Origin of the sequence: Mycolicibacterium anyangense, assembly GCF_010731855.1 — a bacterium.
Lineage (GTDB): Bacteria > Actinomycetota > Actinomycetes > Mycobacteriales > Mycobacteriaceae > Mycobacterium > Mycobacterium anyangense.
The window spans coordinates 1,831,030-1,887,103 of the sequence record NZ_AP022620.1 but is presented as its reverse complement, the minus strand read 5'-3'; the positions used below and the strand labels follow the sequence as shown (position 1 = coordinate 1,887,103).

Genomic DNA, 56,074 nt, shown 5'->3' with positions numbered 1-56,074 from the left:
TCGTTCGAGCCCTGACCTCTTCTGGTCTGGCCTCGCTGCACCAGGTGCACGACTGGAACCGCGAATTCGTCCGCACCTCGCCCGCCGGTGCCCGTTACGAGCAGCTGGCCGGCGAGATCGACCGCGGCCTGAAGTTCATGACGGCCTGCGGGGTCAACGACCGCAACCTCGACACCGCCGACATCTTCGCCAGCCACGAGGCGCTGGTGCTCGACTACGAGCGCGCCATGCTGCGGATGGATGCCGAAGCACAGGGCGGACCGAAGCTCTACGATCTGTCGGCGCACTACGTCTGGATCGGGGAGCGCACCCGTCAGCTCGACGGCGCGCACATCGCGTTCGCCGAGGTGATCGCCAACCCGATCGGCGTCAAGATCGGCCCGACCACCTCACCGGAACTGGCGGTCGAGTACGTCGAGCGGCTCGACCCGCACAACCAGCCGGGCCGGCTGACGCTGGTCAGCCGGATGGGCAACCACAAGGTCCGCGACGTGCTGCCGCCGATCATCGAGAAGGTGCAGGCCTCCGGCCACCAGGTGATCTGGCAGTGCGACCCGATGCACGGCAACACCCACGAGTCCTCGACGGGCTACAAGACCCGCCATTTCGACCGCATCGTCGACGAGGTCCAGGGCTTCTTCGAAGTGCACCGGGGTCTGGGCACGCATCCGGGCGGCATCCACGTCGAGATCACCGGCGAGAACGTCACCGAATGCCTCGGCGGCGCGCAGGACATCTCCGATGCCGATCTGGCCGGCCGCTACGAGACCGCCTGCGATCCGCGACTGAACACCCAGCAGTCCCTCGAGCTGGCCTTCCTGGTCGCGGAGATGCTGCGCGACTAGCGACTGCGACTAGCGACCGCGACTCACGACGACGGTGGCCGCGGGATCGAGCGTGATCTCGTCGGTGTCGGTGTCGTAGTCGAACAGCTCGCCGTACCGGCCCCAGGCGATCGCGGTGTCGAGTTGGCGGCGGGCGTCGTCGGGTGAGAATCCGCGCCGCAGCAGGTCCAGGAAGAACTCGGACCGCAGCGTCCCGTCGGCCGACGAGCCCAGGGCACGGCAGATGGTGCGGACCAGCGGCGCGCGCTCCCGTGCGGCGGCGGCGAAGATCTGCTTGCTGGTCTGGATATCGGCGCGGGTGAACGTCCTGCCGATGTCGGTGACGGTCAGATCGCCCCCACTCACGGTCACGAAGCCGAGCATCGCGGCGGCGTCGACCAGGGGCAGCAGGTCATCGATGTCGAAACTGAGGTCCGCGGCGATGTCCGGAAGGTCGACGTGCCCGTCGTGGGCGGCGGTGATCTCGACCAGGCCGGCCAGACCACCGACCGTCGCGTCGGGCAGTGGACTGCTGGTGGGGCTGGCCGCGACCGGATCAGGCGTCTCCTCGGCCGGCCCGCTGCCGGTGAGCAGTCCATAGAGCGAGTCCACGATCGCCGCGAAGGCGGGTGAGCGGCGGTCCCGCGGCCGGGCGAGGTTGACCGCCACTTCAGCGCGGACACGTCCGGGGTTGGCGCCGAGCACCACGACGCGATCGGCCAGCAGCACCGCCTCTTCGATGTTGTGGGTCACCAGGCAGATCGACTTGGTGGGGAAGTCGTGGCGCCCCCACAGGCTCATCAGCTCGGTGCGCAGATTCTCGGCGGTCAGCACGTCCAGCGCGGAGAACGGCTCATCCATCAGCAGCAGGTCCGGTTCGAGCACCAGGGCGCGGGCGAAGCCCACCCGCTGGCGCATGCCGCCGGACAGTTCCTTCGGGTAGGCCGACTCGAAACCGTCCAGCCCGATCACGTCGATGGCCTTCAGCGCGCGGGTCTTACGCTCCGCGGGCGCCACACCCCGTGCCTCAAGGCCGAGTTCGACGTTCTCCTGCACCGTCAGCCACGGCATCAACGCGAAGGTCTGGAACACCATCGCCGTGCCGGGGTTGGCGCCGTTGAGCTGCTCACCCCGGTAGCGAACCTCACCGCTGGTCGGGGCGATCAGGCCGGCGATGGTGCGCAGCAGCGTCGACTTGCCCGAGCCGGACCGTCCGAGCAGCGCCACGATCTCACCCTCGCGCAGGTCGAGGTTGATGTCGTCGAGCACCCGCAGCGGTTCACCGGTGGTGCCTTCGAAGCTCTTGTCGACGTGCTGCAGGCTCATCAGAACGTTGTCCACGATCTGCTCCTTCATTCGAAACTTGGTCAGGCTAAAGCGAATAGCGGTTCTCGGCCAGCGTGTACATCCGCCGCCAGAACAGTCTGTTGGTGGTCACCACGAACATGCTCATCACGATCACGCCCACCAGGATGCGGCCCGAATCGCCGGCGGCGGTGGCGTTGGTGATGTAGGAGCCCAGCCCGGTGGCGGTCAGCGTGTTGCCGTTGTAGCTCACCACCTCGGCAACGATCGACGCGTTCCAGGCGCCCCCGGCCGCCGTGATGCCACCGGTGACGTAGCTGGCGAAGATCGCGGGCAGAATCAGTGTGCGCCAACGCAACAGCGTCGGCAGGCGCAGATTGGTCGCGGCCTCGCGAAGGTCGTTGGGGATCGCGCTGGCACCGGCGATGACGTTGAACAGGATGTACCACTGCGACCCGAGTGCCATCAGCAGCACGCCACCGATGTTCAAGCTGATGTGAGTGGCGATCAGGACGGCCGTCACCAACGGGAACAGGAAGTTCGCCGGGAAGGACGCCAGGATCTGGACGACCGGCTGAGCGAGCCGGGAAACCTTGGGGTTCATGCCGATCCATACTCCGACCGGCACCCAGATGAGCGTCGCCACGATGACGACGGTGAGCACGCGGGCGAAGGTCGCCAGCCCGAGCAGCAGGGCGTGACCGACCTCGGACAGACCGACACCGTTGTGGATGTAGACGATCACCCGGTAGGAGCCGTAGGCGATCACTGCACCCACCACGATGGCGAAGATCACATCTCCGGTGCGCTGCCGTACCTCCGGGCTGCGCAGCGGACGGTCGGCCAGTCCGAACACCGACATCACCCGGTCCAGCGGATAGTTCAGCCGGCTCAGCGGGCCCAGCACCAGGCGCGGCAACCGGGAGCGGCGCAGCACGTCGAGCGTGACGCTGCGGGGTGCCTCGGCGGTCTCGGAGTCTTCGATGCGGAACCGCTCGGCCCACGCCGTCAACGGCCGCCAGAACAGCGCGTTGACCGCCACGACGACGACGATCATCACCACGACCGCCAAGCCCACCCGGCCCAGTTGCCCGTCGTCGGCCGCCGCCGCCACATAGGACCCGATACCGGGCAAGGCGAACTGGTGGCCGTGGACGCTGAGCGCTTCGGAGGCGGTCAGGAAGAACCATCCGCCACCGAAACTCATCATCCCGTTCCAGACCAACGGCAGCATGCCGCTGGGCAGATCCACGCGCCAGAACCGCTGCCACCGGGACAACCGCAGCAGGCGGGCGGCCTCGTCGAGATCGCGCGACTGTGATTTCAGCGAGTGGTAGAACGCGAACGTCATGTTCCAGGCCTGCGAGGTGAAGATCGCGAAGATCGAGGCGCATTCCAGACCGAGTTCCGATCCCGGGAACAGCGCGATGAATCCGGTCACGGTGATGGACAGGAAGCCCAGGATCGGCACCGACTGCAGAATGTCGAGCAGCGGAACCAGAACCTTCTCGGCTCGGCGCAGCCGCGCCGCCGCGGTGGCGTAGATGAAGGTGAACACCACTGAAATTCCCAGTGCCACAAACATTCGCAGCAGTGAACGGGCGGTGTAGTAGGGCAGGTTCGCCGGGTCGGTCGACACCGACGATGCCGCGGTATCGACCGTCCAGGGCACCGTGGTGCCCGAGGCGACGTGGACGATGAGCCACAGCAGCACCGCCGCACCGGCGAACACCGCGATATCGGCCAGCCGGCTACCGGTGGGGCGCACCAGCGCGGCGCGGCTGGAGAAAGTGGTGACGGACATGAGGTTTCACCCGGCTTCCGGACGTCGGCAACGGGCATGGGAGCCCGGATCAATGGTCGTAGTCCATGCCCGTCGGCGTCGATGCCGAGGATGCGGCGAAAGCGGAACTCAGGCGCGGGTAGGCGACTTCAGCACGCGAGACAGCCGGGCATGGATACGGTTCGTACTTCCGTCTTCCATGTCCTCACCTCCTGCTGTCGTCGCTGCCGTTGCCGGGCACCGTGGGGCGCGCAGAAAGTAGACCCCACCGACATGGCCGGGGTCAACTTGGAATTGACTGTGTGACTAGCGGCTCACCGGCGCCGCGGCGGTCGATGCCGACGACGACGGCACTGTCGACGGACGCTCGATGATCGTCGAGTCCGGGCCGCCCACCCGGTAGCGCGCGCCCCGGTGCTCGTCGGGCAGCCGGTCGCCTCGGCCGAACAGCTTGTGGCGCAGACTGCCTGGTGCGTAGTCGGATTGATAGGCGCCACGTTCGGTGAGCACGGGCACCACATGCTCGATGAAGTCGGCGAATGTCCCAGGGGTGATCGCGTACGCGAGGTTGAAGCCGTCGACGTCGGTCTCCTCGACCCACTCCTGCAGCGTGTCGGCGACGCTGTGGCCTGAGCCCACCACTCGCGGTCCGATACCGCCGATCTCGCCCCATTCGGCGATGTCCCGCACCGCCCATTCGCGGCCGTTGGGATCAGCCGACTGGAATGCGGCCACCGCGGACAGGATCGCATTGGAGTCGACGTTGCCAATGGGTTCGTCGAGTCCATAGCGGGCCAGATCGACTCCCATCCAGCCGGACATGAAGACCAGGGCACCCTCCGGATCGCCGTAGGACAGGTAGGCGGCGTGCTTGGCGTGGGCCTCCTCGTCGGTCTCGGCGGTCACCACGGTGGTCAGATTGAAGATCCTGGCCGCGTAGGGATCTCGCCCCGCCAGTTCGAGTTCGCGGCGGATGGTGCTGACCGTCTTGGCCAGGATCTCCTTGGTGGGTGCGGCGGTGAAGATGGCTTCGGCGTTCTCGGCGGCGAAGCGCACCCCGCGCGGTGAGGAGCCGGCCTGGAAGATCACCGGCGTGCGTTGCGGCGACGGCTCGGACAGATGGACTCCCGGCACGCTGAAATGTGTTCCCTGGTGGCCGATGTGGTGCACCTTCGACGGATCGGTGAAAACCCCGCGGTCGCGGTCGCGCACCACGGCGCCGTCCTCCCAGGAACCTTCCCACAGCTTGTAGAGCACCTCGAGGTACTCGTCGGCATGGTCGTAGCGCGCATCGTGGGCGGGCTGATCGGTCTGGCCCATGTTGCGGGCCGCTGCCGGCAGATAGCCGGTGACGACATTCCAGCCGATCCGGCCCTTGGTGAGATGGTCCAGCGTCGACATCCGGCGGGCAAACGGATAGGGGTGTTCGAAACCGGTTCCGGTGGTGAGGCCGAAGCCGAGGTTCTCGGTGACCAACGCCATCGCCGACACCAGGAGCAGGGGGTCGTTGACCGGGATCTGTGCGGCGTGCCGGATCGCAGCCTCGTCACTGGCCCCGTACACGTCGTAGGTGCCCAGCACGTCGGCGATGAACAGGCCGTCGAACCGGCCGCGTTCCAGCAGTCGGGCCAGCTCGGTCCAATACTCCAGATCCTTGTACCGCCAGGACTGATCGTCGGGGTGACGCCACAGGCCGGGGGACTGGTGGGCGACGCAGTTCATGTCGAAGGCATTGAATCGGATCAGACGGGTCACCGGCGAATACTCGCCGATGGGTGCGGCCAGATCACTGGTTGCACTCAAACCGATTGTATTTCAGCCTGTTACGGTTCTGCTATTGTCCGATCAGGCCGTCCAGGTTGGTGCCCAGCGTCCATGCGCCGGCGGCCACCAGGCAGGTCAGGATCAGCACGGTGAGCACCCAGATCAGCACGGTTCTTCGTGCCCGCTGCCGGGCCCAGATGAACTCGGAGATGTCGATACCGGCGAATTGCTTTGGCGCGCTGTCATATTCGGGGTCATATTCGGCACCGTAGTCGCCATCGTAGTCAGGCTCGTCCGGATCGGCGTCGGGGGCCGGCTGCCACTCGGGCTCGCGGATCAGCGCGCGGGTCGGGTTCTTCACCGGTGCAGCGACCGGACGGTGCTCGGTGGTGGGCTGTTCGGCCAACCGGCTCTGGTAGACCGTCGCGGCGGCGTGCTGTGCGGAGTTCCGCGGCGCCGGGACCCGGAACCTCGGCAGGGCGAGCTCCTGGGCGATCGCATCCAGATCGGCGGCCATCTCGGCGGCATCGGCGTAGCGCTGCTGGGGGTTTCGCGCAGTCGCATGCGCCACGAACTCGTCGAATTGCGGTGGCACACCGGTGATCGCCGAACTCGGCGGCGGCACATCGGCATCCATCCGCTGATAGGCGACCGTCAGTGGGTTGTCACCACTGAACGGGGTTGTCCCGGTGAGCAATTCGTAGGTGAGAATGCCCACCGCATACACGTCGCTACGGGGGTCGGCGGTGCCGTTGCTGACCTGTTCGGGGGACAGGTAGGCGGCCGTGCCCACGATCACACTGGTGGAGGTGATGCCGGCCTCGGCGACCGCGCGCACCAGACCGAAGTCGGCGAGCTTGACCTCACCGTCATCGGAGATCAGGACGTTCTCCGGCTTGATGTCGCGGTGTACCAGCCCGGCCCGGTGCGCGACGGCCAGCCCGCCCAGCATGGGCCGCAGCACGGCCGCGGCGGCGTGCGGCGGCATCGGACCCCGCTCGGCCAGCAGCTCACGCAGGGTGCCGCCGTCCACCAGCTCCATCACCAGGAACGGCAGCCGGGCATCCAGGCCCTGGTCGTAGACGGCAACCAGGCCCGGGTCCTTGAGCCGGGCCACCGCCCGGGCCTCGCGCTGGAACCTGGTGAGGAACTGGCTGTCGCCGGCGTAGCGGGGGTCCATGACCTTCAGTGCGACCGGCCGGTCCAGCCGGACGTCGAGACCGCGGTAGACCGTCGACATGCCGCCGGTGGCGATCGGAGTCTCGACGCGGTACCGGCCGTCGAGCAGCGTGCCTTCCAGCGGATCCGAGGTCACCGCCACATGGTACGTGGCGCGACGACGGCTCTAGACTGGCGCCGTGAGCAGCATTCCGGCCGGTGACGACGTCCTGGATCCCGACGAGCCCCTCTATGACCTGCCGAAAGTCGCCGAACTTCTGCGTCTGCCGGTGACCAAGGTGCACCAGCAGCTTCGTGACGGGCATCTGGTCGCGGTCCGCCGGGGCGGTGTGCTGATGGTGCCGCAGGTGTTCTTCACCGGGTCCGGCCAGGTGGTCAAGTCGCTGCCCGGCCTGCTGGCGGTGCTGCGCGACGGCGGCTACCGCGACACCGAGATCCTGCGCTGGCTGTTCACCGCCGACCCGTCTCTGACGCTGACGCGCGACGGGGTGCGTGAGCCGATCAGCAACGCCCGGCCCATCGACGCGCTGCACTCCCACCAGGCGCGCGAAATCCTGCGTAGGGCTCAGGCCGCCGCGTATTAGCCGCCGGCCGGGCACGCCGGTGATCAGGCGCCGGCCGGCACCCCGGCCACATCGTCGGTGTCGTTGCGCGGGGGCGGCTCCGGCGTGCGGCGCAGTGAATACCAGGCCGCCAGCGCGCAGGCTGTGGCCAGTAGGACGTGGATCCACGAGTACATGCCGTGCGAGCCGTCGGGTTTGAAGATCACCATGATCCAGGTGGAGAACCCGGCGATCAGTGCGATCGCGGCCCGGGACTGGGCCAGCGCCGAGACCACAGCCAGCGGCCAGGTGTAGTACCACGGCAGGGCGGCGGGGACGAACAACACGACCACCAGCATCGCCCAGGCGATCCCGGTCAGGGCTTCCCGGTCGGTGTGCCGAAAACGCCACCACAGCAGGGGGAGTGACACCGCGATGATGATGATGCCGATGATGCGGGTGGCCTGCAGGACGGCATAGAAGTTCACGCCGAACACCAGCCCGCCGATGGCGTTGGTGAGATTGGCGATCGCGGTCGGGATCGTCAGCCAGTTGATGATCTTCACCGAACCGGCCAGTGCCGTCAGCCAGCCCAGACCGACCCCGGCAAGGCCGGACAGCACCGCGAACACGGCGATGAAGACGGCGATGCCCGCCGCCGTCGCGGTCACGAATGCCTTTGGCGCCGAGAGGTTTCTGCTGTCCTTGAGGTGGCGCATCCACACCCACACCATGAACGGCAGGGCCAGGACCGCAGTGGCCTTCACCGCCACCGCGACCGCGATCAGCACGGTCCCCGCGACATGGCGGCCGGCGAAGGTCAGTGCGATGCCGGCCATCATCAGGCCCACCATCAGCATCTCGTTGTGCACCCCGCCCATCAGGTGGATGATCACCAGCGGGTTGAGCACGCAGATCCACAGTGCCACCGAGCCGTTGCCGCCGACGTGCCGGGCCACCCGCGGAGCCGCCCAGATCAGCAGCACCAGCCCGGGCAACATGCACAGTCGCAGCAGCATGGTGCCGGCTACGACGTGGTTGCCCACCAGCATCGTCACGAACTTGGCCACCAGGATGAACGCCGGACCATACGGTGCGGTGGTGGTGGTCCAGATCGGACTGACGTTGTCCAGCAACGAGTTGTCGTTCTCGATCGGCCCGACGGCATAGGGATCGAAGCCGTCCCGGAGCAGGGCGCCCTGGGCCAGGTAGGAGTAGGTGTCGCGGCTGAACAGCGGCACGCTCAACAGCAGCGGCGCCAGCCAGAACCAGGTGGTGGCCTTCATCGCGTACTCGGACACACCGGAGTGGATCAGCCGCCGCCCCAGCCAGAGCCAGGCCAGCAGCATCACCACCACGCCGCCCCACAGCAGCACCGAGGAGACCACCAGGCCATGGCCGAAGCGCAGCCACGACAGGTGCAGCGACTCGAGCACCGGATCGTGCAGCCGAGTGCTGCCTGCGCCCAGACCGCCGAGGGTGATCAGGACGGCGCCGAGGAATCCGAGCCGGGCCGGCCGGCCGTCATCGCCGGCGGCGAACGCGGCCAGCCGGGCCAGGCCGGTCGGAGCCGGCGCCGTCATCATCGGTGTCGTGCGGGACATGCGCCTAGGCCGACCGGTCGACGGCCAATCTGGCGAGTTCACGCAGACCCGCCTTGGCCGGGGCGTTGATCGGCGCGCTGTCGAGCAGGGCCAGTCCGCGCTTGGTCAGCGTGTCGATGTGGTCTTCCACCGCGGCCAGCGCACCCACGGATTCGATCACCCCGCACAGCTCGCGCACCTGCGAGTCGGTCAGATCGGTGCCGATACCGCGGCGCAGGAGGTCCGCGGCGGTGTTGTCGGTCTTGTCCGCGCGCTCGAGCGCCTCGGCCAGCAACACGGTTCGCTTACCGGAGCGCAGATCGTCGCCGGACGGCTTGCCGGTCACCGCCGGATCGCCGAACACGCCCAGGACGTCGTCGCGCAGCTGGAACGCCACCCCGAAGTCGGTGCCCAGCTCGTAGAACAGCTGCTGCACGTCGGGGCGGTCGGCCGCCGCCGCGGCGCCGAACTGCAGCGGCCGCGAAATCGTGTAGGACGCCGTCTTGTAGGTGTTGACGTTCATCGCCGACTCGATCGACTCTGCGGCGCTCGACTCGGCGACGATGTCGAGGAACTGGCCGCCGAGCACCTCGGTGCGGATGTCGGACCACACCCGCTGTACCCGAAGCTGCGCGTCCCGGGGCACGTCGGCATTGACGACGATGTCGTCGGCCCAGACCAGGGACAGGTCGCCGGCCAGGATCGCCGCCGACCGGCCGAACTGCTCGGGGGAGCCGCTCCAGCTCTGGCCGCGGTGCACATCGGTGAAGTGCACATGCACGGTCGGCCAACCCCGGCGGGTGGCCGAGTCGTCGATGACGTCGTCGTGCACCAGGGCGCAGGCGTGCAGTAGCTCCAGCGCCGAGAACAACAGCAAGGTGTCGTCGTCGACCGGCGCGTCGGGGTTCTCGGTGACCGCGCGGTAACCCCAGTAGGCGAACGCGGGCCGGACCCGTTTGCCGCCGCGGAGCACGAAATCCTCGAGGGCGGCGATCAGGCCGTCGTAGGCGGTCCCGATGTAGGCGGCCTTGGCGCGGCGGTCGGCCAGGTACTTCCGCAGCTCCTCGGTGACCGCGCTGGCCAGCTCGACGACTGACGGAGCTGTTGCTTCGACGCTCAGCGCGACGCCCCTTCCTGTGTACTTCCGCCAGAATCCTGGGTGGTTCACCCAGAGTAGAGCGTGACGCCGGTTTTGCCCTACCGATGCCGCACTCGCCCGCTTCGCCGGGGCTATTCGTCACCCTGGTCAGCGCTGGCGAACCGGGGGGACTGGTCCCTGCTGTGCCAGGCGAGGGTGCCGATGATGCCGGCGACGACCAGCGCGCCGAGGCCCAGCCACAGGGCCGCGGCGGTGAACGACCGGGTGCTCGGATCGGTGACCCGGGCCTGGGCGCTCATCGTGGACACCACGCCCGGTTTGAGCTTCCACTCGACGACGTCGGAGTCGATCCGGTCACCATTGGTCGAGGTCACCTCGCCGGGGAAGGAGACGGTGAACTGGACATCGGCGTCGGGGTCGTTGACGTTGGTGAGGTCGACGCGGCCCTCCAGGATCACCAGGTTGCCCGCCCGGCGCAGCGAGACGTCCACCCCGGTGGCGTCCCGGTTCAGGTTGGCCAGCTGCGGCACCTCGCCGAAGCTCAGATCCGAGAACACCGCCTCGGACCCGACGTAGTCGTCGGAGGTGTACTTCGAGACGGCGATCTTCTGGCTGAACGGCACGTTGAGGTCGAACTGCGGTCCCTGGTCGTCGCTGTTGCGAGCCTTGGTCGCCGCGACGATCTGGCCGGAGACGCGGTCGTCGGGGGAGACCGTGATCGAGGCGTGGACGCGGATGCAGCCGACCATCAGTGGTGCCACGACGAGCAGCAGCAGGGCCAGCGCGCGCACGCGCGGGCGGTGTGATCGGTTGCGCACGAGGGGTATCGTGCCAGACCCCGCCCGGTGGCGTGCCGTCTCACAGCGGCAGGGCGCGTCCCAGGATCGCGAACGCCCGCGGGTCACCGGCGAAGTGGTAGCCGCGGATCACGTCGACGAAGCCCAGCCGCCGGTACAGCCGCCAGGCGCGATTGGCTTCGCCGAGGATCTCCGGAGTGGACAGCAGCACGTTGGCCTCGGGGCGGCCGGCCAGCAGCCGGCGTGCCAGTGCCTCGCCAAGGCCGCGGCCCTGCGCCCCGGGATGGATGTGCAGCTCGGTCAGTTCGAAGTAGCTGCTCATCAGCCCGCTGATCTGTTCGGCGGGCACACCGACGCGCTGCAGGCCGGAGACGACCTGTTGTTGCCACCACTGATCGGGTGCCCCGCAGTAGCCGTAGGCGATCCCGAGCAGCGGTGCCGCCCCCAGCTCGGTGGCGGTGGGCTCGGCGGCGGCGGGGGTGTCGGTCTGCACCGCGGCGACGGCCTTCCAGCCCTGCCTGCGGGTGTGTTCCAGCCACATCGACGCGCGCTGGCCCTCGGTCCCGCGTGGATAGCGCATGGCGTCGACATAGACCGACAGCGCCTCGGGAAGACGGCGTTGCATGTCGTCGGGCGACAGGTCGATGAGGAATGTCGCCAACGCCCAGGGGCCTCTCGTCGCGTGCTGATCGGTCATGGTTCTCCGCCATTATCTTCGGTCCCGGCGGCGGACCGGCGCCGCTACTGGTGACGGCGAGCTGACATCACTGCGGTGGTGGCCGAACATCCCCAGGACACAGCTACAATCGGGTGGACCAACTAGGTGGTACGGCGCACCTTCACCTCGTATCATGTGGTTAGTTGCCCGGCATATGCTGGGCAGCCATGTCTTATCGCCAGAAGTGACCCGCCGTGTCGGCAAGGAGGGACGTATGCCACTCTCCGATCATGAGCAGCGCATGCTCGATCAGATCGAGAGCGCTCTCTATGCCGAGGACCCGAAGTTCGCCTCGAGTGTTCGGGGCGGCACGCTGCGGGCTCCGTCGACGCGCAGGCGACTCCAAGGTGCCGGTCTGTTCGTCGTCGGGCTGGCCATGCTGGTGGGCGGGGTGGCATTCAAGGCCACGATGATCGGAAGTTTCCCGGTCCTGTCCGTGCTCGGGTTCCTGGTGATGTTCGGTGGTGTCGTCTTCGCGATCACCGGTCCCCGGCTGCCCGGCGGCCGCGACGGTGGTGTCGCCGGCCCGGGTCCGTCCGGGGCGCGGCAGCGCCGGGTGAAGGGTTCGGGTTCGTTCACCAGCCGTATGGAGGACCGCTTCCGGCGTCGTTTCGACGAGTGACAGCGCGTTCGCTGACGGGGTAGCCACACCGGCTGCCCCGTTTTTTTGTGTGCTCCGGGCGACGCGCAGCCGTGGTGGGGGATGGCCCCACGACCGGGCTGGTGGGCGCGGTGTTGGTGGGCCTTCCCCCACCACGCCCCACTGACGTCTGAGCTGCTCTTTTCTGGTTCCGCCGTGGGTCTTTGCGGGGGTCGTTCTGGTTGAAGGTGGGACAAGGTGGTGGAAGGGACGCAAAATGCCCGTCAATGGTGGAGCAAAGTGGGGGATTGTGGGGTATCGTGGCGGCTAACGGAGTGAAGGAGGCTCCGGGGCGGCAGGAGGTACGGGGATGTTTCTCGGTACCTACACGCCCAAGCTCGATGACAAGGGGCGGCTGACGCTGCCCGCCAAGTTCCGCGACGCGCTGGCAGGAGGGTTGATGGTCACCAAGAGCCAAGATCACAGCCTTGCGGTCTACCCGCGTGCGGAGTTCGAGCAGCTGGCCCGGCGGGCCGCGCAAACCTCGCGGAGCAATCCCGAGGCGCGTGCCTTCCTCCGTAACCTCGCGGCCGGCACCGACGAGCAGCATCCCGACTCCCAGGGCCGGATCACCCTGTCGGCCGACCACCGCCGCTACGCCAACCTCTCCAAGGAGTGTGTGGTGATCGGCGCGGTCGACTTCCTGGAGATCTGGGACGCCCAAGCCTGGCAGGAATACCAGGAGACCCACGAAGAGAACTTCTCCGCGGCCAGCGATGAAGCCCTCAGCGACATCATCTGACCTGGCCCGTGCACCGTGGCCTCTGCCCGAACCGACCCTGGCGTACTTCCCCAACGCCAGGTTCGCGATCCCGGGCAGGGACCTCGATGCAGGGGCACCGTCTGACCTACCGGGAGGTTCCGTCGTGGTTGACACCCCCGACCACGGACACGTCCCCGTCCTGCTGGACCGCTGTGTCGACCTGCTCGCCCCCGCGCTGACCCGGCACGCCGCCGACGGCTCCGGTGCGGTGCTCGTCGACGCCACTCTCGGGGCAGGCGGCCACGCCGAACGCTTCCTCACCCAATTCGGCGGTCTGCGCCTGATCGGTCTGGACCGCGACTCCACCGCGCTGGCCAATGCCGGCCTGCGGCTGGCCCCGTTCGCCGACCGCATCACCCTGGTTCACACCCGCTACGACGGAATCGCGGACGCACTGGCCGAAGCCGGTTGCGCGGCAACCGATTCGATCGACGGAGTGCTGTTCGACCTGGGCGTCTCCTCGATGCAGCTCGACCAGCCCGAGCGTGGCTTCTCCTACGCCAAAGATGCACCGCTGGACATGCGGATGGATCCCGAGGCGCCGCTGACCGCCGCGGAGATCCTCAACACCTACGATCGCGGTGAGCTGACCGACATCCTGCGCCGGTTCGGCGAGGAGAAGTTCGCCCACCGGATCGCCGGGCTGATCGTCGAGCGCAGGCAGCGGGCCCCGCTGACCACGACCAGCGAACTGGTCGAGATCATCTACCAGGGCATCCCCGCCCCGGCCCGGCGTACCGGCGGGCACCCCGCCAAGCGGACGTTCCAGGCGCTCCGGATCGCCGTGAACGCCGAACTGGACTCGCTCAGCGCGGCGCTGCCCGCCGCGCTGGCCGCCCTGCGGCCCGGTGGCCGGGTGGTGGTGATGGCCTACCAGTCGCTGGAAGACCGCATCGTCAAGACCACCTTCGCCGCCGCGACCGCCTCCCGCAGCCCGGAAGGGCTGCCCGTCGAACTGCCCGGCTACGAGCCGGAATTCACGGCGATCACCCGCGGTGCCGAGCGGGCCGATGCCGAGGAGATCGAACGCAATCCGCGCAGTGCGCCGGTGCGGCTGCGGGCCGTGGAGCGTGTGGCGACCAGCAACCCGGGACGTGGAGGGAACAAGTCATGAAGGTCGGGCGCAAGGCCGCTGGTCCCGCGGATCGCGAAAAAGGCAAGAGGGTCGGCGCGAAATCCGGCGCCACCGCGACGCGACGTCGGCCCACCGAGACCGCAGCCCGCGGCAGCCGGCCCCGCGGCACCGCCGCGGTCCGTCCGTCCGAACCCCGCGCCCTGCGGCAGGGGCCGCAGACCGCGCCGATGCCACGGCCCGTCGAGCGGTCGGCAAGGCCCAAGACCACCAGCCAGGCAAAGGCTCGCGCAAAGGCGCGAAAGGCCAAGGCGCCCAAGGTCATTCGGACTCCACTGCGGGAACGGCTGATCGCCCGGCTGGTCACCCTCGACCTTCGGCCGCAGACATTGATGGCGAAGGTTCCCTTCGTCGTGCTGGTCATCGGTTCCCTGGCGGTGGGCCTGGGCGTCACGCTGTGGCTGTCCACCGACGCCGCACAGCGCTCCTATCAGCTGGGCAATGCCCGGGCCACCAATGAGGCACTCAGCCAGCAGAAGGAAGCCCTCGAGCGTGATGTCCTCGAAGCCGAGTCGGCCCCCGCGTTGGCCGAGGCGGCGCGCAACCTCGGGATGATCCCGTCCAAGGACACCGCACACCTGGTGCAGGACCCGTCCGGGAACTGGATCGTGGTGGGCAAGCCCAAGCCCGCCGAGGGTGTCCCGCCACCGCCGCTGAACACCAAGCTGCCCGACGACAAGCCGCCGGCCCCGCCGGCGCCCGCCCCGCCGCCGGCCCCGGTCCCGGGTGGCGCCGAGGTGCCGACCCGGATCACCCCGCTGGGCGGTCAGCCGCCCGCCGGGTCGGAGGTTCCGGTGCACCTTCCGTCGCCCACCGCGGCCCTGCCCGGGCCGCCGGCCACTCCAGGTCTGACCCTCGTGCCGGTGGACCCGCAACTGGCGGCCGCTCCCGCGGCGGCACCGCCGGTGACCGCACTGCCGCCGGCGCTGCCGCCGGCCGTGCCTGATCAAGCCGTGACACCCGCGGCTCCGGTCGCCCCCGCCGTGCCCGCAGCGCCCGCCGTACCGTTGGCCGGAGGAGCCCAGTGAGCCGCAACCCCCAACCCGGCTCCCGACCGGCGCCCCGCCGGCAGCGTGCCCAATCGGCCCGACAGACGGCCGAGGTCGGCCACTCCGCCAGCGCCCGCCGCACCCGCCAGGCCACCGAAACCGAGTCGCGCACCGCGGCATTCGGGTTCCGGCACCGGGCGGGCCATGTCGTGATCGGAACCGCGCTGCTGATCGCGGCCGCGCAGCTGTTCAACCTGCAGGTGCCCAAGGCGGCCGGCCTGCGCGCCGAGGCGGCAAGCCAGCTGAAGGTCACCGACATCGAGAAGGCCGTCCGCGGCAGCATCGTCGACCGCAACTTCGACAAGCTGGCGTTCACCATCGAGGCCCGGGCACTGACCTTCCAGCCCACCAGGATTCGCAAGCAGCTGACCGAGGCCAAGCAGGCCTCGCCGTCGGCTCCCGATCCGGACAAGCGGCTGATGGAGATCGCCAAGGACGTCTCGGCCAAGCTCAACAACAATCCCGACACCGCCACGCTGCTCAAGAAGCTGCGCAGCAACGAGTCGTTCGTCTACCTGGCCAGGGCGGTCGACCCGGCCATCGCCTCGGCGATCGTCAAGAAGTTCCCGGAGGTCGGCGCCGAGCGCCAGGACCTGCGCCAGTATCCCGGCGGTGCGCTGGCCGCCAACATCGTCGGCGGGATCGACTGGGACGGGCACGGCCTCCTCGGGCTGGAGGACGCGATGGACTCCCAGCTTTCGGGCACCGACGGATCGATCACCTACGACCGCGGCTCCGATGGTGTGGTGATCCCGGGCAGCTACCGCAACAAGCACGATGCTGTCAACGGCGCCACCGTCCAGCTCACCCTCGACGACGACATCCAGTTCTACGTCCAGCAGCAGGTCCAGATGGCCAAGGACAACTCCGGGGCCAAGGACGTCTCGGCCGTGGTGCTCGACGCCAAAACCGGTGAGGTGCTGGCGATGTCGAACGACAACACTTTCGACCCCAGCCAGGACATCGGCCGGCAGGCCGACAAGCAGATGGGCAACCTGGCCGTGACGTCCCCCTACGAGCCGGGATCGGTCAACAAGATCGTCACCGCGTCGTCGGTGATCGAATACGGTCTGTCCAATCCCGACGAGGTGCTGCAGGTTCCGGGGTCGATCAACATGGGCGGCGTGACCGTCAATGACGCCTGGAGCCACGGTGTCATGCCCTACACCACCACCGGTGTGTTCGGAAAGTCGTCCAACGTCGGCACGCTGATGCTGGCGCAGCGGATCGGCCCGGAGCGCTACTACGACATGCTCGGTAAGTTCGGGCTCGGCCAGCGCACCGGTGTCGGCCTGCCCGGCGAGAGCGCCGGTCTGGTTCCGCCGATCGACCAGTGGTCGGGCAGTTCGTTCTCCAATCTGCCTATCGGTCAGGGCCTTTCGATGACGCTGCTACAGATGACCGGCATGTACCAGGCGATCGCCAACGACGGCGTCCGGATCCCGCCGCGCATCATCAAGGCCACCATCGCCGCGGACGGCTCCCGCACCGAGGAGGCCCGGCCCAACGGCATCAGGGTGGTCTCCCCGGAGACCGCCCGCACCGTGCGCAACATGTTCCGTGCCATCGTCCAGCGCGACCCGATGGGCTATCAGCAGGGCACCGGTGCGCCGGCCGCCGTGGACGGCTACCAGATCGCCGGCAAGACGGGCACCGCCCAGCAGATCAACCCGGCCTGCGGCTGCTACTACAGCGACGTCTACTGGATCACCTTCGCCGGGATGGCGCCCGCCGACGACCCGCGGTACGTGATCGGAATCATGATGAACGCCCCGCAGCGGAACCCGGACGGCTCGCCGGGACACTCCGCGGCACCGTTGTTCCACAACATCGCGGCCTGGTTGCTCCAGCGTGAGAACGTTCCGCTGTCTCCGGACCCCGGTCCGCCACTGACCCTGCAGGCGATGTAGTAGCCGGGCCACCGGCCCGGCTCGGTAGGGTGTCAATCCGATGACCAACCCGTTGCGGCCCCGTACGACGCCCGCAGTGGCACTGCCGACGCTGGCCACCCGGATCGGCGCTGTACCGGCTGCCGGCGGCGCGGTCCCCGACGTCCGGATCACCGGTGTCACGCTGCGCGGCCAGGAAGCCCTACCCGGCGACCTCTTCGCGGCGCTGCCCGGCTCGTCCGCGCACGGCGCAACCTACGCCGGCGACGCGCTGCAACACGGCGCGGTGGCCATCCTCACCGACGCCGACGGGCTGGCCGTCATCCACCGCGGACTCAACGACCCTGCCCCGGTGCCGGTGCTCGTGCACGCCAACCCGCGGGCCGTCCTCGGTGAGCTGGCCTCGGCGGTCTACGGCCACCCCTCCGACCGGGTCGTCGTCCTGGGCGTCACCGGCACCTCCGGCAAGACCACGACAACCCACCTGATCGAGGCCGGGCTGCGCTCGGCGGAGCGGGTCCCCGGGCTCATCGGCACGGTCGGGGTACGCATCGCCGGGCAGGACGTGCCCAGTGCGCTGACCACGCCGGAGGCCCCGGCCCTGCAGGCCCTGCTGGCGGTGATGGCCGAACACGGGGTGGACACCGCGGTGATGGAGGTGTCCAGTCACGCCCTCGAACTCGGTCGGGTGGACGGAATCCGCTTCGCCGCAGGCGGATTCACCAACCTGTCCCGTGACCACCTCGACTTCCACCCGACCATGGAGGCGTACTTCGAGGCCAAGGCCAAACTGTTCGACCCGGCCTCGCCGGTGCATGCCGCGCTGTCGGTGGTGTGCGTCGACGACGACGCAGGCCGGGCGATGGCCCGCCGCGCCGCCGAGGTGGTGACGGTCAGTACCGAGGGTCACCCGGCCGACTGGCAGGCCCAGGACATCGTCGTGCTCGACAGCGGCGTGCAGGAGTTCACCGCCAAGGATCCGGCCGGTGTGCACCACCGGCTGCGCATCCGCCTGCCCGGGCGCTACAACGTCGCCAACACGCTGCTGGCGCTGGCCCTGCTCGACGCGGTCGGGGTGTCACCCGAACAGGCCGCGCCGGGGCTGCGGGACGCGGCGGTGCCCGGGCGCCTGGAAGCCGTCGAGCGCGGGCAGGACTTCCTGGCCGTCGTCGACTATGCGCACAAGCCCGGCGCACTGCAGGCCGTGCTCGAGACGCTGCGCCGGCCGGGTTCGCGGCTGGCGGTGGTGTTCGGGGCCGGGGGAGACCGCGACCCGGGCAAGCGTGAGCCGATGGGCCGGATCGCCGCCGAACGTGCCGATCTGGTGGTCGTCACCGACGACAACCCGCGTAATGAGGATCCGGCGGCCATCCGCGCGGCCATCCTGTCCGGTGCGGCCCAGGCCGGCACCGGCGTAGAGGTGGTCGAGATCGGGGACCGCCGCGCAGCCATCCGGCACGCGGTGGCGTGGGCGCGCCGCGGCGACGTCGTGGTGATCGCCGGCAAGGGGCACGAGAAGGGGCAGACCGGCGGCGGCCAGACCCGGCCGTTCGACGACCGCGAGGAACTGGCACTCGCACTCGAATCGTTGGAAAGCACATCATGATCCCGTTGAGCATCGCCAGGATCGCCGAGATCGTCGGCGGAGAACTCGCCAACATCGGCCCGGACGAGGCAGCGCAGCGCCAGGTGACCGGCACCGTGGAGTTCGACTCCCGCGCCGTCACCGCGGGCGGACTCTTCCTGGCGTTGCCCGGTGCCCGCTCCGACGGCCACGACTTCGCCGCGGCCGCGGTGGCGGCCGGTGCGGTGGCGGTGCTGGCCGCCCGCCCGGTCGGTGTTCCGGCCATCGTGGTGCCGCCGGCCTCGGCAGCCGATGCGAATGCCGGGGTGCTCGAACACGACACCGACGGCTCGGGGGCGGCCGTGCTGGCCGCCCTGGCCAAGCTGGCCTCGGCGGTGGCCGCCGAGCTGGTCGAGGGCGGGCTGAAGATCATCGGCATCACCGGCTCCTCGGGAAAGACCTCCACCAAGGATCTGATCGCCGCGGTACTGCGTCCGCTCGGTGCGGTGGTGGCCCCGCCCGGCTCGTTCAACAACGAACTCGGCCACCCGTGGACCGTGCTGCGCGCCACCACCGACACCGATTTCCTGGTGCTGGAGATGTCCGCCCGCCACCCCGGCAACATCGCCGCGCTCGCCGCCATCGCGCGCCCGTCGATCGCCGCCGTGCTCAACGTGGGTACCGCCCATCTCGGCGAGTTCGGCTCGCGGGAGATCATTGCGGAGACGAAATCCGAACTGGTGCAAGCGCTTCCGGAGTCCGGTGTGGCGGTGCTCAACGCCGATGATTCGTTTGTCGCAGCGATGGACGCCAAGACCGTCGCCCGCGTGGTGCGGGTGGGCCGCACCGAGGGTGTCGACCTGCGGGCGCAGGATGTCGAACTCGACGAGTTGGCCCGGGCCCGGTTCACCCTGCGCACGGCCACCGACTCGGTGCCGGTTGCGCTGGCCGTGCACGGCGAGCACCAGGTGAGCAACGCGTTGTCGGCGGCAGCGATCGCGCTGGAGTGCGGCGCCGACCTGACTCAGATCGCCGACGCCCTGGCCGGTGCCGGCCCGGCGTCGCGGCACCGGATGGAGGTGCGCACCCGCGCCGACGGTGTGACCGTGGTCAACGACGCCTACAACGCCAATCCCGATTCGATGCGGGCCGGGTTGCAGGCGCTGGCAGTCATGGCGCGGTCGCAGTCCAGGAGAAGAAGTTGGGCGGTGCTGGGCGAGATGGGTGAACTCGGCGAAGACTCGATAACCGAGCATGACCGCGTCGGCAGGCTTGCGGTGCGCTTAGATATCAGTCGACTCGTCGTCGTCGGAACCGGGAGGCCTATGAGCGCCATGCACCACGGGGCGGTCATGGAGGGTTCCTGGGGTTCGGAATCCGTCATGGTCCCCGACGCCGACGCTGCCCTCGAACTGCTGCGCGCCGAGCTGGCGCCCGGTGACGTGGTGCTGGTCAAGGCCTCCAATGCCGCGGGCCTGGGAGCGCTGGCCGAGGCTCTGGTGGCCGATACATGAGACTGATCCTCATCGCCGTCGGCATCGCGCTGGCGGTGTCGATCCTGCTTACCCCGGTGCTGATCCGGTTGTTCACCAAGCAAGGATTCGGCCACGAGATCCGGGAAGACGGTCCGCCCAGCCACAAGACCAAGCGCGGCACGCCGTCGATGGGTGGCGTGGCGATCATCGCCGGGATCTGGGCCGGATACTTCGGCACCCACCTGGTCGGGCTCGCGATGGACGGTAGCGGCCCATCGGCCTCCGGGTTGCTGGTATTGGGCCTGGCCACGGCGCTGGGCGCAGTGGGTTTCATCGACGACCTGATCAAGATCCGGCGCTCCCGCAACCTCGGGTTGAACAAGACCGCCAAGACGGTCGGCCAGATCACCGCCGCCGTCCTGTTCGGCATCCTGGTGCTGCAATTCCGCAACTCCGACGGTCTGACCCCGGGCAGCCCCGAGCTGTCGTACGTGCGCGAGATCGCCACGGTGACGCTCACCCCGCTGCTGTTCGTGCTGTTCGTCGTCGTGGTGGTGAGCGCCTGGTCGAACGCGGTGAATTTCACCGACGGCCTGGACGGGCTGGCCGGCGGCAGCATGGCGATGGTCAGCGCCGCCTACGTGCTGATCACCTTCTGGCAGTACCGCAATGCCTGCGCGACGGCCCCGGGGCTGGGCTGCTACAACGTGCGCGACCCGCTGGATCTCGCACTGATCGCCGCCGCGAGCGCGGGCGCGTGCATCGGGTTCCTCTGGTGGAATGCCGCACCGGCCAAGATCTTCATGGGTGACACCGGTTCGCTGGCGCTGGGCGGAATCATCGCCGGCCTGTCGGTGACCAGCCGTACCGAGGTGCTCGCCGTCGTGCTCGGCGCCCTGTTCGTGGCCGAGGTGACCTCGGTGGTGGTGCAGATCCTGGCGTTCCGCACCACCGGCCGCCGGGTGTTCCGAATGGCACCGTTCCACCACCACTTCGAGTTGGTGGGCTGGGCGGAGACGACGGTGATCATCCGGTTCTGGCTGCTCACCGCGATCGCGTGTGGCCTGGGGGTCGCTCTGTTCTACGGCGAGTGGCTCTCGGCCATCGGCGCCTGAGATGACGAGCCTGCAGGCGCTGGCGCCCGGCGCGCGGGTGCTGGTCGCCGGAGCCGGAATCACCGGCCGTGCGGTGGTCGCCGCGCTGGCCACTCTGGACGTGCACATCCAGGTCTGCGACGACAGCGCCGACGCGCTGAACACGTTTTCCGCGAACGGGATCGGGGTCATCGAGCCGCAGCGGGCCATCGCCGGCATGGACACCGTCGACCTGGTGGTCACCAGCCCGGGTTTCCCGCCCACCGCGCCGGTACTGGCCGCTGCCGCCGCGGCCGGGGTGCCGATCTGGGGTGACGTCGAACTGGCCTGGCGGCTGGATACGGCCGGTCACTACGGGACACCGCGGCGCTGGCTGGTGGTCACCGGAACCAACGGCAAGACGACCACCACCTCGATGCTGCACGCCATGCTGGTGGCCGACGGCCGCCGCGCTGTGCTGTGCGGCAACATCGGTGACCCGGTGCTCGATGTGCTCTCGCAGCCCGCTGACCTGCTGGCGGTGGAGCTGTCCAGTTTCCAGCTGTTCTGGGCGCCGTCGCTGCGCCCGGAGGCGGGGGCGGTGCTCAACATCGCCGAGGATCACCTGGACTGGCACGGCAGCTTCGCCGGCTATGCCGCCGCCAAGGCCCGGGCACTGGCCGGCCGGGTGGCGGTGGTCGGACTCGACGACGCCCCGGCGGCCGCGCTGCTGCCTGCTGCTCCCGCACCGGTGAAGGTCGGATTCCGGCTCGGTGAGCCCGGGCCCGGCGAACTCGGGGTGCGCGACGGCATGCTGGTGGACCGTGCGTTCGCCGATGACCTGGCGCTGGCGCCGGCCGCCTCGATTCCGGTGGCCGGTCCGGTCGGGGTGCTCGACGCACTCGGTGCCGCCGCGCTGGCCCGGTCGGTGGGGGTGCCGGCCGCCGCGATCGCCGAGGCGCTGGCGGGTTTCCGGGTCGGCCGGCACCGCGCCGAGGCCGTCGGCGTCGTCGACGGCGTGCAGTACGTCGACGATTCGAAGGCCACCAATCCGCATGCCGCACAGGCGTCGGTCCTGGCCTACCCGCGGGTGGTCTGGGTAGCCGGCGGCCTGCTCAAGGGTGCCTCGGTGGACGAGATGGTCACCCGGGTGGCCGACCGGCTGGTCGGCGCCGTGCTGATCGGCCGTGACCGCGCGGTGGTTGCCAAGGCGTTATCGCGACACGCACCCGATGTCCCCGTCATCCAGGTTGTGACGCGGGAGGATGCTGGGGTGCAAGGGACTATTGAGTCAGATGTTGCTCATGGGACTCGACTGGTCGACGGCTCCGGACCAGGGCTCGGAGCGCGGGTGATGACCGAGGTCGTCGCTGCCGCCGCCAGCCTGGCCCGCCCGGGTGACACGGTGCTGCTGGCCCCTGCCGGTGCGTCGTTCGACCAGTTCGCCGGTTACGGCGACCGCGGGGACGCGTTCGCTGCGGCCGTGCGCTCCGCGTCTCGGTAGCGGTCATGGCCAACACCATCCTGTCCCGGCTACGGCGTCGGGGCGGCGAGAGCACCGAGGGTGCCGAAGTCGACGCTGCTGACAGTGTGGCCACGAGCACGCCCGACGGTGATGCCGCGACGGGTGCCGTCGCGGTCGCCACGGCCCAGGCCCCGGCCAAGCTCCGGTTCGTTCCGCACAAGAAGTTCGGCACCTGGCTGAACCGTCCGATGACGTCGTTCCACCTGATCATCTCGGTGGCGGCGTTGCTGGTCACCCTCGGCCTGACCATGGTGCTGTCGGCCTCCGGCGTGCACTCCTACGACGAGGACGGGTCGCCGTGGGCGATCTTCGGCCGCCAGGTGTTGTGGACCTGCGTGGGGCTGCTCGGGTTCTGGGTGGCATTGCGCGTGCCGGTGGCCTTCCTTCGCCGCACGTCGTTCTTCTCGTTCGCGGTGACGATCGTGTTGATCACGCTGGTGCTGATCCCGGGCATCGGACACGAATCCAACGGTTCGCGGGGCTGGTTCGTCGTGGCAGGGCTCTCGATGCAGCCCTCGGAGCTGACCAAGATCGCATTCGCCATCTGGGGTTCGCATCTGCTGGCGACCCGGCGGATGGAACGGGCGTCGTTGCGGGAGATGCTCATTCCGCTGTTGCCTGCGGCGGTGATCGCGCTGGCGCTGATCGTCGCCCAGCCCGACCTCGGCCAGACGGTGTCGCTGGGCATCATCCTGCTCGCCATGCTGTGGTACGCGGGCCTGCCGCTGAAGGTGTTCCTGTCCTCGGTGCTGGCTGCGGTCGCCGCCGCGGCGGTCCTGGCGGTCTCCGCCGGATACCGCTCCGATCGGGTGCGGTCCTGGCTGGATCCCAGTGCCGACGCGCAGGGCTCGGGCTATCAGGCCCGTCAGGCCAAGTTCGCGCTGGCCAACGGTGGGGTGTTCGGTGACGGGCTGGGCCAGGGCACCGCGAAATGGAACTACCTGCCCAACGCGCACAACGACTTCATCTTCGCCATCATCGGCGAGGAACTCGGCTTTGTCGGGGCCTTCGGCCTGCTGGCGTTGTTCGGCCTGTTCGCCTACACCGGGATGCGGATCGCCAAGCGCTCGGCCGATCCGTTCCTGCGGCTGCTGACCGCCACCGCCACGATGTGGGTGATCGGTCAGGTGTTCATCAACGTCGGTTACGTGATCGGCCTGCTGCCGGTCACCGGGATCCAGCTGCCGCTGATCTCCGCCGGTGGAACATCAACGGCCACAACACTTTTCATGATCGGGTTGATGGCCAACGCGGCCCGGCACGAACCGGAGGCGGTGGCCGCGCTGCGGGCCGGCCGCGAGGACCGGATGAACCGGCTGCTGCGGTTGCCGATGCCCGAGCCCTACGTGCCGTCGCGGACGGAGGCGCTTCGCGATCGGCTGCGCTCCCGTCCGGAGAGTGCCAGGCCGGCCAAAGCGGCCAAACCGGCCAAGGCTGCCAAGCCGGCACGATCGGCAAAGCCGGCCAGGAAAGCGGCCGCACAACCCGACAAGAAACCCACCCGTGGGCGTGCCGCGGTACCCGCCAAAACGAGGACGGCCGAGCGACCCACCCGGCGCTCAGGGCATCATGGTGATGCTTCGCCTCGCGCGGCGCAGCGATACGGCAACCACGGAGCCGGCCAGCCACGGCGGTCCCGCACATTGGAAGGTCAGCGTTACGGGTGAGTGTCTCTGGAGTCGACGGCAGTGTGCAACGCGGCGACTCGGGCAACAACAGCAGTGACAGTGGCGCGTCGATCTCGGTCGTTCTGGCCGGCGGCGGGACCGCTGGACATGTCGAACCCGCGATGGCCGTCGCCGACGCGCTCAAGGCGCTCGATCCCACCGTGCGGATCACCGCCCTGGGCACCGCCCGCGGATTGGAGACCCGGCTGGTGCCGGACCGCGGCTACGACCTCGAACTCATCACGCCGGTGCCGTTACCCCGCAGGATCAACGCCGACCTGTTCCGGCTGCCGCTGCGAGTTCGGCGGGCGGTGCGTGAGACCCGGGCGGTGCTCGACAATGTCGGCGCCGACGTCGTGATCGGGTTCGGCGGGTACGTCGCGGTGCCGGCGTATCTGGCCGCCCGGCGTACCCATGTTCCGGTGGTGGTGCATGAGGCCAACGCCAGCGCCGGGGTGGCCAACCGGGTCGGTGCGCGCAGCGCTCGCCGGGTGCTGGCCGCGGTGCCGGACTCGGGGCTGGCCGGTGCCGAGGTGGTCGGCATGCCGGTGCGCGCCTCGATCACCGAATTGGACCGGGCGGCGTTGCGCGCGCAGGCCCGGGCCCACTTCGGGTTCGCCGAGGATGCCACGGTGCTGCTGGTGTTCGGTGGCTCCCAGGGCGCGGCCTCGATCAACCGTGCCGTGTCGGCGGCAGCGGGTGACCTGGCCGCTGCCGGCATCTCGGTGCTGCACGCCCACGGTCCGAAGAACACCCTGGACCTGCGCACCCCGCAGCCGGGCGACCCGCCCTACGTCGCGGTGCCCTACCTCTACGAGATGAACCTCGCCTACGCCGCGGCTGATCTGGCCATCTGCCGTTCGGGTGCGATGACGGTGGCCGAGGTGTCGGCGGTCGGGCTGCCTGCGGTGTACGTGCCGCTGCCGATCGGCAACGGTGAGCAGCGGCTCAACGCGCTGCCCGTGGTCAACGCCGGTGGCGGCCTGCTGGTCGCCGACGCCGACCTCACCGGCGAGTTCGTCGGCCGTGAGGTCGTCGGCCTGCTCACCGACGCCCCGCGACTGGCCGCCATGACCGCGGCGGCCGCGCAGGTCGGTCACCGCGATGCCGCCCGCCGGGTCGCCGAGGTGGCTCTCGACGTCGCCAGGGCCGGCCGATGAGCGCCGCAAAGAGCCTGCCGCCGGAACTGCAGCGGGTGCACATGGTCGGCATCGGCGGCGCCGGGATGTCCGGGATCGCCCGCATCCTGCTCGATCGCGGGGGACTGGTGTCGGGCTCGGATGCCAAGGAGTCCCGGGGCGTGGTGGCGCTGCGGGCGCGCGGCGCCCAGATCAGCATCGGCCACGACGCGGCCAACCTGGACCTGCTGCCCGGCGGCCCGACGGCGGTGATCACCACGCACGCCGCGATTCCCAAGACCAACCCCGAGCTCGTCGAGGCCGCCCGCCGCGGTATCCCGGTGATCCTGCGCCCGGTGGTGCTGGCCAAGCTGATGGCCGGTGACACGACGCTGATGGTCACCGGAACCGCGGGCAAGACCACGACGACGTCGATGCTCATCGTGGCGTTGCAGCACTGCGGGTTCGACCCGTCGTTCGCGGTCGGGGGTGACCTGGGCGAGGCGGGAACGAACGCGCACAACGGCAGCGGCCCGTACTTCGTCGCCGAAGGCGACGAGAGCGACGGCTCGCTGGTGGAGTACCAGCCCGACATCGTCGTGGTGACCAATGTCGAAGCCGATCATCTGGACTTCTTCGGCACTGAAGCGGCTTACGTCCAAGTCTTCGACGCGTTCATGGAACGGTTGCGACCGGGTGGCACCCTGGTGGCCTGTGCCGACGACCCGGGGGCAGCGGCACTTGCCGATCGCACGGCGGCCAAGGGCATCGCGGTGCTGCGGTACGGCAGCGCCGGACACGGCGATCTGGACGCCGAGCTGGTCGACTGGGTCCAGCAGGGTACGAGCGCGGTGGCGACGGTGCAGCTGGCGGGGGAGACCAACCCCAGAGCGATGCGACTGGCCGTGCCCGGGCGGCATATGGCGCTGAACGCGCTAGGGGCTCTGCTCGCGGCCACCCGAGCCGGTGCGGAACCAGAACTCGTGCTCGAGGCGCTTGCCCAATTCGAAGGTGTCCGTAGACGATTCGAGCTCATCGGGATCGGCGCCGGGGTGCGGGTGTTCGATGACTACGCCCACCACCCGACGAAGGTCACCGCGGCGCTCACGACGCTGCGGGGGCTGGCGCAGGAGACCGGCGGACGCGCCATCGTCGTCTTCCAGCCCCATTTGTATTCCCGCACAAAGACTTTCGCGCGTGAGTTCGGCGCCGCCCTGGACACCGCCGACGAGGTGTTCGTGCTCGACGTGTACGCCGCGCGGGAACAGCCGCTGGCCGGTATCAGCGGGGCGACAGTCGCCGAGTACGTCAGCGTGCCGGTGCGCTATGTGGCGGACTTCTCGGCGGTGGCCGCTCGGGTGGCGGATGCGGTGCGGGGCGGCGACGTCGTGGTCACCATGGGTGCCGGCGATGTGACCATGCTCGGCCCGGAGATCCTGGCCGCGATCCAGGACAAGGTCGGCCGGGAGGTGCGGTGACCGAGCCGCAACCGCCCGCCCCTGATTCGCCGAAACCGACGTCTGGGCGCGAAACCGCGAGTGAGGACGTGCAGAACGTCGATCTCGACGACGACATAGCCACCGCCGCCGCTCCTGACGCCGCGCCGGAATCGCCGGGCACCGACGACGCCGGGGACACTGACGACGCCGGGGACGCCCTGGATACCGACGAGTCCGATCTCGAGGGCCCGCGCCGCCGGGCCCGCCGGGAGCGGGCCGAACGCCGCGAGGCCCAGGCCCGGGCTCGGGCCATCGAGGAGGCCCGCCGCGAGGCCAAGCGGCGTGTCAGCAGTCAGCAGGACGAGGCGCCGAAACAGTTGGGCCGCAGGACTGTTCGCGGGCTACGGCTCCTGGTCTGGCTGATCGTGCTGAGCGTCGTCGGTGTCGGTCTCGGTCTGATCCTGTACTTCACCCCGGTGATGTCGGCACGCTCGCTGGTGATCACCGGTATCGGAGCGGTGACCCGCGAAGAGGTGGTGGACGCGGCCAAGGTCCGGACCGGCACCCCCCTGCTGCAGATCAACACCGACGCGGTGGCCGATCGGGTGGCCGGTATTCGCCGGGTGGCCAGTGCGCGCGTGCAGCGCGAGTACCCCTCGACCCTGCGCATCACGATCGTCGAGCGCGTCCCGATCGTGGTGAAGGACTATCCGGACGGCCCACACCTGTTCGACAAGGACGGCGTCGACTTCGCCACCGCGCCGCCGCCGCCGGGGCTGCCCTATATCGATGTCGACAATCCGGGGCCCAACGATGAGCCGACCCGCGCCGCGCTGGAGGTGATGACGGCGCTGAGCCCCGACGTGGTCGGGCAGGTGAGCCGGGTGGCCGCGCCGTCGGTGGCCTCGGTGACGTTGACGCTGACCGATGGCCGCACCGTGGTGTGGGGGACCACCGACCGTACCCAGGAGAAGGCCGAGAAGCTCGCGGCGCTGCTGACCCAGCCCGGTCGGACCTACGACGTGTCGAGCCCGGACCTGCCGACCGTCAAGTAGTCATGGTTGCCGGCGTGATCGACATCGCGGGAAATTTCGACCGCGACACGTCGGCGCGCCTCCCCAATACGGCGCGGACCGGCCATACCGTTCTGGTTGCGCGGAACTACTTGACATAACTCTAAGCCTTAGGTTGAGGTTGAGGGTTTGCAGAGCAGGGAGTGTCGCGCCCACCCCGATCCCCACCAGGGAGGAAAGACGAGACGATGACCCCCCCGCATAACTACCTCGCCGTTATCAAGGTCGTTGGCATCGGTGGCGGCGGTGTCAACGCCGTCAACCGCATGATCGAGCAGGGACTCAAGGGCGTGGAGTTCATCGCGATCAACACCGACGCCCAGGCGCTGTTGATGAGCGACGCCGACGTCAAGCTCGACGTCGGCCGCGACTCCACCCGGGGCCTTGGTGCCGGCGCGGACCCGGAGGTCGGCCGCAAGGCCGCCGAGGACGCCAAGGACGAGATCGAGGAACTGCTGCGCGGCGCGGACATGGTCTTCGTCACCGCAGGTGAGGGTGGTGGCACCGGTACCGGCGGCGCGCCGGTGGTGGCCACCATCGCCCGCAAGCTCGGCGCGCTCACCGTCGGCGTCGTGACCCGCCCGTTCTCCTTCGAGGGCAAGCGCCGCTCGAACCAGGCCGAGGCCGGCATCACCGCCCTGCGCGAGAGCTGCGACACCCTCATCGTCATCCCCAATGACCGGCTGCTGCAGATGGGCGACGCCAACGTCTCGCTGATGGACGCCTTCCGCAGCGCCGACGAGGTGCTGCTCAACGGCGTGCAGGGCATCACCGACCTGATCACCACGCCCGGCCTGATCAACGTCGACTTCGCCGACGTCAAGGGCATCATGAGCGGCGCGGGCACCGCCCTGATGGGCATCGGCTCGGCCCGCGGCGACGGCCGCGCGCTCAAGGCCGCCGAGATCGCGATCAACTCGCCACTGCTGGAAGCGTCGATGGAAGGCGCCCAGGGCGTGCTGATGTCCATCGCCGGTGGCAGCGATCTGGGTCTGTTCGAGATCAACGAGGCCGCCTCGTTGGTCCAGGACGCCGCGCACGCCGAGGCCAACATCATCTTCGGCACCGTCATCGACGATTCGCTGGGTGACGAGGTCCGGGTGACGGTCATCGCCGCCGGCTTCGACGCCGCCGGTCCCAGCCGCAAGCCGGTTGTCGGCGCGGCGCCGTCCGCCACCGGCTCCGGCATTGCGCAGGGGGCAGCGGGCAAGCTCAGCTCGTCGCTGTTCGATCCGATCGACGCGGCCAGCGTGCCCGCTCCGACCAACGGTGCCACCGTCCGGATCGGTGGCGGCGACGATGGCGGCATCTCCGACGACGACGTCGACGTGCCGCCCTTCATGCGGCACTGACCGCCGCCCGTCACGCGACCGGATACTGGGTCCTGTGACTGTTCGCATCCGCCGGGTGACCACTACTCGGGCCGGCGGAGTTTCCAAACCGCCGTTCGACACCTTCAACCTCGGCGACCACGTCGGCGACGATCCTGCCGCGGTCGCCGCGAATCGGGCCCGGTTGGCCAAGGCCGTCGGGTTGCCGCCGGATCACGTGGTGTGGATGAACCAGACCCACAGTGATCACGTGGCCGTCGTCGACGCACCACGCACCGAGCCGATCGACGACACCGATGCCTTGGTGACGACGACGCCGCGACTGGCGCTGGCCGTGGTGACAGCCGATTGTGTGCCGGTGTTGATGGCCGATGCCCGGGCCGGGGTGGTGGCCGGGGCACATGCCGGACGGGTCGGCGCGGCCAACGGTGTCGTGCTGCGCACCCTGGAGGCCATGCTGGCCGCCGGCGCCCGGACCGAGGACATCTCCGTGCTGCTGGGTCCGTCGGTCAGTGGGGCCAACTATGAAGTACCGGACGCCATGGCCGCCGAGGTCGAAGCCCGCCTGCCCGGCAGCCGGACCACCACGGCGCGGGGGACCGCCGGGCTGGATCTGCGCGCCGGGATCGCCCGCCAATTGCAGGCCGCGGGTGTCAAGGCCATCGACATCGACCCGCGCTGCACCGTGGCCGACAAGAATTTGTTCAGCCACCGCCGTGGCGCGCCGACCGGCCGGCTGGCAGCTCTGGTGTGGATGGAATGAGCGACCGCGAATCGGATCTGGCCGCGGCGCTGGCCGGGCTACGGGACCGGCTGACCGCCGCCGCGCAGGCAGCCGGGCGCGACGCGGCAGACGTGGAGCTGCTGCCGATCACCAAGTTCTTCCCGGCCAGTGATGTGGCGATCCTCTGGCGGTTGGGGTGCCGCAGTTTCGGGGAGTCGCGCGACCAGGAGGCCTCGGCCAAGGTGACCGAGCTGCAGGCCCTGACGGCAGCCCAGGGCGTGCGCTGGCACATGGTCGGCCAGATCCAGCGCAACAAGGCCAAACACATTGCGGCATGGGCGGATACGGTGCACTCGCTGAGCGCCCCGAAAGTCGTGACCGCACTGGACCGCGGTGCCCAACAGGCCATCGAACACGGTCTGCGGACCGGTCCGGTGAAGGTCTTCGTGCAGATCAGCCTGGACGGGGACACCGAACGCGGTGGGGTGGACATCGGTGATCCGGCCGCCGTCGACGCGATCTGCGACCAGGTGGCCGACGCCGAGGGGCTGTCGCTGATCGGACTGATGGCCGTCCCGCCGCGCGGTGCCGACCCCGACACCGCGTTCGCGGCACTGGCCTGCGAACACCGCCGCGTGCTGCACCGGCATCCGGAGGCCACCGAACTGTCCGCCGGGATGTCCGGTGACCTGGAAGCCGCAGTGCGACACGGTTCGACGTGTGTGCGTGTCGGTACAGCGCTTCTGGGACAACGTCCTCTAACGTCTCCCTGAGTAGTCACTCCAGTCACATCTTCATCACAGACACCGAACTTCACGCTCTAGAAGGGTCCAGCGATGAGCACTCTCCACAAGGTCAAGGCCTACTTCGGGATGGCCCCTATGGACGATTACGACGACGAGTACTACGACGACGACGATCGCGGCGCCAGCCGCGGCGGCTACCCGCGTCGCGGTGAGCGCTTCGCCGAGGACACCTACGAGCGTCCCGGCCGGTACGACGACCGGGATCCTCGCGGCGCCCGGGAATACGACGACCCGCGCGAGGCCGACTACGCGCCGACCGGAGGCTTCCGCGCCCCCTATGCCGAGGAGCCGCGGTTCCGCTCGCGCGAGTTCGACGACATGCCGCGCCCTTCGCGGTTCGGTTCGCTGCGCGGTTCCACCCGCGGCGCGCTGGCGATGGACCCTCGCCGGATGGCCGAACTGTTCGAGGCGGGCAGCCCGCTGTCGAAGATCACTACGCTGCGCCCCAAGGACTACAGCGAAGCCCGCACCATCGGTGAGCGGTTCCGCGATGGTCAGCCGGTGATCATGGACCTGGTCTCGATGGACAACGCCGACGCCAAGCGGCTGGTGGACTTCGCCGCCGGTCTGGCCTTCGCCCTGCGTGGCTCGTTCGACAAGGTCGCCACGAAGGTCTTCCTGCTGTCCCCGGCTGACGTCGACGTCAGTGCCGAGGAGCGCCGCCGGATCGCCGAGGCGGGCTTCTACAGCTATCAGTGACTCAGCCGACATCCGGCGCCGCCCGTCTACTAGGTAGGCTGGCGGCGTCGCGCTGGAGTCACCCCAGCGATGTCGGCAATGTCACATCCGCTGCTGAGTAAGGACCGGCTTTAGTTGGCGCTGTTCTTCGAAATCCTGGGTTTCGCGCTGTTCATCTTCTGGCTGCTGCTCATCGCCCGGGTCGTCGTGGAGTTCATCCGCTCCTTCGCCAGGGATTGGCATCCGCGTGGCGTCACCGTGGTGGTCCTCGAGGCGATCATGACCGTCACCGACCCTCCGGTGAAGCTCCTGCGCCGGCTGATACCGCAGCTGACGATCGGTGCGGTGCGCTTCGACCTGTCGATCATGGTGTTGCTGCTGGTGGCGTTCATCGGGATGCAGCTGGCGTTCAACGCGGCGGCTGCGGCGGCCTGATCAAGACCGCGCAGACTACTCCGGAAGTTCACGAAACGGGGTGAGGCGCGCCGAGCGGAGAGGGCGGAAAGTTTGAAATTCGCTCTTAATTATTGGTCTCGCGCGCAACCGACGGTTCTGGTGTGACAGGATGGACGCCAGTTACAGTACGGAACGATGAACGCGACATGCGTTCTTCTACACTTTGACATCGGTTCGACCGTCCAGACTCAAGGGGGCAGGCAATGCCACTTACACCGGCCGACGTGCACAATGTGGCGTTCAGCAAGCCACCCATCGGCAAGCGCGGCTACAACGAGGACGAGGTCGACGCCTTTCTCGACCTGGTGGAGAACGAGCTGACCCGGCTGATCGAGGAGAACTCCGACCTGCGTCAGCGGGTCAGCGAACTCGACCAGGAGCTGGCCTCGGCCCGTGCCGGTGGCGGCGTCCCGCAGCCCACCCAGGCGATCCCGCTATACCAGCCCGAGCCTGAGCCGGAGCCCGCACCGGCCCCCGCACCGCAGCCGGCGCCCGCGCCGTCGCCGTCGGTCAGCGAGGAGCAGGCCATCAAGGCCGCCCGGGTGCTGAGCCTGGCCCAGGACACCGCCGACCGGTTGACCGGCACGGCCAAGGCCGAGGCCGACAAGCTGCTCGCCGATGCGCGCGCCAATGCCGACCAGATCCTCTCCGAGGCACGGCACACCGCCGAGACCACCGTCGCCGACGCCAAGCAGCGTTCCGAGGCGATGCTGGCCGACGCGCAGACCCGGTCGGAGACCCAGCTGCGGCAGGCCCAGGAGAAGGCCGACGCCCTGCAGGCCGACGCCGAGCGCAAGCACTCCGAGATCATGGGCACCATCAACCAGCAGCGCACCGTGCTGGAAGGCCGGCTCGAGCAGCTGCGCACCTTCGAGCGCGAGTACCGGACCCGCCTCAAGACCTACCTGGAGTCTCAGCTCGAGGAACTGGGCCAGCGCGGCTCGGCGGCGCCGGTCGACTCCGGTGCGGCCACCGACGGCGGCGCGTTCAACCAGTTCAACCGGGGCAACAACTAAGGTTTCGCCGGGCCGTTCCCTCGGGCTGTTCCGTCGGGTCGGGGTCCGAGTCCACCGAAGAATCTGGCTGCCGGAGGTTGACCCATGCTGATCGTTGCGCTGGTACTGGCGGTGATCGGCCTGGCGGCCCTGGTCACCGCGGTCGTCACCAGTAATGAGCTGGTCGCCTGGGTGTGCATCGCGGCCAGCGTCCTCGGGGTGATCCTGCTGATCGTCGACGCGATCCGGGAGCGCTCGCACAAGGAGCCGGCTGCCGAGCCCGAGCCGGCCGACGAGCCGGCGATCGCCTACTCCGACGAGGACGTCGTGGACTCGACGTACTCCACGTTCGACGCCGACTACCCGGCCGAGGACCTGCCCGAGGAACTGTCGGAGGAGCTCCCCGCCGAGGAGCACCCGGACGAGGTGGTCTCCGAGGACCCGGAGTCCGACCTGCCCAGCGACGACGAGCCCGAACTGCCGGAACCGGCCGAGGAAGCTGCCGTCCACCCGGTCGACGAGGCCGATGAGGCACGGAGCGCCGACGAGGCTGAGGAGGCGGAGTCTGCCGACGAGGCCGGGGAGACGGCCAAGGCCGACGAGGACTCCGAGCACCGCTGACGCCCACCAGTCCGCGGGCCAATCCGAGCGGGCTTCTGCTCCGAATGTCCATCGTGGGTATCGAATACGCCAGCATCGTCGACCATCCGCTCGACGAGGTGTTCGCCTGGCACACCAGGCCCGGAGCGATGCGCAGACTGGTGCCGCCCTGGCAGCCGATGCGGGTGGTCGCCGAGACGAGTTCGCTGGCCGACGGTGTGGCGATCCTCGGTCTGCCCGCTGGGCTGCGCTGGATAGCCCGCCACGATCCGGCCGGCTATGACCCGCCCCACCAGTTCGTCGACGTGCTGTCCTCAGACGGTCTGATGACGCTGCCGCCGCGGGTCATCGGCTGGTGGCGGCACACCCACCGGTACAGCGACGCCGGCAATGGCACCACCCGCGTGCACGACATCGTCGACACCACGGTCCCCGGTGCGGCGCTGCGCTCGACGTTCGCCTACCGGCACCGGCAACTCGCCGACGACCTCGCCGCACACCGCGACGCGGCGGCCGCTGGTGCGGGCAGCCTGGTCGTCGCGATGACCGGATCGTCGGGTCTGGTCGGCACGGCGCTGGCGGCGATGCTGTCGACCGGCGGCCATCGGGTGATCCGGCTGGTGCGGCGCAATCCGGCCGGCATCGACGAACGTCGTTGGGAGCCAACCGATCCCGCGCCCGACCTGCTCGACGGTGTGGATGCCGTCGTGCATCTGGCCGGCGAGTCGATCGCCGGACGGTTCACTGAGTCGCATCGTCGGGCCATCCGGGACTCCCGCATCGAACCCACCCGCACGCTCGCCGAGCTGGCCGCCGGATCGGGCTCAGGGGTGCGCGCGTTCATCAGTGCGTCGGCGATCGGCATCTACGGCTATGACCGCGGAGACGCTGTGCTGAGCGAGGACAGCGACCGCGGCGACGGGTTCCTGGCCGACGTGGTCGCCGACTGGGAGGCCGCCACCGCCCCTGCCGCCGACGCCGGCCTGCGGACGGTACTGGTACGCACCGGAATCGTGCAGGCCGCCGCCGGCGGCACACTGCGCCTGATGCGCCCGCTGTTCGCCGCCGGACTGGGCGGGCGGCTGGGCAGCGGCAGGCAGTGGCTGTCCTGGATCGGCCTCGACGATCTGCTCGACGTGTACTACCGCGCGCTCTGGGACGAGCGGTTGTCCGGTCCGGTCAACGCCGTCGGCCCCGATCCGGTGCGCAACAGCGACTACACCGCTGCACTGGGCGCCACGCTGCATCGGCCCGCGCTGCTACCGGTGCCCTCGATCGGCCCGCGGCTGCTGCTGGGCGAGCAGGGCGCCCGTGAGCTCGCCGAGGCCGACCAGCGGGTGCTACCGGCAAAGCTGCAGACGCTGGGCCACCGGTTCCGCCACCGGACCGTCGACGACGCGCTGGCCCACCAACTCGGCCACGACCCCGCACCCGGGGTGCTCTGAGCACCCTGCTCTGACTGCCCTGCTCTGACTGCCCTGCCTGACTACGGCGTGCTGGCCGCCCACGAGCGCAGCGGCCGCAGCAGTGAACTCTTCTTGTATTCGTGGCCGGCCATCCGGCCCAGGATGTCGTCGAGGGCGACCACCGCGTCGGTGATGTAGGGCCCCTTGTTCAACATCACGCATTCAGCGCGCTCGGCCATTGCGGCGTCACTGATTTCGGCCCGGGACGGCAGGCCGGTCTTGGCCAGCTGCTCGAGCACCTGCGTCGCCCAGATCACCGGTAGATGAGCCGCCTCGCACAGGCACAGCGTCTCCTCCTGGACCTCCGCCATCCGCTCGTAGCCGCATTCGACGGCCAGATCACCGCGCGCGATCATCACCCCGACGTTCGGGCGGCGCATGGCGGTGAGCATCAACTGGGGCAGATGCTCGAAGGCCAGCCGGGTCTCGATCTTGAGCACCACCCCGAGATCGGTGTCACCGAGTCGGGTCAGTTCCTCGAAGAGGCGAATCACGTCAGCTGGCTCGCGGACGAACGAGAACTGCACGACGTCAGCGATGGCGACCACCGTCGACAGGTCGGCGAGGTCCTTGTCGGTCAGTGCCGACACGGTCAGGTCGGTGTCGGGGACGTTGATACCGCGCCCGGCGTGCAGCTTCACCGTTCCGCGCGCGGGATGGTCGATCCGGATGTCGGCCCAGTCCGGGTGGATGCCGACGACCTGGCCGCCGATCTTGCCGTCGTCGAAGAAGATTCGCTCACCGGTCTCCACGCTGTCGAATAGCTCGGGCAGCGTGCACCCGATCCGGGGCGGGTCTTCGTCGGCGGGGACCGGCGTGCAGTCGCGGGTCAGCCGCAGCACGTCGCCGGCGGCGAGTTTGATGGCCTCGTCGACCACCGGGAGCGCCCCCACCACGGTGGTGTCGCGGGCGGGATCCGACGCCGTCAGTACGGTGCCGGTCTCCAGGTAGGTGGTCTTCTCGGTGGTGACCACCACGCCGCCGGGGAGCGTCGCTCCCACCAGCAGCCGTCGTTTGGAGCCGCGGCTGTCGTGCAGCAGCAGCTCCTCACCTTCGGTCCGCCGGCTCAGCCACCCGGGATCCACCGGCACCGTGGTCAGGCCCGGTTCGGGGGCGCGGGCGGGGCGCTGGCCGGAGGTCAGCCAGCCCCGTGCGGCGGCCACCACCTGGCCGCGCACATTGCGGCTCGGATGCAGTCGGACCACCTGCGGGCCGTCCTGCAGCGGGCCGGTCCGCAGCTTGGGCCCGGCCAGGTCCATCGCAATCAGACACGACAGGCCGGCCCGGGCGGCGGCGGCTCGGACGTTGGCGGCCATGGCTTTCCAGGCGTCGGCGTCGTCGTGGGCGCAGTTGATCCGGGCGATCCGCATGCCGGAGCCGATCAGGGCGCTCACCAATCCGATATCGGTGGCGGCTTCCGAGGGCAGGGTGACCATGATCCGGGCGGCCCGGTCCTCGGCGGCGGGCCCCAGCAGCGCATCGGCGTTGCGGTTGAGTAGCTCCGTTCCCTGCTCCGGGGTGACGGTGGCCTCGGTCGGCGGCTGCCAGCCCTGGCCGCGGATGGCCGCGATGGCCGCCGACACCGAAGCCAACGTGGCCTGGACATGGCCTTCGCTGCGTCCGAGCGAGGACAATCCCAAGGTGGCCAGCCGGCCCTGAAGATCCCGCAGATCGTACTGGCGCAGCGCCCAGTAATGCACGAGGTTGATTGCGCTGCAGCGATTTTCGGGTGCGACCGGGTCGGTCCAGGGTTGCCATCGGGCCTGGGCGTCCGACAAGGTTCCCAGCAGCTCGTCGACATCGTGCTGCAGGCCGTCCAGGTGATCCGCATCGGCAGACATGGCCCGGACGCTAGTCAGGTCAGGTTGCAATCCGGTGAACGCTGGGGGTGAGGTGACTTTAGGCCCTCACCGGTACCCCGAATGACCCACGCGCCGGGCCATGCCGGTGCGCGACGATGACAGCATGGCGACCAGCGATGCCGTCGTTCTCGACGGCACGGGTTTGCACCGGCTCGTCGAGGAGCTAGGCCGGCGTGGCTACACGGTGGTGGGTCCCACGCTGCGCGACAACGCGATCGTGCTCGCCGAACTGACCAGTGCCGACGATCTGCCTCGGGGCTGGGGCGTCGACGTCGCACCGGGCAGTTATCAGCTGCGCCGCCGCGATGATTCCGCCGTGTTCGGCCATTCCAGCGGCCCGCAGTCCTGGAAGCAGTTCCTGCACCGGCCGCGCCAGAAGCTGTGGGGATGCGGCGCCGACGGTGTCGATGCCGCCGACGGGCCCGAACCCCGGTATGCCTTGGTCGGGGTGCACGGCTGCGATCTGGCCGGCATCGGCGTGCTCGACCGGGTGCTCTCCGGTGGCGCCCACCCCGACGGGTCCTATGTCGGCAGACGCGCACCGGCTTTCGTGATCGCGGTCAACTGCACCGAACCCGGCCGGTTGTGCTTCTGCGCCTCGATGGACACCGGGCCGGCCTGCCGGTCCGGCTACGACCTTGCTCTGACCGAACGGCTCGACGGCCAGGAGCCCAGCTACCTGGTCGAAACCGGCAGCGCGGCGGGCGCCGACATCCTGGCCGCCGTGCCGCACCGGGCCGCCGGGCCCGCCGAGACCGAGTCGGCCGCCGCGCAGGTCGCCGCCGCCGCGCACGCGATGGGCCGCCACATGCCGGAGACCGATCTGCGCCGGCTGCTCATCGAGGCCCGCGAATCCCCGCACTGGGAGGACGTCGCGAGTCGTTGTCTGACCTGTGGCAACTGCACCATGGTGTGCCCAACCTGCTTCTGTACCAGCACAACTGAGGTCACCGACCTCACCGGCGAGCATGCCGAGCGGTGGATGGAGTGGGCGTCCTGCTTCGAACTCGACTTCACCCTCGTCCACGAGGGCCCGGTCCGCCAATCCGGACCGTCGCGCTACCGGCACTGGCTCACCCACAAACTGTCCAGTTGGCATGACCAGTTCGGCAGCTCCGGCTGCGTCGGGTGCGGGCGCTGTATCGCCTGGTGTCCCACCGGAATCGACATCACCGAGGAGATGGCGACCTTCGCCCGGCTGGCCGGGGATCCGGGGGATCAGGGGTGACCGAGGCGGTGACGCGAGGCTGGGTGCCGGGATCCTCGGCGATGGCGCCGACGCCCTACCGGGTGCGCTCGAAGGTGATCGAGAACGCCGACTCGGTGACGCTGTGCCTGGAGCCGGTGGCCACCGAACTGTCGGCACCGCGGCCGGGGGAGTTCATGATGCTCTACGCCTTCGGGGTTGGTGAGGTGGCCATCTCGGTCAGCGGCGACCCGTCAGTGTCGGACGGCACCATCACCCACACCATCCGCTCGGTCGGCGCGGTCAGCGCCGCACTGTGTGCCGCCGAACCGGGCAGCACACTGGGGGCGCGCGGTCCGTTCGGCACCAGCTGGGGTGTGGACGACGCGGTGGGGCGCGACCTGGTGATCGTCGCCGGTGGGGTGGGCCTGGCCCCGCTGCGCCCGGTGGTTCTCGGCGCGCTGGCGCACCGTGACCGCTACGGCCGGGTCATCCTGATCGCCGGTGCGCGGGCCCGCAAGGACTTCCTCTACGCCGCGGAACTGGAACGCTGGCAACAGGATTCGCGACTCGAGGTGCATCTGACCGTCGATGTGCCGATCCAGGGCTGGCCGGGTGAGACGGGTTTCGTCACCGAACCGCTGCGGCGGCTCTCGCTGCAGGCCGACCGGGTGACGGCATTTCTGTGCGGTCCGGAACCGATGATGCGGTTCGGTGCCCTGGCGTTGCTCGACAAGGGGGTGGCGGACACCGCTATCCGGGTGTCGCTGGAACGCAACATGCAGTGCGGTATCGGGTGGTGCGGCCACTGCCAGCTGGGCCCGCTGCTGGTGTGCCGCGACGGACCGGTGGTCGGCTACGACGTGGCTCGCCCACTGCTGGACGTGCGGGAGCTCTGAGATGCCCAGTCTTGCGGTGTGGAAGTTCGCCTCGTGCGACGGATGTCAGCTGACGTTGCTCGACTGCGAGGACGAGCTGCTGACGTTGGCCGAGCAGGTGCAGATCGCGACGTTCGCCGAGGCCTCGAGTGCGATCGTCGCCGGCCCGTATGACGTGTCCCTGGTCGAAGGGTCGGTCACCACCGAATCCGATGAGCGCAGGATCCGCGAAATCCGGGAACAGTCAGGCATTCTCGTGGCGATCGGGGCCTGCGCCACGGCCGGCGGTATCCAGGCGTTGCGCAATTTCGCCGACGTCACCGAGTTCACCTCCGTGGTCTACGCCCGGCCCGACTACATCAGCACCCTGGCCACCTCGACCCCAGCCTCGGCGCACGTCACCGTGGACTACGAGATGCGCGGCTGTCCGATCGACCGCCGCCAGCTGCTCGACAGCCTGGCGGCGCTGCTGGTGGGACGCAAGCCCCGGTTGCCCGCCTCGACGGTCTGCACCGAGTGCAAACGCGCCGGGGTGACGTGTGTGACGGTGGCCGAGGGCATCGCCTGCCTGGGCCCGGTCACCCATGCCGGCTGCGGGGCACTGTGCCCGCGCCACCACCGGGGCTGCTACGGCTGTTTCGGACCGATGGCCACTCCGAACCTGCCGGCGCTCATCCCGCTGCTGCACCGCGACGGCATGTCGGGTCCGGAGGTGGACCGGGTGTTCGCGACGTTCAACGCCGCCGGATTCGATGCGGAGCGCCACCGCCATGACTGATTCCCGGACCATCCGGGTCGGTGCGCTGACCCGGGTCGAGGGCGAAGGCGCCCTGCACGTCGAGTTGCGCGACGGGATTCCCGAGCGCGTCGAACTCAACATCTATGAGCCGCCGCGGTTCTTCGAGGCCTTTCTCCGTGGCCGGGCCCACACCGAACCACCCGACCTGACCGCCCGGATCTGCGGGATCTGCCCGGTGGCCTACCAGATCAGCGCGTGCAACGCCTTGGAGGACGCGTGTGGGGTCCTGATCGATCCGCAGCTGGTCGCGTTGCGGCGGCTGTTGTACTGCGGCGAGTGGATCCACAGCCATGCCCTGCACATGTACCTGCTGCACGCACCGGACTTCCTCGGCGAGCCCGACGTCATCGCCGTGGCCAGGAACCACCGGGCGGCCGTCGAGCGGGGTCTGGCGCTCAAGAAGGCCGGCAACCAACTGATGGAACTCATCGGCGGCCGTGCCATCCACCCGATCAATGTGCGGCTCGGCGGTTTCTACTCGGTGCCCACCGCCGCCGATCTGGTTCCGATGGCCGAGCTCCTGCGCCGGGCACTCGACGATGCACTGGCCACCGTGAGCTGGGTGGCCGGCTTCGACTTCCCGGATCTGACCGTCGAACACGAACTCCTGGCGTTGACCGGGCCGCGCTACGCGATCGAGGACGGGCTGATCGCCCGCAGCGCCGGTGAGCCCTTCGAGGTCGCCGAGTTCAGCGACCACGTCCGGGAAACCCAGGTGCCGCACTCGACCGCGCTGCACGCCACCCTGGACGGTGCCCGGCACCTCACCGGGCCGCTTGCCCGCTACTCACTGAACTCCCGGTTGCTCTCCCCGGTTGCCCGCCAGGCGGCGAGTGCGGCGGGGTTGGGCGATGAGTGCCGGAACCCGTTCCGCAGCATCGTCGTTCGGGCGGTCGAGACGGTCTACGCCGTCGAGGAGGCGTTGCGTATCATCGCCGACTACGAACCGCCGGCGCGCCCGTTCGTCGATGTCCCGGCTCGGCCGGGTATCGGTCACGGAGTCAGTGAGGCACCGCGTGGTCTGCTCTACCACCGCTACGAGATCGGTGCGGACGGGCTCATTCGAGCGGCGGTGATCGTGCCGCCCACCGCGCAGAACCAGGCGGCGATCGAGGACGACCTCACCCGGGTGGTGCTGGCTGGGTCCGACCTCGACGACGCCGCGCTGACGACGTTGTGCGAGCGGGCTATTCGCAATTACGACCCGTGCATCTCATGCGCGACGCATTTCCTCACCCTGCGGGTCGACCGCCGGTGAGGGTGGTGATCGGTCTGGGCAACGCACACCGTCGCGATGACGGGGTGGGTCTGGCCGTGGCCGCCGAGGTCGGCCGGCAGTGTCCTGGGGTGCCGGTGGTGCACTGCGCGGTGGAACCGGCCGCGCTCATCGACGCCTGGGACGGGGCCGATGTGGCGGTGATCGTCGACGCCGCGGTGGGGCAGGACGCGATAGCGGGCCGAGTGCGGCGCGGCGGTATCGGGGATCTCGCGTCACCCGGTGTGCTCAGCTCCCACGACCTCGACCTGGCCGCCACCTACCGGTTGGCCGCAGCATTGGGCCGCGCCCCCGGCCGGGTGGTGGTCGTCAGTGTCGACGTGGCCGACGTCGGATACGGCAGCGGATTGAGTGCTGTTGTGGCTCAGGCGGTTCCGGCTACGGTTGCGCTGGTGTGCGCGGAGCTGGACGCGACGAGCTGAATCACCGTGCCACCGGGGCCGGCTTCGCGTCGGCGACGTTGTCGAGGAACCCCCGGACCAGCCGGCGCAGCCGGCGGGCGGCGTCGTCGACGTGGGTGGTGGTGTGGGCGCGCAGGTCGTCGTGGCTCAGGCCGAGCCGCTCGACATCGCGAGTGCCGTGATAGTCGTCGGCGATCCACAGTTCGAGCAGGCCGTGGTCGAGTTCCGGGTGGAACTGCAGGCCCATGGCCCGGCCCTTGACGAACGCTTGGGATGCCCGATCGGTCCTGGCGATCTCCACGGCGTCCGGCGGTGGGGTGAATCGGTCGAAGTGCCACTGGAACCACCAGCCTTCGGGCACCAGGTCGTGGTCGCTGCTGTGTACGTGATGCCAGCCGACCTCGGGGGAGTCCGACCGCGTCACCGAACCGCCGAGTGCGGCGGCCACCAGCTGCCCGCCGAAGCAGACCCCCAACACACCCACGCCGGCGTCCACCGCGCGGCGCACCGTGTCGATCTCGGTCTGAACCCAGGGCAGCCGGTCGTCGTACACCGCCCACCGCGACCCGAGCGGCACGATCACGTCGTAGCGGGTCGGGTCGGGGAAGCTGACCTCGACGGCGGGATCGGCCGCCTGATGCGGGGCCACCACCTCGAAGGTGTCGACGTCGAAACCGAGTTCGGTGAACGTCTCGCCGAGTTGTGCCTCGGGGGCGTTCGGATCGTTGTAGATGAAGAGGACCTTGCGCGGCACCTGGTTACGGTACGTCAGATCGGCGGCGGCGTCAGATGCAGTCCGAGCCGCCGTCCACCACGATCACCGCGCCACGCGACTATCCTGGTTCGCAGCACGGCATATCGCGGGCAGGGGAGAGATGACGGCGTTCTACACCCTGGTGGTCTGGCTGGTGGTCGTCGCCCATTTCGCGTTCCTGATCTATCTGCCCAGTGGCGGTTTCCTGGCCCTGCGCTGGCGCCGCTCCATCTGGCTGCACATCCCGGTGGTGTTGTGGGGGATCGGCAGTGTCGCCCTGCATTTCTGGTGTCCGCTGACCGCGCTCGAGCAATGGGCCCGTCCACGGGCGGGCATGTCACCGCTGGGCTCGGAAGGCTTCATCGACCACTACATCACCGGGGTGATGTACCCCTCCGGTGGCACGGGTTACGCCCAGGCGGCGGCGTTCACCGCGGTGCTGGCGTCCTGGGTCGCCTACGCCGTCACGGCGCGACGGTCACGCCCAGCCGGCGGCTCGCCAGCACACCCAATCGATCTCGACCAGCGCACCCACGGCAAGTCCTGTCGAGCCGACGCAGGTTCGGCTCGGTAGCCGGTCGGGAAACCACGGCGCGTACGCGGCGTTGAAGGCCGCGTAGTCCGACCAGTCGGTCAGAAACGCCCGCACCGACACCACGTCGTCGATGCCCCCACCACACAGTTCGGTGACCCGCAGCAGGTTTTTCAGCACCTGGTCGGTTTGGGTGGCGACATCGGAGCCCACTACTGCGCCGGTGGTGTCGGTGGGCATCTGCCCGGTGACATAGAGCGTCTGCCCGGCGGCGGTCGCGTGCGAGAACGGGGCCACCGCGGGCGGCACACCCTGTGCCGGGGTGAAGGTGAACGCTTGGATGCCGGAGCCACTGGGCCGGCGACATTCGGAATCTGTCATGCCGCCGGATTCTGCCAGCGCGGGAAGCATCGCTTGTCGATCCGGGCATGCACACCTTGGCGCTGGTCGACCACCTGGGTCACGGTGAAGTCCACCGCCACCGACATGAACGAGTAGGCATCCGGACGCGACAGCCCGAAGTGGTGCTGCAACAGATCCAGGGCGCGCAGGGCGGCCGCCTTCATCGCGGCGTCCAGGGTGTCACCGAAGCCGTGCACCAGGAGTTCGGTGGCGGTCTCCAGCACCGGCACGGTGAACGGGAGGTCACGGCGAATGGTCAAGCGCAGCAAGCCGTTCAGCGACGATTCCAGCGCGGTCCCACTGACTTCGCCGTCACCCTGCGACACGTGCGGGTCGCCCGCCGACAACAGCGCGCCCGCCACCTGCACCGGGTAGTACATCCGGCCGCCGGCACCGATGCGCCAGTTGTCCACGTTGCCGCCGTGATCACCCGGTGGCACCGACGAGACCCGGACCGGTTCGGCGGGGGCCACGCCCATCGTTCCGAAGTGCGGCCGCAGCGGCACCACCACACCCGGCAACGCGGGCTCGCGCCGGCTGACGGACGGGGTGACGATGGTGCCCGGTGCGTCGGCCAGCGGTGTCGCCGTCCAGTCGTAACCGAACAGGGCCCGACCCAGCAATGCCTCGGCGTCCAGCTCGTAAACGGTCACCCGCTCCACCGGTAGCTCCTGGTACAGGTAACCCCAGTGGGCGGCGAGGTTGGATCCGTAGGGCAGGCGCGGACGCGCTGACAGGATGTCGACCTGCAGCACATCGCCCGGTCGCGCCCCGGCGACCGCGATCGGCCCGGTCAGGATGTGCGGGCCGGGGCCACGGTCGTCGACCTGCTCGAAGACGGCGGTGATGCCGTCGTCCATCAGTAGATCCGGCGCGTCCCCGGCGTGATGGGTCAGCGTCTCGATCTCCACCAGGTCACCGGATTCCACGGTGATGGCAGGATTCTGCCGTGGATCGAAGAACCCCCAGTGCACCGTGTCTGGTGTGGCCGGGAGCCGGTGCAGCGTCATAAGCACCGGATCATGCCAGCGGCAGCCGCCGGGCGCGCGCCGAGCAAACTTTCCGCCGGGCACCCTGCGCTCGATCTGCATAATGGCAACATGGACGTGTCGTTAATGGTCTGGGGCGTCACCTGTGTGGTCATCCTCGGACTGTTCGTGTTCGACTTCTTCGCCCATGTACGGGTTCCGCACGAGCCGACGTTCCGCGAATCGGCCACCTGGTCCGCGGTCTACATCGGCCTGGCCATCGTGTTCGGATTGGTGGTCTGGTGGTTGTGGGGCGGACAGTTCGCCGGTGAGTACTTCGCCGGTTACGTCACCGAGAAGGCACTTTCGGTGGACAACCTGTTCGTGTTCACCGTCATCATGGCCACCTTCGCGGTGCCACGCGAGTTCCAGCAGAAGCTGTTGCTGATCGGCATCGTCATGGCGCTGGTCATGCGGGCCGGCTTCATCGCCGTGGGCGCCGCCGCCATCAGCACGTTCAGCTGGGTGTTCTACATCTTCGGCATCTTCCTGGTGCTCACCGCAGCCAAACTCGCCCGCGAAGCCGGCCACGAGAAAGAGGCCGAGGAGGAGCGCGACAGCCGAATCATCGCGCTGGTGCGCAAATTCGTGCCGACCACCGACGAGTACCACGGCGACAAGTTCCTGGCCACCGTCGACGGGAAGCGCGTTGTCACGCCGATGTTGTTGGGTCTCATCGCGATCGGCTTCACCGACCTGCTGTTCGCCCTGGACTCGATCCCGGCTATCTACGGTCTGACCGAAGAGCCCTATATCGTGTTCACCGCCAACGCTTTTGCGCTGATGGGTCTGCGGCAGCTCTACTTCCTCATCGGCGGTCTGCTCGACCGGCTGGTCTACCTGTCCTACGGACTGTCCCTCATCCTGGCGTTCATCGGCGTGAAGCTGGTGCTGCATGCGCTGCACGAGAACACGCTGCCGTTCATCAACGGCGGCGAGCATGTGACGGTGCCGGAGATCACCACGGGTATGTCGCTGGGCGTGATCGGCGTCATCCTCGTGGTCACCACCGTCGCCAGCCTGATCAAGACCAGGGGACGGACGACGGCCGACGAGACTGCCCGCGGGTAGGCCCGGATCAGTTGTTGCTGGAGGGGCAGGAGACGTCGACGAAGACATCGCCCGGGTTGCTCTTGTCCATCGACATCATCAGGTTGCCGTCGGGCATCATCATGACCACCAGGCCGTGTATGCCGGTGACCGAACACCGCGCCAGCGGACCGAGCACCGTGCCGTTGAACTGCACGCTGTAGCCCTGATCCTGCAGGGTTTTGACGATATCGGCGGCTGATCCGCTGAGCGTGGTCGCGGCGGCGGTCCCGGCCGTCGACACTGCGGCCGCTGCCGCCATGCCGGCGATGGCGGAGATCAGAACGGTCTTCTTCATGAAAGTTCCTCGGGTCAGGGCCCCACTGGAGAGGGCCGCGATCGTGTTCTTCAGCGTTGGTGCCGCGCTGCGGTCCATCCGTTACGCGCGGTCGCTGATGTAACGGACTTCGGGGTGGTGAGCACCCAACGGATGACGACACCGCTGCCGCACCGTTGAAAGGATCACCCCGATGGCCGCCACTCAGAGCACCACCGATCGCCCTGTCCACGTTGAGAATTCGACGCTGAGCCGCCTCGGCGCCGTCGCCGCCCGGTACGGCCTCGTCGTGGTGATCGCCTGGATCGGAGCGCTCAAGTTCACCGTGTACGAGGCCGAGGGGATCCAGCCGCTGGTCGCCAGCAGTCCCCTGATGAGCTGGGTCTACGTCCTGTTCTCCGTGCCGGTGTTCTCGGCGGTGCTCGGCGTGGTCGAACTGGCCACCGCCGCGCTACTGGCGCTCAAGCCGTGGTGGCCAAGGCTGTCGGTGCTGGGCAGCATTGCGGCCATCGGATTGTTTCTGGCCACCCTCAGCTTTCTGGTCACCACGCCGGGTATCGGCGAGGAGTCCGCGGGTGGGTTCCCGGTGCTGTCCTCCACCGGCCAGTTCCTGGTGAAGGACATCGCGCTGCTCGGCATCGCGGTGTGGACCCTCGCCGATGCGCTGAGCGCGGCCCGACGCGGGTGAGGGCGAAACGCGAAACGGCCCCGGTTCTACCGGGGCCGTTCTGTGCGTGTCCGAGGGGGGACTTGAACCCCCACGCCCGTTAATAGGGCACTAGCACCTCAAGCTAGCGCGTCTGCCATTCCGCCACTCGGACCGATCTTGGGCGCCTAAGGCTAACGGATCGAGGACCCTAGTCCCAAACCAGCCCGCTTCAGGCCGCGGGCAGCCGCCCCGCGATCTGACCCGCGATGGTCGAGGCGGCCGAGGTCGGCCCGTCCAGGCTGCACGCTTCCACGTCGACCGCCACATTGCTGTGTACGGTCAACGCCCGCTGGCAGGACCACGTCTGGGGGGTCTGCTGCACCCGCGACACCGCCAGGACGTCGTGATCGGTGCTGGGGCGCCCTACCGACCACACCTGCGACGGGCCCATCGGCTGCGGATAGCTCAGTTGCCGGTCCGAGCACTTCGACCACTGCTGCTGGGAGGTGGTGAAGAAATCGGCGGCCGCCCGTGCGGTCGGGAACAACACCACCGCCTGCACCGCGTAGTGCGACCAGGCCGGCGCCGTCGGCGGGTCGCGCAACACCTGGCCGTGCACCGCCGTCGACCCGCTCTGGGCGTACACGCTCTGCTGGGCCGCACCGGCGATGGCCAGGCAGTTCACATCGGACAGGTGGGCGCTGTCGTTCCAGGCCTTGGTCACGTCGGCGGTGACCACCACGTCGTCGCTGGACAGCGCCGCTCCGACGGCATCGGCCGGCAGCAACAGTGCCGGCAGCGCGTCGGCGGTGGCCAGCGGTGCCCGGTCGGCCGACATCGCACTGCCCGAGGTGGTGGCCGTGCAGCCGCTGATCGTCAGGCACAGCGCGGCGGCGATCGCGGGGAGGCGGAAGGTCACGGGTTAGATCAAACCCTAAAACGGCGTGTTGCGCATGGGGTTGAAGGGAAACGTGTGGTATTGCACGGACGCCGCACCTCCGGCGTTCGCCCGCCAGTGGTAGGAAAGGTGACTGTGACAGAACCCGTGGACGAGGTGGTCGATCTCGTCAGCGCCCTCATCCGTTTCGATACCTCCAACACCGGCGAGCTCGAGACCACCAAGGGTGAGGCGGAGTGCGCGCTCTGGGTCGCCGAGCAGCTCACGGCGGTCGGCTATGCCACCGAATATGTCGAGTCCGGCGCTCCTGGCCGCGGCAACGTTTTCGCCCGGCTGGCCGGGGCGGACCCCAGCCGCGGCGCCCTCCTGATCCACGGCCATCTCGACGTCGTTCCCGCCGAACCGGCTGACTGGAGCGTGCACCCCTTCTCGGGTGCCATCGCCGACGGCTACGTCTGGGGCCGCGGTGCCGTCGACATGAAGGACATGTGCGGCATGATGATCGCCGTCGCGCGGCACTTCAAACGCGCCGGCATCGTCCCGCCCCGCGATCTGGTGTTCGCCTTCGTGGCCGACGAGGAGCACGGCGGCACCTACGGTGCGCAGTGGCTCGTCGACAATCGGCTCGACCTGTTCGACGGCATCACCGAGGCCATCGGCGAGGTCGGCGGCTTCTCGCTCACCGTGCCGCACAAGGACGGCGGTGAGCGGCGGTTGTACCTGATCGAGACCGCCGAAAAGGGTCTGTCCTGGATGCGGCTGACTGCCCGCGGCCGGGCCGGGCACGGCTCGATGGTCCACGACGACAACGCGGTCACCGCGATCGCGGAGGCCGTCGCCAGGTTGGGTCGACACCAATTCCCGCTGGTGCTCACCGATTCGGTGGAACAGTTCCTGACGGCGGTGGCGCAGGAGACCGGCTACAGCTTCGAGCTCGACTCACCGGATCTCGAGGGCACGATCGCCAAACTCGGTGGTATCGCCCGCATCGTCGGGGCCACCCTGCGCGACACCGCCAACCCGACCATGCTCAAGGCCGGCTACAAGGCCAACGTCATCCCGCAGACCGCCGAGGCCGTCGTCGACTGCCGCGTCCTGCCGGGGCGCAAGGAGGCTTTCGAGCGCGAGATCGACGAACTCATCGGGCCCGACGTCACCCGCACCTGGGAACGCGACCTGCCGTCCTACGAGACGACGTTCGACGGTGACCTGGTGGACGCGATGAATTCCGCACTGCTGGCAGTGGATCCCCAGGCCCGCACCGTTCCCTACATGCTCTCCGGTGGCACCGATGCCAAAGCGTTTGCCCGCCTGGGCATTCGGTGCTTCGGCTTCATTCCGCTGCAACTGCCGCCGGAACTCGACTTCGCGGCGTTGTTCCACGGCGTCGACGAGCGGGTACCCATCGACTCACTGCACTTCGGTGTCCGGGTGCTCGAACACTTCCTGAAGAACTGCTGACCTACCCCCGAAAGGACTGCCATCCATGGCCTTTGACTACAACCCCTACGACTTCCTGCCCGCGCTGCCCGGCTTCACCCTGACCAGCACCGACATCACCGACGGTCAGCCGCTGCGCAACGCTCAGGTCAGCGGCATCATGGGCGCCGGGGGCGAGGACGTCTCGCCGCAGCTGAGCTGGTCGGGCTTCCCCGAGGAGACCCGCAGCTTCGCGGTCACCGTCTACGACCCGGACGCCCCGACGGCCTCGGGCTTCTGGCATTGGGCGGTGGCCAACCTGCCGGCCACCACCACGGAACTGCCCTCCGGCGTCGGTGACGGTTCGCTGCTGCCCGGTGATGCGCTGACGCTGGTCAACGACGCCGGTGTGCGCCGCTTCATCGGTGCCGCCCCGCCTGCCGGCCACGGCTACCACCGGTACTTCGTGGCGGTGCACGCCCTGAACGTCGAGAAGCTGGATCTCTCCGAGGACGCCAGCCCGGCCTACCTCGGCTTCAACCTGTTCATGCATGCGATCGCCAGAGCCGTCATCCACGGAACCTACGAACAGAAGTAGGGCATGCGCCGAGTCGCACGAAGCGGGGCGCTGCTCGCCGCGCTCGCCGTGCTGTTCACCGGCTGCGGCTCAGTGGTGGACGGTAGGGCCACGCTGGCCGGGCCGCCGCTGGGCCAGGCCGCACCGGTCACGTGGGGTCAGTGTGAGGTTGATGGCGGCGGAGAGACAGCCGACCTTCCCGCGGGTGCGCAGTGCGGCAGCCTCACCGTTCCGATCGACTACGCCAAAGCTGATGGCGCGCAAGCCAATCTGGCGCTGATCCGGTTCCCGGCAACTGGTGACAAGATCGGTTCGCTCGTCATCAACCCCGGCGGGCCGGGGGAGTCCGGGGTGGACGCCGCGGCATCCATGGTGGATTCCCTGCCGCCGGAGATTCGCCAGCGATTCGATCTCGTCGGCTTCGACCCGCGCGGTGTCGGCTCGTCGACACCATCGGTGTCGTGCAACTCCGATGCCGACAACGACGCCGAACGCGCCGATCCGCAAGTCGACTACAGCCCGGCCGGGGTGGCCCACATCGAGGACACCGAGAAGCAGTTCGTGCGCCGGTGCGTGGACAAGGTGGGCACCGACATGCTGGCCAATGTCGGCACGGTCAACGTGGCCCGCGACCTCGACCGGCTGCGGGAAGCCCTCGGCGATCAGAAACTGACCTATCTCGGCTACTCCTACGGCACCCAGATCGGATCGGCCTACGCCGAGGCGTACCCCGACAAGGTGCGGGCGATGATTCTCGACGGCGCCGTCGACCCGAAGGCCGACCCGATCCAGTCGAACCTGGACCAGAATGCGGCCTTCCAGAAGGCGTTCGACGACTTCGCCGCCGACTGCGCCAAGCATCCCCGCTGCCCGCTGGGCACCGATCCGGCCAAAGCGGTCGACGTCTACCACCACCTGGTAGATCCCTTGGTGGCCAAGCCCGTTCGCACCGACGATCCGCGCGGACTGGGGTACAGCGATGCACTGACCGGCACCATCATGGCGCTGTACTCGCCGAGCCTGTGGAAACACCTCGCCGACGGTCTGACGGAGTTGACGCAGGGGCGCGGCGACACCCTGCTGCTGTTGGCCGACACGTATTGGAATCGCGACGATAAGGGCCACTACAGCAACTCCAACGACGCCGAGATCGCGGTGAACTGTGTCGACGAGCCGCCGAACACCGACCGGGCCAAGGCCATCGACGAGGATCGGCGCAGCCGGCAGCTGGCGCCCTTCCTGAGCTACGGGCAGTTCACCGGCGACGCGCCGCTGGACACCTGTGCCTTCTGGCCGGTACCGCCGACCAGCGCGCCGCATCAGGCCTCCGCGCCGGGGCTGCCGCCGGTCCTGGTGGTGTCGACCACGCACGACCCGGCCACGCCCTATCAGGCAGGTGTCGACCTGGCCAAGGAGCTCGGCGGCGGACTACTGACCTTCGACGGCACCCAGCACACGGTGGTGTTCCAGGGCGAGACGTGTGTGGACAAGGCCGCCGCGGCCTACCTGATCGATCTGAGGGTGCCGTCGCCCGGCGCGAAGTGCTGAGCTCAGTGTCCAGCGGACCCGACGGCCTCACTCAGTGAGCTGAACCCGCCGGCGTGCAGGCGCTGGGCGATCCCGTCGTGAATCTCCTTGGCCCACAAGCCTCCGCCGTAGATGAAGCCGGTGTAGCCCTGGAGCAGCGACGCGCCCGCGGTGATCCGCTCCCAGGCGTCGTCGGCGGTTTCGATGCCGCCGACACTGATGAGCACCAGCGTGTCGCCGACGCGGGCGTGCAGCCGGCGCAGGATCTCCAGCGATCGGCGTGCCACCGGCGGCCCGGAGATCCCGCCCGCGCCCAGCTCGTCGACGCCGGGGGTGCGCAGCCCGGCGCGCGAGATGGTGGTGTTGGTGGCCACAATGCCCGCCAGACCCAGTTCGACGGCCAGGTCGGCGACGGCATCGACGTCCTCGTCGGACAGATCGGGGGCGATCTTCACCAGCACCGGCGTGGTGGTCTCGGCCAGTACGGCGGTCAGGATCGGGCGCAGCGATTCGACCGCCTGCAGATCGCGAAGCCCCGGGGTGTTGGGGGAGCTGACGTTGACCACCAGGTAGGCGGCCAGCGGACCGAGTAGCCGGGCGCTGGAGCGGTAGTCGTCGGCCGCCTGCTCGGGCGGGGTGATCTTCGATTTGCCGATGTTCACCCCGATCGGCACATCCGGCTGATGGCGGGCCAGCTGCAGAGCCAGCTGCCCGGCACCGTGATTGTTGAAGCCCATCCGGTTGAGCAGTGCCCGGTCCGCGGGAAGCCGGAACAGCCGGGGCAGGGGATTACCCGGCTGCGGCACCGCGGTCACGGTGCCCACCTCGGCATACCCGAAGCCCAGCGCACCCCAGGTATGCAGGCCAAGGCCGTCCTTGTCGAAGCCGGCCGCCAGGCCCAGGGGACCGGGGAAGCGCACCCCGAAGACGGTGCTCGCCAGCACCGGATCGTGCGGGGCCAGCCGGCGACTGAGCTGTCTGCGGGCCGCCCCGCTGGCCGTCGTGGTGCGCATGGCCGCGAACACCAGGGTGTGAATCTTTTCCGGGGACACCAGGAACAGTGCCCGCCGCAGCGCCGCGTACATCACAGCCCCGGCTGGTCGGCGGTGCGGCCGTCGATGCGAGTCTTCTTGCGCCGCAACAAAACTCGTCGACTCCCGTCGGTGTAGAGCCGCACCCGGGTGAGTTCCCAGCCGCGGTATTCGGCCTCGATGGACAGTCGGGTGGAGGCGGTGATCCGGGTCACCTCCGGCGGCAGCCGCAGCGGGATCCACTCGTAGTCGTCGGACAGTTCGACTTCCCAGCTCGCCGGCATCCGGCCGCGGTGCGCCGCGCTCACCGGCGACCGTCAGCGTTGGGGATCACCTGAACTCCCGCGCCGGACCCCGACACGACGTAGAGCGTGCCGGACGTGTCGTCGAAGGCCAGCGAGTTCGGTTGCTGCACGGTCGGGTAGCGCACCTTTTCCACGGGGATGCCAGTAGCCAGATCGTAACCAATGACGACGTTGGCCGCGGTCTGCGAAACCCAGACCAGATTCCGCGATCCAGCCAGGCCGTAGGGCGCATCGGGCACCGGGTAGGCCTGTCGTTCGATCAACGGATCGACGCCGAACACCAGCAACTGGCCGCCGCGGGTGTCGGCCACCAGCACCCGGCCCAGCGGATCGGCGGCCAGTGTGGTGGCGCCCTCCCCGGCCCGCAGTGCCTGCTGGGCCTTGCCGTCGCTGCTCAGTGCGGTCACCGAGGTCTGTCCACGATCCAGCACGACCGCGCTGTCACCCTCGGTGACGATGGCGTCCACCCGGGCGAAGATCTCGGTCTTGGCGGCCACCGTGGTCGGCGTCCCGAGGGTGTAGGCGGCGCCGTGGGCGCTGCCCAGCACCAGCCGGCCGTCGGCCCACCTGGCGATCGCGGTGAAGTCAGTGTCGCGCTCGCCGTCGATGTCGACCTGGCGGGAACTCCCGGCCGCCAGGTCGACATCGAAGTAGCCACCCCGCGTCGACAGGAAGACCTTGCCCTGCCCGTCGCCGGCGATCGCCGACGCCGGACCCTGCAGGGTGATCACCCGCGGTGCGCGCGCCGGCGCGACGACGGTGACCGTCGCCGCGGCCCGCGGGTCAGTCCCGGCTGTGAAGACCGCCAGCGAGGCCGTCCTGGCGTCGAACACGGCGGCCTCGGGTCGCCCGCCGAGCGGCAGGATCTGGCCGGCAGGCCGGATCACCGGCGGCGGCGAGGTGGCGGCGCGGGCGGGCTCGATGGTCGGCGGCGGCGCGTCGAGGGGGTTCGACGAGCATCCGGTGGCGACTGCGGCCAGGGCCAGAAACACGCTGGCGTACCTGCGCAAACCAGCGCTGTTTGCAACCATTGGCAACGGGTAGCCCCCGGATGTGTGCGCGATCGAGCGACCAGGTCGCTCTCTGTCGATCATCGATTCTAGGTGGCGACGGAACAGACAAATTTACGGATATGTCTACTCGAACGCCGTAACTCGCGTTATGGTGCTGTCATGACGCTGGCCGTGACCCCGGAGTCGGACGGACGAGAATTTGCCGTCGAGGACCTCTCGACCGGCATGTTCGCCAGCGGTTTCGGGCACCTGGGTGACGGCCGGAGCTTCTCCTTCCACGTGCACCGCGGCCAACTGGTGGTCGAGGTCTATCACGCCCGCCTGGCCGGGCCCGTCCCGCACGCCGAGGACGTGGTTGCTGCCGGTACCCGCAGCATCGGCGATGTCGACGTCGATGACGAGCGCAGCCTGATCGCCGCACTACGCGACGCCGTCGCCGACGCGCGGCCCGTGCCGCGACCGGCGCGCTGAACACCCGGGCTATCCAGTACGGTCGGCGGCGTGGATGTCACGCCGATGTCGTGGTTGCAGGTCGTCGTACTGTCGATCGTCCAAGGCCTGACCGAGTTCCTGCCGGTGTCGTCGTCGAGCCACCTCGCGATCGTGTCCCGGGTTTTCTTCGCCGGTGATGCCGGTGCCTCGTTCACCGCGGTGTCCCAGTTGGGCACCGAGGCCGCGGTGCTCATCTATTTCGCCCGCGACATCGGCCGGATCCTCAAGGCCTGGTTCAACGGACTGTTCGTCAAGGCGCACCGTGACAACGTCGACTACCGGATGGGCTGGTACGTCATCATCGGCACGGTGCCGATCGTCGTCCTCGGCCTGGCATTCAAAGAGATCATCCGCGGTGAGGTGCGCAATCTGTGGGTGATCGCCACCGCGATGCTGGTGTTCTCGGCGGTCATCGCGGCCGCCGAGTATTACGGCAAGCAGACCCGGCATGCCGAGCAGCTCACCGCGCGGGACGGTCTGCTGGTCGGCATCGCCCAGTGTCTGGCATTGGTGCCCGGGGTGTCGCGGTCCGGGTCGACGATCAGTGCGGGCCTGTTCCTCGGGCTCGATCGTGAGCTGTCGGCGAGATTCGGCTTCCTGCTTGGCATCCCGGCCGTCCTGGCTTCGGGGCTGTTCTCCCTGCCCGACGCCTTCCACCCGGTGACCGAAGGGATGAGCGCGACCGGTGCACAGCTGCTGGTCTCGGTGGTTATCGCGTTCGTCGTCGGCTTCGCAGCCATCGCCTGGCTGCTGCGGTTCGTGGCGCACCACGTCATGTACTGGTTCGTGGGCTACCGCGTCGTGCTCGCGCTGGTGGTCATGGCACTGCTGGCCACCGGTGTGGTGGCAGCGTCATGAGGGGTGCCCTATGACCGTCATCCTGCTGCGGCATGGCCGCTCGACGTCCAACACCGCCCACACGCTGGCCGGTCGCACCGAGGGTGTGGAACTTGACGACAAAGGGCGCGCCCAGGCCGAGGGCGTGGTGGGCCGGGTCGAGGGCTTGCCGATCAAGGCGCTGGTGCGTTCCCCGCTGCTGCGCTGCCGGATGACGCTGGAGCCGCTGGCAGCCGCACTCGGCCTGGACCCGGTCATCGACGATCGGCTCGCCGAGGTCGACTACGGGCAGTGGACCGGCCGGGCCCTCAAGGAGCTGCTGGCCGAACCGTTGTGGTCGGTGGTCCAGCAGCAGCCCAGCGCCGCGGTGTTCCCCGACGGTGAAGGTCTGGCCCAGGTGCAGGCCCGGGCGGTGGCCGCGGTCCGCGAGCATGACCGCAGGCTCGCCGAAGAACACGGCACCGACGTGCTGTGGGTGGCCTGCACTCATGGCGATGTCATCAAGTCGGTGGTCGCCGACGCACTCGGCACCCACCTGGACAGCTTCCAGCGCATCACCGCCGACCCCGCGTCGATGAGCGTGATCCGCTACACACCGCTGCGCCCGTTCGTCATCCACGTCAACCACACCGGCGGCCAGCTGGCCTCGGTGTTGACCGCTCCGCCACCGTCCGACGGTGACAAGTCTGCCGACGACGCGGTTGTCGGCGGTTCCACCGACTAGAAACCCCCACCGCCGGCCCGCGCCCGATGTCGCCTCAGCTGCTTCTGACGGTATTTTGGAGGTAACCATGGCCCGCGCTATTCACGTCTTCCGCACTCCCGACCGATTCGTGGCCGGGACCGTCGGCCAACCCGGAAATCGGACGTTCTATCTGCAGGCCGTGCACGACAGTCGGGTGATCTCGGTCATGCTGGAAAAGCAGCAGGTCGCGGTCTTGGCCGAACGCATCGCTGCGCTGCTGGTGGAGATCAACCGACGGTTCGGCACCCCGCTGCCGCCGGAGACCGAGGTGGAGGATCTCAGCCCGCTGATCACCCCGGTCGACGCCGAATTTCGGGTCGGCACGATGGGGTTGGGCTGGGATTCCGAAGCCCAGACTGTGGTGGTGGAGTTGCTGGCGGTCAGCGACACCGAGTTCGACGCATCGGTGGTGCTCGACGATGCCGAGGAGGGCCCGGACGCGGTGCGGGTGTTCCTGACCCCGGAGTCGGCGCGGCAGTTCGCCAGCCGGTCGCATCGCGTCATCTCCGCCGGTCGCCCACCGTGCCCGCTGTGCGACGAGCCGCTGGATCCCGAAGGTCACATCTGTGTGCGCACCAATGGGTATCGGCGTGGCGCGTTCGGCGCGGCCGAGGACGACTTCGACTCGTGACCGGCCCCGAGGAATCCGCGGCCCGCGAGGTGCTGCTGGGTGGAGCGCTCACTGTTCTCGGCCGGATTCGGTCGGCCAGCAACGCCACTTTTCTGTGTGAGGCCACGCTGGGCGAGCGGACGTTGCACTGCGTCTACAAACCCATCGCCGGTGAGCAGCCGCTGTGGGACTTTCCCGACGGCACTCTGGCCGGCCGTGAGTTCGGCTCGTATCTGATCTCGGCCGCGTTGGGGTGGAACATCGTGCCGCTCACCGTGATCGGTGACGGTCCGGCCGGGCGCGGGATGCTCCAGCTGTGGGTGGATCAGCCCGACGACGCCGACGACGCCGAGCCGGACGGTCCTCAGCTGGTCGATCTGTGTCCGCCGGGATCCATTCCGCCAGGCTATCTTTCGGTGCTCAATGCCTA

56 protein-coding genes and 1 tRNA gene (2 of these 57 running past the window's edge) are annotated in these 56,074 nt (G+C 69.0%); 39 read left to right on the top strand and 18 right to left on the bottom strand.

The features are described 5' to 3' along the window. Positions 1 to 845, top strand: the 3' portion of a protein-coding gene (locus tag G6N35_RS08920; protein WP_163803926.1) for a class II 3-deoxy-7-phosphoheptulonate synthase. The gene continues 544 nt to the left of window position 1, outside the view; the window shows 845 of its 1,389 coding nt (coding positions 545-1,389); its start codon lies beyond the left edge, outside the window; its stop codon occupies positions 843 to 845. 9 nt (positions 846 to 854) lie between these two features. Here G6N35_RS08920 and G6N35_RS08915 read toward each other — a convergent pair whose 3' ends face one another. The 4 genes from G6N35_RS08915 to G6N35_RS08900 all read right to left on the bottom strand — a co-directional run bounded on the left by G6N35_RS08915 (position 855) and on the right by G6N35_RS08900 (position 6,976). Further along, on the bottom strand, positions 855 to 2,180 hold the full coding sequence (locus tag G6N35_RS08915; RefSeq protein WP_163803925.1) for an ABC transporter ATP-binding protein: 1,326 nt from the start codon (positions 2,178 to 2,180) through the stop codon (positions 855 to 857). 16 nt (positions 2,181 to 2,196) lie between these two features. Continuing rightward, a complete protein-coding gene (locus tag G6N35_RS08910; protein WP_163803924.1) occupies positions 2,197 to 3,933 on the bottom strand; it encodes an ABC transporter permease in 1,737 nt (578 codons plus the stop codon). 285 nt (positions 3,934 to 4,218) lie between these two features. After that, complete coding sequence (locus G6N35_RS08905) at positions 4,219 to 5,667, bottom strand: LLM class flavin-dependent oxidoreductase (RefSeq protein ID WP_163807566.1); 1,449 nt, start codon at positions 5,665 to 5,667, stop codon at positions 4,219 to 4,221. A 79-nt stretch (positions 5,668 to 5,746) separates the two neighbouring features. Continuing rightward, entirely contained in the window at positions 5,747 to 6,976 is a 1,230-nt protein-coding gene (locus tag G6N35_RS08900; protein ID WP_163807565.1) for a protein kinase domain-containing protein, read from the bottom strand. A gap of 58 nt (positions 6,977 to 7,034) precedes the next feature. Between G6N35_RS08900 and G6N35_RS08895 the strand changes: the two genes are divergently transcribed. Further along, entirely contained in the window at positions 7,035 to 7,439 is a 405-nt protein-coding gene (locus tag G6N35_RS08895; RefSeq protein ID WP_163803923.1) for an Rv2175c family DNA-binding protein, read from the top strand. Positions 7,440 to 7,462: 23 nt separating this feature from the next. On the opposite strand, the gene G6N35_RS08890 is transcribed toward G6N35_RS08895, so the two are convergent. The 4 genes from G6N35_RS08890 to G6N35_RS08875 all read right to left on the bottom strand — a co-directional run bounded on the left by G6N35_RS08890 (position 7,463) and on the right by G6N35_RS08875 (position 11,537). Beyond that, positions 7,463 to 8,980, bottom strand: a complete 1,518-nt coding sequence (locus tag G6N35_RS08890; RefSeq protein WP_407664608.1) for an alpha-(1->6)-mannopyranosyltransferase A — start codon at positions 8,978 to 8,980, stop codon at positions 7,463 to 7,465. A 25-nt stretch (positions 8,981 to 9,005) separates the two neighbouring features. Then, entirely contained in the window at positions 9,006 to 10,100 is a 1,095-nt protein-coding gene (idsA2, locus tag G6N35_RS08885; protein ID WP_246224569.1) for a bifunctional (2E,6E)-farnesyl/geranyl diphosphate synthase, read from the bottom strand. A 110-nt stretch (positions 10,101 to 10,210) separates the two neighbouring features. Continuing rightward, on the bottom strand, positions 10,211 to 10,897 hold the full coding sequence (locus G6N35_RS08880; protein ID WP_163803921.1) for an LppM family (lipo)protein: 687 nt from the start codon (positions 10,895 to 10,897) through the stop codon (positions 10,211 to 10,213). 40 nt (positions 10,898 to 10,937) lie between these two features. Next, the gene (locus G6N35_RS08875) at positions 10,938 to 11,537 is read right to left on the bottom strand and encodes a GNAT family N-acetyltransferase (protein WP_163807563.1); all 600 of its coding nucleotides are present in this window, start codon (positions 11,535 to 11,537) and stop codon (positions 10,938 to 10,940) included. 271 nt (positions 11,538 to 11,808) lie between these two features. Here G6N35_RS08875 and G6N35_RS08870 point away from each other — a divergent pair, with 271 nt between their 5' ends. The 21 genes from G6N35_RS08870 to G6N35_RS08770 all read left to right on the top strand — a co-directional run bounded on the left by G6N35_RS08870 (position 11,809) and on the right by G6N35_RS08770 (position 35,036). Continuing rightward, positions 11,809 to 12,216 (top strand): SCO2097 family morphological protein, encoded by a 408-nt coding sequence (locus G6N35_RS08870; RefSeq protein WP_163803920.1) that lies wholly within the window; start codon positions 11,809 to 11,811, stop codon positions 12,214 to 12,216. Positions 12,217 to 12,544: 328 nt separating this feature from the next. Beyond that, the gene (mraZ, locus tag G6N35_RS08865; protein ID WP_163803919.1) at positions 12,545 to 12,976 is read left to right on the top strand and encodes a division/cell wall cluster transcriptional repressor MraZ; all 432 of its coding nucleotides are present in this window, start codon (positions 12,545 to 12,547) and stop codon (positions 12,974 to 12,976) included. Then, positions 12,951 to 14,111, top strand: a complete 1,161-nt coding sequence (rsmH, locus tag G6N35_RS08860) for a 16S rRNA (cytosine(1402)-N(4))-methyltransferase RsmH (protein WP_163803918.1) — start codon at positions 12,951 to 12,953, stop codon at positions 14,109 to 14,111. The genes mraZ and rsmH overlap by 26 nt, the downstream gene beginning before the upstream one ends. Next, the gene (locus tag G6N35_RS08855) at positions 14,108 to 15,157 is read left to right on the top strand and encodes a cell division protein FtsL (protein WP_163803917.1); all 1,050 of its coding nucleotides are present in this window, start codon (positions 14,108 to 14,110) and stop codon (positions 15,155 to 15,157) included. The genes rsmH and G6N35_RS08855 overlap by 4 nt, the downstream gene beginning before the upstream one ends. Further along, positions 15,154 to 17,088, top strand: a complete 1,935-nt coding sequence (locus G6N35_RS08850; protein ID WP_163803916.1) for a peptidoglycan D,D-transpeptidase FtsI family protein — start codon at positions 15,154 to 15,156, stop codon at positions 17,086 to 17,088. The genes G6N35_RS08855 and G6N35_RS08850 overlap by 4 nt, the downstream gene beginning before the upstream one ends. Before the next feature lie 40 nt (positions 17,089 to 17,128). After that, entirely contained in the window at positions 17,129 to 18,673 is a 1,545-nt protein-coding gene (locus G6N35_RS08845; protein ID WP_163803915.1) for a UDP-N-acetylmuramoyl-L-alanyl-D-glutamate--2,6-diaminopimelate ligase, read from the top strand. Next, a complete protein-coding gene (locus tag G6N35_RS08840) occupies positions 18,670 to 20,145 on the top strand; it encodes a UDP-N-acetylmuramoyl-tripeptide--D-alanyl-D-alanine ligase (protein ID WP_163803914.1) in 1,476 nt (491 codons plus the stop codon). Before G6N35_RS08845 ends, G6N35_RS08840 begins: the two co-directional genes overlap by 4 nt. Next, complete coding sequence (mraY, locus tag G6N35_RS08835; protein ID WP_163803913.1) at positions 20,142 to 21,221, top strand: phospho-N-acetylmuramoyl-pentapeptide-transferase; 1,080 nt, start codon at positions 20,142 to 20,144, stop codon at positions 21,219 to 21,221. The genes G6N35_RS08840 and mraY overlap by 4 nt, the downstream gene beginning before the upstream one ends. A 1-nt stretch (position 21,222) precedes the next feature. After that, the gene (gene murD, locus G6N35_RS08830) at positions 21,223 to 22,683 is read left to right on the top strand and encodes a UDP-N-acetylmuramoyl-L-alanine--D-glutamate ligase (RefSeq protein ID WP_163803912.1); all 1,461 of its coding nucleotides are present in this window, start codon (positions 21,223 to 21,225) and stop codon (positions 22,681 to 22,683) included. 5 nt (positions 22,684 to 22,688) lie between these two features. Then, positions 22,689 to 24,371 carry a putative lipid II flippase FtsW gene (ftsW, locus tag G6N35_RS08825; RefSeq protein WP_163803911.1) on the top strand — a complete coding sequence of 561 codons (1,683 nt, stop codon included), beginning with the start codon at positions 22,689 to 22,691 and terminating at the stop codon, positions 24,369 to 24,371. A 23-nt stretch (positions 24,372 to 24,394) separates the two neighbouring features. Then, positions 24,395 to 25,531, top strand: a complete 1,137-nt coding sequence (murG, locus tag G6N35_RS08820) for an undecaprenyldiphospho-muramoylpentapeptide beta-N-acetylglucosaminyltransferase (protein WP_281357068.1) — start codon at positions 24,395 to 24,397, stop codon at positions 25,529 to 25,531. Next, on the top strand, positions 25,528 to 26,967 hold the full coding sequence (murC, locus tag G6N35_RS08815) for a UDP-N-acetylmuramate--L-alanine ligase (protein ID WP_163803910.1): 1,440 nt from the start codon (positions 25,528 to 25,530) through the stop codon (positions 26,965 to 26,967). Before murG ends, murC begins: the two co-directional genes overlap by 4 nt. Then, the gene (locus G6N35_RS08810) at positions 26,964 to 27,983 is read left to right on the top strand and encodes a cell division protein FtsQ/DivIB (RefSeq protein WP_407664522.1); all 1,020 of its coding nucleotides are present in this window, start codon (positions 26,964 to 26,966) and stop codon (positions 27,981 to 27,983) included. The genes murC and G6N35_RS08810 overlap by 4 nt, the downstream gene beginning before the upstream one ends. A gap of 206 nt (positions 27,984 to 28,189) precedes the next feature. Further along, on the top strand, positions 28,190 to 29,353 hold the full coding sequence (gene ftsZ / locus G6N35_RS08805; RefSeq protein WP_163803909.1) for a cell division protein FtsZ: 1,164 nt from the start codon (positions 28,190 to 28,192) through the stop codon (positions 29,351 to 29,353). A 34-nt stretch (positions 29,354 to 29,387) separates the two neighbouring features. Beyond that, the gene (gene pgeF, locus G6N35_RS08800) at positions 29,388 to 30,095 is read left to right on the top strand and encodes a peptidoglycan editing factor PgeF (RefSeq protein ID WP_179967332.1); all 708 of its coding nucleotides are present in this window, start codon (positions 29,388 to 29,390) and stop codon (positions 30,093 to 30,095) included. Next, positions 30,092 to 30,829 (top strand): YggS family pyridoxal phosphate-dependent enzyme, encoded by a 738-nt coding sequence (locus tag G6N35_RS08795; protein WP_163803907.1) that lies wholly within the window; start codon positions 30,092 to 30,094, stop codon positions 30,827 to 30,829. Before pgeF ends, G6N35_RS08795 begins: the two co-directional genes overlap by 4 nt. Before the next feature lie 63 nt (positions 30,830 to 30,892). Next, the gene (locus G6N35_RS08790) at positions 30,893 to 31,561 is read left to right on the top strand and encodes a cell division protein SepF (RefSeq protein ID WP_163803906.1); all 669 of its coding nucleotides are present in this window, start codon (positions 30,893 to 30,895) and stop codon (positions 31,559 to 31,561) included. Between the two features lie 114 nt (positions 31,562 to 31,675). Further along, positions 31,676 to 31,975: a YggT family protein gene (locus tag G6N35_RS08785; protein ID WP_163803905.1), complete on the top strand. Its 300-nt coding sequence runs from the start codon at positions 31,676 to 31,678 to the stop codon at positions 31,973 to 31,975. 224 nt (positions 31,976 to 32,199) lie between these two features. Further along, positions 32,200 to 33,012, top strand: coding sequence for a DivIVA-like cell division protein Wag31 (gene wag31, locus G6N35_RS08780; RefSeq protein WP_163803904.1), 813 nt, complete (start codon positions 32,200 to 32,202; stop codon positions 33,010 to 33,012). 84 nt (positions 33,013 to 33,096) lie between these two features. Further along, on the top strand, positions 33,097 to 33,612 hold the full coding sequence (locus G6N35_RS08775) for a phage holin family protein (protein ID WP_163803903.1): 516 nt from the start codon (positions 33,097 to 33,099) through the stop codon (positions 33,610 to 33,612). A 53-nt stretch (positions 33,613 to 33,665) separates the two neighbouring features. Then, positions 33,666 to 35,036 (top strand): TIGR01777 family oxidoreductase, encoded by a 1,371-nt coding sequence (locus G6N35_RS08770; RefSeq protein WP_163803902.1) that lies wholly within the window; start codon positions 33,666 to 33,668, stop codon positions 35,034 to 35,036. A gap of 41 nt (positions 35,037 to 35,077) precedes the next feature. On the opposite strand, the gene G6N35_RS08765 is transcribed toward G6N35_RS08770, so the two are convergent. Continuing rightward, positions 35,078 to 36,898 (bottom strand): pyruvate kinase, encoded by a 1,821-nt coding sequence (locus G6N35_RS08765; protein WP_163803901.1) that lies wholly within the window; start codon positions 36,896 to 36,898, stop codon positions 35,078 to 35,080. 124 nt (positions 36,899 to 37,022) lie between these two features. On the opposite strand from G6N35_RS08765, the gene G6N35_RS08760 reads away from it, so the two are divergent. The 5 genes from G6N35_RS08760 to G6N35_RS08740 are packed head-to-tail and all read left to right on the top strand — an operon-like array spanning position 37,023 to position 41,480. Beyond that, on the top strand, positions 37,023 to 38,147 hold the full coding sequence (locus G6N35_RS08760) for a 4Fe-4S dicluster domain-containing protein (RefSeq protein WP_163803900.1): 1,125 nt from the start codon (positions 37,023 to 37,025) through the stop codon (positions 38,145 to 38,147). Positions 38,148 to 38,188: 41 nt separating this feature from the next. Further along, positions 38,189 to 39,004, top strand: a complete 816-nt coding sequence (locus G6N35_RS08755) for an FAD/NAD(P)-binding protein (RefSeq protein ID WP_163807560.1) — start codon at positions 38,189 to 38,191, stop codon at positions 39,002 to 39,004. 1 nt (position 39,005) lies between these two features. After that, positions 39,006 to 39,761 carry an NADH-quinone oxidoreductase subunit B family protein gene (locus G6N35_RS08750; RefSeq protein WP_163803899.1) on the top strand — a complete coding sequence of 252 codons (756 nt, stop codon included), beginning with the start codon at positions 39,006 to 39,008 and terminating at the stop codon, positions 39,759 to 39,761. Further along, positions 39,754 to 41,040, top strand: coding sequence for a Ni/Fe hydrogenase subunit alpha (locus tag G6N35_RS08745; RefSeq protein WP_163803898.1), 1,287 nt, complete (start codon positions 39,754 to 39,756; stop codon positions 41,038 to 41,040). Before G6N35_RS08750 ends, G6N35_RS08745 begins: the two co-directional genes overlap by 8 nt. After that, on the top strand, positions 41,037 to 41,480 hold the full coding sequence (locus G6N35_RS08740) for a hydrogenase maturation protease (protein ID WP_322790592.1): 444 nt from the start codon (positions 41,037 to 41,039) through the stop codon (positions 41,478 to 41,480). Before G6N35_RS08745 ends, G6N35_RS08740 begins: the two co-directional genes overlap by 4 nt. A 1-nt stretch (position 41,481) precedes the next feature. On the opposite strand, the gene G6N35_RS08735 is transcribed toward G6N35_RS08740, so the two are convergent. Then, a complete protein-coding gene (locus G6N35_RS08735) occupies positions 41,482 to 42,213 on the bottom strand; it encodes a type 1 glutamine amidotransferase (RefSeq protein ID WP_163803896.1) in 732 nt (243 codons plus the stop codon). 121 nt (positions 42,214 to 42,334) lie between these two features. Between G6N35_RS08735 and G6N35_RS08730 the strand changes: the two genes are divergently transcribed. Beyond that, positions 42,335 to 42,787, top strand: coding sequence for a DUF2784 domain-containing protein (locus tag G6N35_RS08730; protein WP_163803895.1), 453 nt, complete (start codon positions 42,335 to 42,337; stop codon positions 42,785 to 42,787). Here G6N35_RS08730 and G6N35_RS08725 read toward each other — a convergent pair. Further along, a complete protein-coding gene (locus G6N35_RS08725) occupies positions 42,692 to 43,126 on the bottom strand; it encodes a RidA family protein (RefSeq protein WP_163803894.1) in 435 nt (144 codons plus the stop codon). The genes G6N35_RS08730 and G6N35_RS08725 overlap by 96 nt on opposite strands. Further along, entirely contained in the window at positions 43,123 to 44,238 is a 1,116-nt protein-coding gene (locus G6N35_RS08720; RefSeq protein WP_197748412.1) for an acetamidase/formamidase family protein, read from the bottom strand. Before G6N35_RS08720 ends, G6N35_RS08725 begins: the two co-directional genes overlap by 4 nt. 9 nt (positions 44,239 to 44,247) lie before the next feature. Between G6N35_RS08720 and G6N35_RS08715 the strand changes: the two genes are divergently transcribed. Continuing rightward, positions 44,248 to 45,246 (top strand): TerC family protein, encoded by a 999-nt coding sequence (locus G6N35_RS08715; RefSeq protein ID WP_163803893.1) that lies wholly within the window; start codon positions 44,248 to 44,250, stop codon positions 45,244 to 45,246. 7 nt (positions 45,247 to 45,253) lie between these two features. On the opposite strand, the gene G6N35_RS08710 is transcribed toward G6N35_RS08715, so the two are convergent. After that, entirely contained in the window at positions 45,254 to 45,562 is a 309-nt protein-coding gene (locus G6N35_RS08710; protein WP_246224257.1) for a hypothetical protein, read from the bottom strand. A 172-nt stretch (positions 45,563 to 45,734) separates the two neighbouring features. Between G6N35_RS08710 and G6N35_RS08705 the strand changes: the two genes are divergently transcribed. Further along, the gene (locus G6N35_RS08705) at positions 45,735 to 46,229 is read left to right on the top strand and encodes a YkgB family protein (protein WP_163803892.1); all 495 of its coding nucleotides are present in this window, start codon (positions 45,735 to 45,737) and stop codon (positions 46,227 to 46,229) included. A 47-nt stretch (positions 46,230 to 46,276) separates the two neighbouring features. On the opposite strand, the gene G6N35_RS08700 is transcribed toward G6N35_RS08705, so the two are convergent. Next, a tRNA-Leu gene (locus G6N35_RS08700) sits at positions 46,277 to 46,362 on the bottom strand. A gap of 57 nt (positions 46,363 to 46,419) precedes the next feature. Further along, positions 46,420 to 47,109 carry a sensor domain-containing protein gene (locus G6N35_RS08695; protein ID WP_163803891.1) on the bottom strand — a complete coding sequence of 230 codons (690 nt, stop codon included), beginning with the start codon at positions 47,107 to 47,109 and terminating at the stop codon, positions 46,420 to 46,422. Between the two features lie 108 nt (positions 47,110 to 47,217). Here G6N35_RS08695 and G6N35_RS08690 point away from each other — a divergent pair, with 108 nt between their 5' ends. Genes G6N35_RS08690 through G6N35_RS08680 form a run of 3 tightly spaced genes read left to right on the top strand, consistent with a single transcriptional unit; the run spans position 47,218 to position 50,632 of the window. Next, positions 47,218 to 48,549: a M20/M25/M40 family metallo-hydrolase gene (locus G6N35_RS08690; protein ID WP_163803890.1), complete on the top strand. Its 1,332-nt coding sequence runs from the start codon at positions 47,218 to 47,220 to the stop codon at positions 48,547 to 48,549. A gap of 25 nt (positions 48,550 to 48,574) precedes the next feature. After that, on the top strand, positions 48,575 to 49,105 hold the full coding sequence (locus G6N35_RS08685) for a YbhB/YbcL family Raf kinase inhibitor-like protein (protein ID WP_163803889.1): 531 nt from the start codon (positions 48,575 to 48,577) through the stop codon (positions 49,103 to 49,105). A 3-nt stretch (positions 49,106 to 49,108) separates the two neighbouring features. Then, entirely contained in the window at positions 49,109 to 50,632 is a 1,524-nt protein-coding gene (locus tag G6N35_RS08680; RefSeq protein ID WP_163803888.1) for an alpha/beta hydrolase, read from the top strand. Positions 50,633 to 50,634: 2 nt separating this feature from the next. Here the strand turns inward: G6N35_RS08680 and G6N35_RS08675 are convergent, their stop codons facing one another. The 3 genes from G6N35_RS08675 to G6N35_RS08665 are packed head-to-tail and all read right to left on the bottom strand — an operon-like array spanning position 50,635 to position 52,978. Beyond that, a complete protein-coding gene (locus G6N35_RS08675) occupies positions 50,635 to 51,696 on the bottom strand; it encodes a quinone-dependent dihydroorotate dehydrogenase (RefSeq protein ID WP_163803887.1) in 1,062 nt (353 codons plus the stop codon). Beyond that, positions 51,696 to 51,950: a DUF5703 family protein gene (locus tag G6N35_RS08670; RefSeq protein WP_163803886.1), complete on the bottom strand. Its 255-nt coding sequence runs from the start codon at positions 51,948 to 51,950 to the stop codon at positions 51,696 to 51,698. The genes G6N35_RS08675 and G6N35_RS08670 overlap by 1 nt, the downstream gene beginning before the upstream one ends. Further along, positions 51,947 to 52,978, bottom strand: a complete 1,032-nt coding sequence (locus G6N35_RS08665) for a YncE family protein (RefSeq protein WP_163803885.1) — start codon at positions 52,976 to 52,978, stop codon at positions 51,947 to 51,949. The genes G6N35_RS08670 and G6N35_RS08665 overlap by 4 nt, the downstream gene beginning before the upstream one ends. A 147-nt stretch (positions 52,979 to 53,125) precedes the next feature. Between G6N35_RS08665 and G6N35_RS08660 the strand changes: the two genes are divergently transcribed. From G6N35_RS08660 to G6N35_RS08640, 5 genes are all read left to right on the top strand, one after another. Next, on the top strand, positions 53,126 to 53,431 hold the full coding sequence (locus G6N35_RS08660; protein ID WP_407664607.1) for a hypothetical protein: 306 nt from the start codon (positions 53,126 to 53,128) through the stop codon (positions 53,429 to 53,431). Between the two features lie 45 nt (positions 53,432 to 53,476). Then, positions 53,477 to 54,310, top strand: coding sequence for an undecaprenyl-diphosphate phosphatase (locus G6N35_RS08655; protein ID WP_163807558.1), 834 nt, complete (start codon positions 53,477 to 53,479; stop codon positions 54,308 to 54,310). Positions 54,311 to 54,320: 10 nt separating this feature from the next. Then, positions 54,321 to 55,013 carry a histidine phosphatase family protein gene (locus G6N35_RS08650; RefSeq protein WP_163803883.1) on the top strand — a complete coding sequence of 231 codons (693 nt, stop codon included), beginning with the start codon at positions 54,321 to 54,323 and terminating at the stop codon, positions 55,011 to 55,013. 67 nt (positions 55,014 to 55,080) lie between these two features. Further along, complete coding sequence (locus G6N35_RS08645) at positions 55,081 to 55,665, top strand: Rv2134c family protein (RefSeq protein WP_163803882.1); 585 nt, start codon at positions 55,081 to 55,083, stop codon at positions 55,663 to 55,665. Continuing rightward, positions 55,662 to 56,074, top strand: partial view of an Rv2133c family protein gene (locus G6N35_RS08640; protein WP_246224256.1) — the 5' portion only. The gene runs 406 nt beyond the window's last position; 413 of the gene's 819 nt are visible here — the first part of the coding sequence; the start codon lies at positions 55,662 to 55,664; its stop codon lies beyond the right edge, outside the window. Before G6N35_RS08645 ends, G6N35_RS08640 begins: the two co-directional genes overlap by 4 nt.

Excerpts from the sequence above, each read along its gene's own strand:
- G6N35_RS08915 (WP_163803925.1), bottom strand. The coding sequence starts at position 2,180 with ATGAAGGAGCAGATCGTGGACAACGTTCTGATGAGCCTGCAGCACGTC.
- G6N35_RS08910 (WP_163803924.1), bottom strand. The coding sequence starts at position 3,933 with ATGTCCGTCACCACTTTCTCCAGCCGCGCCGCGCTGGTGCGCCCCACC.
- G6N35_RS08890 (WP_407664608.1), bottom strand. The coding sequence starts at position 8,980 with ATGACGGCGCCGGCTCCGACCGGCCTGGCCCGGCTGGCCGCGTTCGCC.
- G6N35_RS08870 (WP_163803920.1), top strand. The coding sequence starts at position 11,809 with ATGCCACTCTCCGATCATGAGCAGCGCATGCTCGATCAGATCGAGAGC.
- mraZ (WP_163803919.1), top strand. The coding sequence starts at position 12,545 with ATGTTTCTCGGTACCTACACGCCCAAGCTCGATGACAAGGGGCGGCTG.
- rsmH (WP_163803918.1), top strand. The coding sequence starts at position 12,951 with ATGAAGCCCTCAGCGACATCATCTGACCTGGCCCGTGCACCGTGGCCT.
- G6N35_RS08855 (WP_163803917.1), top strand. The coding sequence starts at position 14,108 with ATGAAGGTCGGGCGCAAGGCCGCTGGTCCCGCGGATCGCGAAAAAGGC.
- G6N35_RS08845 (WP_163803915.1), top strand. The coding sequence starts at position 17,129 with ATGACCAACCCGTTGCGGCCCCGTACGACGCCCGCAGTGGCACTGCCG.
- G6N35_RS08840 (WP_163803914.1), top strand. The coding sequence starts at position 18,670 with ATGATCCCGTTGAGCATCGCCAGGATCGCCGAGATCGTCGGCGGAGAA.
- mraY (WP_163803913.1), top strand. The coding sequence starts at position 20,142 with ATGAGACTGATCCTCATCGCCGTCGGCATCGCGCTGGCGGTGTCGATC.
- murD (WP_163803912.1), top strand. The coding sequence starts at position 21,223 with ATGACGAGCCTGCAGGCGCTGGCGCCCGGCGCGCGGGTGCTGGTCGCC.
- ftsW (WP_163803911.1), top strand. The coding sequence starts at position 22,689 with ATGGCCAACACCATCCTGTCCCGGCTACGGCGTCGGGGCGGCGAGAGC.
- murC (WP_163803910.1), top strand. The coding sequence starts at position 25,528 with ATGAGCGCCGCAAAGAGCCTGCCGCCGGAACTGCAGCGGGTGCACATG.
- ftsZ (WP_163803909.1), top strand. The coding sequence starts at position 28,190 with ATGACCCCCCCGCATAACTACCTCGCCGTTATCAAGGTCGTTGGCATC.
- G6N35_RS08795 (WP_163803907.1), top strand. The coding sequence starts at position 30,092 with ATGAGCGACCGCGAATCGGATCTGGCCGCGGCGCTGGCCGGGCTACGG.
- G6N35_RS08790 (WP_163803906.1), top strand. The coding sequence starts at position 30,893 with ATGAGCACTCTCCACAAGGTCAAGGCCTACTTCGGGATGGCCCCTATG.
- wag31 (WP_163803904.1), top strand. The coding sequence starts at position 32,200 with ATGCCACTTACACCGGCCGACGTGCACAATGTGGCGTTCAGCAAGCCA.
- G6N35_RS08775 (WP_163803903.1), top strand. The coding sequence starts at position 33,097 with ATGCTGATCGTTGCGCTGGTACTGGCGGTGATCGGCCTGGCGGCCCTG.
- G6N35_RS08765 (WP_163803901.1), bottom strand. The coding sequence starts at position 36,898 with ATGTCTGCCGATGCGGATCACCTGGACGGCCTGCAGCACGATGTCGAC.
- G6N35_RS08760 (WP_163803900.1), top strand. The coding sequence starts at position 37,023 with ATGGCGACCAGCGATGCCGTCGTTCTCGACGGCACGGGTTTGCACCGG.
- G6N35_RS08755 (WP_163807560.1), top strand. The coding sequence starts at position 38,189 with ATGGCGCCGACGCCCTACCGGGTGCGCTCGAAGGTGATCGAGAACGCC.
- G6N35_RS08750 (WP_163803899.1), top strand. The coding sequence starts at position 39,006 with ATGCCCAGTCTTGCGGTGTGGAAGTTCGCCTCGTGCGACGGATGTCAG.
- G6N35_RS08745 (WP_163803898.1), top strand. The coding sequence starts at position 39,754 with ATGACTGATTCCCGGACCATCCGGGTCGGTGCGCTGACCCGGGTCGAG.
- G6N35_RS08730 (WP_163803895.1), top strand. The coding sequence starts at position 42,335 with ATGACGGCGTTCTACACCCTGGTGGTCTGGCTGGTGGTCGTCGCCCAT.
- G6N35_RS08725 (WP_163803894.1), bottom strand. The coding sequence starts at position 43,126 with ATGACAGATTCCGAATGTCGCCGGCCCAGTGGCTCCGGCATCCAAGCG.
- G6N35_RS08720 (WP_197748412.1), bottom strand. The coding sequence starts at position 44,238 with ATGCAGATCGAGCGCAGGGTGCCCGGCGGAAAGTTTGCTCGGCGCGCG.
- G6N35_RS08715 (WP_163803893.1), top strand. The coding sequence starts at position 44,248 with ATGGACGTGTCGTTAATGGTCTGGGGCGTCACCTGTGTGGTCATCCTC.
- G6N35_RS08710 (WP_246224257.1), bottom strand. The coding sequence starts at position 45,562 with ATGAAGAAGACCGTTCTGATCTCCGCCATCGCCGGCATGGCGGCAGCG.
- G6N35_RS08705 (WP_163803892.1), top strand. The coding sequence starts at position 45,735 with ATGGCCGCCACTCAGAGCACCACCGATCGCCCTGTCCACGTTGAGAAT.
- G6N35_RS08685 (WP_163803889.1), top strand. The coding sequence starts at position 48,575 with ATGGCCTTTGACTACAACCCCTACGACTTCCTGCCCGCGCTGCCCGGC.
- G6N35_RS08680 (WP_163803888.1), top strand. The coding sequence starts at position 49,109 with ATGCGCCGAGTCGCACGAAGCGGGGCGCTGCTCGCCGCGCTCGCCGTG.
- G6N35_RS08675 (WP_163803887.1), bottom strand. The coding sequence starts at position 51,696 with ATGTACGCGGCGCTGCGGCGGGCACTGTTCCTGGTGTCCCCGGAAAAG.
- G6N35_RS08665 (WP_163803885.1), bottom strand. The coding sequence starts at position 52,978 with ATGGTTGCAAACAGCGCTGGTTTGCGCAGGTACGCCAGCGTGTTTCTG.
- G6N35_RS08655 (WP_163807558.1), top strand. The coding sequence starts at position 53,477 with ATGTCGTGGTTGCAGGTCGTCGTACTGTCGATCGTCCAAGGCCTGACC.
- G6N35_RS08650 (WP_163803883.1), top strand. The coding sequence starts at position 54,321 with ATGACCGTCATCCTGCTGCGGCATGGCCGCTCGACGTCCAACACCGCC.
- G6N35_RS08645 (WP_163803882.1), top strand. The coding sequence starts at position 55,081 with ATGGCCCGCGCTATTCACGTCTTCCGCACTCCCGACCGATTCGTGGCC.